At 66.8% G+C, this 55,652-nt stretch carries 50 protein-coding genes (2 of these 50 only partly in view); 26 read left to right on the top strand and 24 right to left on the bottom strand.

Features of this window, described 5'->3' with window-relative positions; translation table 11 throughout:
* Positions 1-1,012, bottom strand: the 5' portion of a protein-coding gene (gene bioB / locus IEX33_RS13210) for a biotin synthase BioB (RefSeq protein WP_188730849.1). 8 nt of this gene lie to the left of the window's left edge; only the first 1,012 of its 1,020 coding nucleotides appear in the window; the start codon lies at positions 1,010-1,012; its stop codon lies beyond the left edge, outside the window.
* A gap of 489 nt (positions 1,013-1,501) precedes the next feature.
* On the opposite strand from bioB, the gene IEX33_RS13205 reads away from it, so the two are divergent.
* The 3 genes from IEX33_RS13205 (at position 1,502) to IEX33_RS13195 (ending at position 4,279) form a co-directional block, all read left to right on the top strand.
* Complete coding sequence (locus IEX33_RS13205; protein WP_188730847.1) at positions 1,502-2,161, top strand: DUF6318 family protein; 660 nt, start codon at positions 1,502-1,504, stop codon at positions 2,159-2,161.
* 164 nt (positions 2,162-2,325) lie between these two features.
* A complete protein-coding gene (locus tag IEX33_RS19365) occupies positions 2,326-3,084 on the top strand; it encodes a hypothetical protein (RefSeq protein WP_229675369.1) in 759 nt (252 codons plus the stop codon).
* A 124-nt stretch (positions 3,085-3,208) separates the two neighbouring features.
* Entirely contained in the window at positions 3,209-4,279 is a 1,071-nt protein-coding gene (locus tag IEX33_RS13195) for an alkene reductase (RefSeq protein ID WP_188730845.1), read from the top strand.
* A gap of 219 nt (positions 4,280-4,498) precedes the next feature.
* Here the strand turns inward: IEX33_RS13195 and IEX33_RS13190 are convergent, their stop codons facing one another.
* Complete coding sequence (locus IEX33_RS13190) at positions 4,499-4,816, bottom strand: hypothetical protein (RefSeq protein ID WP_104186219.1); 318 nt, start codon at positions 4,814-4,816, stop codon at positions 4,499-4,501.
* A 134-nt stretch (positions 4,817-4,950) separates the two neighbouring features.
* On the opposite strand from IEX33_RS13190, the gene IEX33_RS13185 reads away from it, so the two are divergent.
* Positions 4,951-7,362 (top strand): Tex family protein, encoded by a 2,412-nt coding sequence (locus IEX33_RS13185; RefSeq protein WP_188730843.1) that lies wholly within the window; start codon positions 4,951-4,953, stop codon positions 7,360-7,362.
* 15 nt (positions 7,363-7,377) lie between these two features.
* On the opposite strand, the gene IEX33_RS13180 is transcribed toward IEX33_RS13185, so the two are convergent.
* A complete protein-coding gene (locus tag IEX33_RS13180; RefSeq protein WP_188730841.1) occupies positions 7,378-8,172 on the bottom strand; it encodes a ZIP family metal transporter in 795 nt (264 codons plus the stop codon).
* Positions 8,173-8,283: 111 nt separating this feature from the next.
* Here IEX33_RS13180 and IEX33_RS13175 point away from each other — a divergent pair, with 111 nt between their 5' ends.
* Entirely contained in the window at positions 8,284-8,604 is a 321-nt protein-coding gene (locus IEX33_RS13175) for a hypothetical protein (protein WP_188730839.1), read from the top strand.
* Between the two features lie 28 nt (positions 8,605-8,632).
* Here IEX33_RS13175 and IEX33_RS13170 read toward each other — a convergent pair whose 3' ends face one another.
* Positions 8,633-9,394 (bottom strand): YqjF family protein, encoded by a 762-nt coding sequence (locus tag IEX33_RS13170; RefSeq protein ID WP_188730923.1) that lies wholly within the window; start codon positions 9,392-9,394, stop codon positions 8,633-8,635.
* Between the two features lie 255 nt (positions 9,395-9,649).
* On the opposite strand from IEX33_RS13170, the gene IEX33_RS13165 reads away from it, so the two are divergent.
* From IEX33_RS13165 to IEX33_RS13125, 9 genes are all read left to right on the top strand, one after another.
* Positions 9,650-10,429 (top strand): glycosyltransferase family 2 protein, encoded by a 780-nt coding sequence (locus IEX33_RS13165; RefSeq protein ID WP_229675368.1) that lies wholly within the window; start codon positions 9,650-9,652, stop codon positions 10,427-10,429.
* Between the two features lie 2 nt (positions 10,430-10,431).
* Entirely contained in the window at positions 10,432-11,427 is a 996-nt protein-coding gene (locus IEX33_RS13160) for a glycosyltransferase family 2 protein (protein WP_188730835.1), read from the top strand.
* 98 nt (positions 11,428-11,525) lie between these two features.
* Positions 11,526-12,617 carry a hypothetical protein gene (locus IEX33_RS13155; RefSeq protein ID WP_188730834.1) on the top strand — a complete coding sequence of 364 codons (1,092 nt, stop codon included), beginning with the start codon at positions 11,526-11,528 and terminating at the stop codon, positions 12,615-12,617.
* A gap of 12 nt (positions 12,618-12,629) precedes the next feature.
* Positions 12,630-13,442, top strand: coding sequence for a glycosyltransferase family 2 protein (locus IEX33_RS13150; RefSeq protein ID WP_188730832.1), 813 nt, complete (start codon positions 12,630-12,632; stop codon positions 13,440-13,442).
* Positions 13,439-14,722, top strand: coding sequence for a lipopolysaccharide biosynthesis protein (locus tag IEX33_RS13145; RefSeq protein ID WP_188730830.1), 1,284 nt, complete (start codon positions 13,439-13,441; stop codon positions 14,720-14,722). The genes IEX33_RS13150 and IEX33_RS13145 overlap by 4 nt, the downstream gene beginning before the upstream one ends.
* On the top strand, positions 14,719-16,497 hold the full coding sequence (locus tag IEX33_RS13140) for a glycosyltransferase (protein WP_188730828.1): 1,779 nt from the start codon (positions 14,719-14,721) through the stop codon (positions 16,495-16,497). Before IEX33_RS13145 ends, IEX33_RS13140 begins: the two co-directional genes overlap by 4 nt.
* Complete coding sequence (locus tag IEX33_RS13135; RefSeq protein ID WP_188730826.1) at positions 16,494-16,829, top strand: hypothetical protein; 336 nt, start codon at positions 16,494-16,496, stop codon at positions 16,827-16,829. Before IEX33_RS13140 ends, IEX33_RS13135 begins: the two co-directional genes overlap by 4 nt.
* The gene (locus IEX33_RS13130; RefSeq protein WP_188730825.1) at positions 16,826-17,044 is read left to right on the top strand and encodes a hypothetical protein; all 219 of its coding nucleotides are present in this window, start codon (positions 16,826-16,828) and stop codon (positions 17,042-17,044) included. The genes IEX33_RS13135 and IEX33_RS13130 overlap by 4 nt, the downstream gene beginning before the upstream one ends.
* On the top strand, positions 17,041-18,093 hold the full coding sequence (locus IEX33_RS13125; RefSeq protein ID WP_188730823.1) for a metallophosphoesterase family protein: 1,053 nt from the start codon (positions 17,041-17,043) through the stop codon (positions 18,091-18,093). Before IEX33_RS13130 ends, IEX33_RS13125 begins: the two co-directional genes overlap by 4 nt.
* Positions 18,094-18,144: 51 nt before the next feature.
* On the opposite strand, the gene IEX33_RS13120 is transcribed toward IEX33_RS13125, so the two are convergent.
* On the bottom strand, positions 18,145-19,005 hold the full coding sequence (locus IEX33_RS13120) for an SDR family oxidoreductase (protein WP_188730821.1): 861 nt from the start codon (positions 19,003-19,005) through the stop codon (positions 18,145-18,147).
* Positions 19,006-19,008: 3 nt separating this feature from the next.
* A complete protein-coding gene (locus tag IEX33_RS13115; RefSeq protein WP_188730819.1) occupies positions 19,009-19,929 on the bottom strand; it encodes an MSMEG_6728 family protein in 921 nt (306 codons plus the stop codon).
* Positions 19,930-20,085: 156 nt separating this feature from the next.
* Here IEX33_RS13115 and IEX33_RS13110 point away from each other — a divergent pair, with 156 nt between their 5' ends.
* Positions 20,086-20,673, top strand: a complete 588-nt coding sequence (locus IEX33_RS13110; protein ID WP_174175906.1) for a hypothetical protein — start codon at positions 20,086-20,088, stop codon at positions 20,671-20,673.
* A 147-nt stretch (positions 20,674-20,820) separates the two neighbouring features.
* Here the strand turns inward: IEX33_RS13110 and IEX33_RS13105 are convergent, their stop codons facing one another.
* Positions 20,821-21,468: a LysM peptidoglycan-binding domain-containing protein gene (locus tag IEX33_RS13105; RefSeq protein WP_188730817.1), complete on the bottom strand. Its 648-nt coding sequence runs from the start codon at positions 21,466-21,468 to the stop codon at positions 20,821-20,823.
* Positions 21,469-21,639: 171 nt separating this feature from the next.
* Complete coding sequence (gene uvrA, locus IEX33_RS13100; RefSeq protein WP_188730815.1) at positions 21,640-24,216, bottom strand: excinuclease ABC subunit UvrA; 2,577 nt, start codon at positions 24,214-24,216, stop codon at positions 21,640-21,642.
* A gap of 48 nt (positions 24,217-24,264) precedes the next feature.
* On the opposite strand from uvrA, the gene IEX33_RS13095 reads away from it, so the two are divergent.
* From IEX33_RS13095 to IEX33_RS13085, 3 genes are all read left to right on the top strand, one after another.
* Positions 24,265-25,329, top strand: a complete 1,065-nt coding sequence (locus IEX33_RS13095; RefSeq protein ID WP_188730813.1) for an adenosine deaminase — start codon at positions 24,265-24,267, stop codon at positions 25,327-25,329.
* A 254-nt stretch (positions 25,330-25,583) separates the two neighbouring features.
* Positions 25,584-26,501, top strand: a complete 918-nt coding sequence (locus IEX33_RS13090) for a pullulanase X25 domain-containing protein (RefSeq protein ID WP_188730811.1) — start codon at positions 25,584-25,586, stop codon at positions 26,499-26,501.
* Positions 26,502-26,610: 109 nt separating this feature from the next.
* Complete coding sequence (locus IEX33_RS13085; protein WP_188730809.1) at positions 26,611-26,946, top strand: acylphosphatase; 336 nt, start codon at positions 26,611-26,613, stop codon at positions 26,944-26,946.
* A gap of 13 nt (positions 26,947-26,959) precedes the next feature.
* Here IEX33_RS13085 and IEX33_RS13080 read toward each other — a convergent pair whose 3' ends face one another.
* From IEX33_RS13080 to IEX33_RS13070, 3 genes are all read right to left on the bottom strand, one after another.
* A complete protein-coding gene (locus IEX33_RS13080; protein ID WP_188730806.1) occupies positions 26,960-30,595 on the bottom strand; it encodes a TM0106 family RecB-like putative nuclease in 3,636 nt (1,211 codons plus the stop codon).
* Positions 30,596-30,770: 175 nt separating this feature from the next.
* Positions 30,771-31,970: a TerC family protein gene (locus IEX33_RS13075; RefSeq protein WP_188730805.1), complete on the bottom strand. Its 1,200-nt coding sequence runs from the start codon at positions 31,968-31,970 to the stop codon at positions 30,771-30,773.
* Between the two features lie 41 nt (positions 31,971-32,011).
* The gene (locus IEX33_RS13070; RefSeq protein ID WP_188730803.1) at positions 32,012-33,685 is read right to left on the bottom strand and encodes a RecQ family ATP-dependent DNA helicase; all 1,674 of its coding nucleotides are present in this window, start codon (positions 33,683-33,685) and stop codon (positions 32,012-32,014) included.
* A 221-nt stretch (positions 33,686-33,906) separates the two neighbouring features.
* On the opposite strand from IEX33_RS13070, the gene IEX33_RS13065 reads away from it, so the two are divergent.
* Positions 33,907-36,234, top strand: a complete 2,328-nt coding sequence (locus IEX33_RS13065) for an FdhF/YdeP family oxidoreductase (RefSeq protein ID WP_188730801.1) — start codon at positions 33,907-33,909, stop codon at positions 36,232-36,234.
* A gap of 108 nt (positions 36,235-36,342) precedes the next feature.
* Here IEX33_RS13065 and IEX33_RS13060 read toward each other — a convergent pair whose 3' ends face one another.
* Positions 36,343-36,672 (bottom strand): DUF6457 domain-containing protein, encoded by a 330-nt coding sequence (locus tag IEX33_RS13060; protein WP_104186243.1) that lies wholly within the window; start codon positions 36,670-36,672, stop codon positions 36,343-36,345.
* 324 nt (positions 36,673-36,996) lie between these two features.
* Between IEX33_RS13060 and fdhA the strand changes: the two genes are divergently transcribed.
* The 3 genes from fdhA to IEX33_RS13045 all read left to right on the top strand — a co-directional run bounded on the left by fdhA (position 36,997) and on the right by IEX33_RS13045 (position 40,164).
* A complete protein-coding gene (fdhA, locus tag IEX33_RS13055) occupies positions 36,997-38,214 on the top strand; it encodes a formaldehyde dehydrogenase, glutathione-independent (RefSeq protein ID WP_188730799.1) in 1,218 nt (405 codons plus the stop codon).
* 129 nt (positions 38,215-38,343) lie between these two features.
* Positions 38,344-38,694: a GNAT family N-acetyltransferase gene (locus tag IEX33_RS13050; RefSeq protein WP_188730797.1), complete on the top strand. Its 351-nt coding sequence runs from the start codon at positions 38,344-38,346 to the stop codon at positions 38,692-38,694.
* A 108-nt stretch (positions 38,695-38,802) separates the two neighbouring features.
* Complete coding sequence (locus IEX33_RS13045; RefSeq protein ID WP_188730795.1) at positions 38,803-40,164, top strand: MFS transporter; 1,362 nt, start codon at positions 38,803-38,805, stop codon at positions 40,162-40,164.
* A 16-nt stretch (positions 40,165-40,180) separates the two neighbouring features.
* Here the strand turns inward: IEX33_RS13045 and IEX33_RS13040 are convergent, their stop codons facing one another.
* The 11 genes from IEX33_RS13040 to IEX33_RS12990 all read right to left on the bottom strand — a co-directional run bounded on the left by IEX33_RS13040 (position 40,181) and on the right by IEX33_RS12990 (position 51,188).
* Entirely contained in the window at positions 40,181-40,933 is a 753-nt protein-coding gene (locus IEX33_RS13040) for an ArsR/SmtB family transcription factor (RefSeq protein ID WP_188730793.1), read from the bottom strand.
* A gap of 62 nt (positions 40,934-40,995) precedes the next feature.
* Positions 40,996-42,249, bottom strand: a complete 1,254-nt coding sequence (locus IEX33_RS13035; RefSeq protein ID WP_188730791.1) for an MFS transporter — start codon at positions 42,247-42,249, stop codon at positions 40,996-40,998.
* A gap of 153 nt (positions 42,250-42,402) precedes the next feature.
* Positions 42,403-43,677, bottom strand: a complete 1,275-nt coding sequence (locus IEX33_RS13030; protein ID WP_188730789.1) for an AGE family epimerase/isomerase — start codon at positions 43,675-43,677, stop codon at positions 42,403-42,405.
* Between the two features lie 46 nt (positions 43,678-43,723).
* Positions 43,724-43,909: a hypothetical protein gene (locus IEX33_RS13025; protein WP_188730787.1), complete on the bottom strand. Its 186-nt coding sequence runs from the start codon at positions 43,907-43,909 to the stop codon at positions 43,724-43,726.
* Positions 43,910-43,952: 43 nt separating this feature from the next.
* Positions 43,953-44,696: a sulfite exporter TauE/SafE family protein gene (locus IEX33_RS13020; protein ID WP_188730785.1), complete on the bottom strand. Its 744-nt coding sequence runs from the start codon at positions 44,694-44,696 to the stop codon at positions 43,953-43,955.
* A complete protein-coding gene (locus IEX33_RS13015; RefSeq protein ID WP_188730783.1) occupies positions 44,697-46,136 on the bottom strand; it encodes an NAD-dependent succinate-semialdehyde dehydrogenase in 1,440 nt (479 codons plus the stop codon).
* Between the two features lie 79 nt (positions 46,137-46,215).
* Positions 46,216-47,031: a carbohydrate ABC transporter permease gene (locus tag IEX33_RS13010; RefSeq protein ID WP_188730781.1), complete on the bottom strand. Its 816-nt coding sequence runs from the start codon at positions 47,029-47,031 to the stop codon at positions 46,216-46,218.
* Between the two features lie 4 nt (positions 47,032-47,035).
* Positions 47,036-47,998, bottom strand: coding sequence for a carbohydrate ABC transporter permease (locus IEX33_RS13005; protein ID WP_188730779.1), 963 nt, complete (start codon positions 47,996-47,998; stop codon positions 47,036-47,038).
* Positions 47,995-49,281 carry an ABC transporter substrate-binding protein gene (locus tag IEX33_RS13000; RefSeq protein ID WP_188730777.1) on the bottom strand — a complete coding sequence of 429 codons (1,287 nt, stop codon included), beginning with the start codon at positions 49,279-49,281 and terminating at the stop codon, positions 47,995-47,997. Before IEX33_RS13000 ends, IEX33_RS13005 begins: the two co-directional genes overlap by 4 nt.
* Before the next feature lie 91 nt (positions 49,282-49,372).
* Positions 49,373-50,257 (bottom strand): aldolase, encoded by an 885-nt coding sequence (locus IEX33_RS12995; protein WP_188730775.1) that lies wholly within the window; start codon positions 50,255-50,257, stop codon positions 49,373-49,375.
* Positions 50,258-50,273: 16 nt separating this feature from the next.
* A complete protein-coding gene (locus IEX33_RS12990) occupies positions 50,274-51,188 on the bottom strand; it encodes a PfkB family carbohydrate kinase (RefSeq protein WP_188730773.1) in 915 nt (304 codons plus the stop codon).
* A gap of 142 nt (positions 51,189-51,330) precedes the next feature.
* Here IEX33_RS12990 and IEX33_RS12985 point away from each other — a divergent pair, with 142 nt between their 5' ends.
* The 4 genes from IEX33_RS12985 to IEX33_RS12970 all read left to right on the top strand — a co-directional run bounded on the left by IEX33_RS12985 (position 51,331) and on the right by IEX33_RS12970 (position 55,623).
* A complete protein-coding gene (locus IEX33_RS12985; RefSeq protein ID WP_188730771.1) occupies positions 51,331-52,473 on the top strand; it encodes a Gfo/Idh/MocA family protein in 1,143 nt (380 codons plus the stop codon).
* A gap of 69 nt (positions 52,474-52,542) precedes the next feature.
* A complete protein-coding gene (locus tag IEX33_RS12980) occupies positions 52,543-53,325 on the top strand; it encodes a DeoR/GlpR family DNA-binding transcription regulator (RefSeq protein WP_188730769.1) in 783 nt (260 codons plus the stop codon).
* Positions 53,322-54,251: a 2-hydroxyacid dehydrogenase gene (locus IEX33_RS12975; protein ID WP_188730767.1), complete on the top strand. Its 930-nt coding sequence runs from the start codon at positions 53,322-53,324 to the stop codon at positions 54,249-54,251. The genes IEX33_RS12980 and IEX33_RS12975 overlap by 4 nt, the downstream gene beginning before the upstream one ends.
* Before the next feature lie 82 nt (positions 54,252-54,333).
* The gene (locus tag IEX33_RS12970; protein WP_188730766.1) at positions 54,334-55,623 is read left to right on the top strand and encodes an HNH endonuclease; all 1,290 of its coding nucleotides are present in this window, start codon (positions 54,334-54,336) and stop codon (positions 55,621-55,623) included.
* Here the strand turns inward: IEX33_RS12970 and IEX33_RS12965 are convergent.
* Positions 55,620-55,652: the 3' end of a LysR family transcriptional regulator ArgP gene (locus tag IEX33_RS12965; protein WP_188730764.1), read on the bottom strand. Its footprint extends 855 nt past the window's final position; 33 of the gene's 888 nt are visible here — the last part of the coding sequence; the start codon falls outside the window, past its right edge — the gene reads right to left on this strand; the stop codon is at positions 55,620-55,622. The two genes, IEX33_RS12970 and IEX33_RS12965, sit on opposite strands and share 4 nt — an antisense overlap.

Raw genomic sequence — 55,652 nt, 5'->3', positions numbered from 1 at the left:
TCTTCTGGAGTTCCTTGATGGGCATGTTGAGGTCCACCAGCAGGTTAAGGTCGGCGGCGGCGGGACGGCCCAGGGTGGTGAGGTAGTTGCCCACGATGACGGCGTTGATCCCGCCCAGCAGGCCCTCGCGGGTACCGAGGTCGCCGAGGGTGAGCTCCCGTCCGCCGGCGTACCGGAGGACGGTGCGGGGCATGGCCAGCCGGAATGCGGCGATGGCGCGGAGGGCGTCCTTGCCGTCCATCAGTTGCTGGTTTTCCAGCGGCGTGCCGGGCCTCGGATTGAGGAAGTTCAACGGCACTTCGTGCGGTTCCAGGGCAGCCAGTTGCGCGGCCAGCTCTGCGCGCTGTTCGAGTGACTCGCCTATGCCGATCAGCGCCCCGCAGCACAGTTCCATGCCGGCATCCTTGACCATGGCGCAGGTCTCCAGCCGCTCCTCGTAGCTGTGGGTGGTGACCACCTGCGGGAAGTAGCTCCGTGCCGTCTCGAGGTTGTGGTTGTAGCGGTGCACTCCCCATGAAGCGAGCTGGTCGACCTGGTGCTGGGTGAGCATGCCCAGGGAGCAGGCGATGTTGATGTCCACTTCCTCATTGATGCGGTCGATGGCGAACTTGATCTGGTTCATGAGTTTGATGTCGGGTCCGCGAACGGCTGCCACGATGCAGAATTCAGTGGCCCCTGTTGCTGCTGTTTCTTTGGCTGCCTTGACCAGCTCCGGGATGTCCAGCCAGACGCCGCGGACGGGGCTGTCAAAGAGTCCGGACTGGCTGCAGAAGTGGCAGTCCTCCGGGCAGCCGCCGGTCTTGATGGAAATGATCCCTTCAACCTCCACGTCCTCACCGCAGTGCTTGAGGCGCACCTGGTGGGCAAGCTCCAGCGCGGCGGGGACTGCGGGATCGGGGAGCCGCAGAACCTCCACCAATTGAGCCTCCGTGAGGCCGATCCCATCCTCCAGGACCTGTTGCCGGGCGGTCTCCAGAATTGGATATTCCGTGGTGCGGGAAATGGTTGTCATCGCCGTCCTAGCTTTCGGTTGTGATCTCCTTCCGACAGTAATTCCGGTATCTTTGGCCGGTTTTGTGGAAGGGCAACAATGGGCGGTAACAGCTTTTGTTTACGGCAACAGTCAAGGCACAAGTCCTCCGAATAGCCGACAAGCTCCTCTGCCACGTGACCGGCATGGAGTTTGAACGTCCGGACATGGTGCGGTCGGCGAAGGACGCGCCCGACGGCGGCCCGCAGTATGTCGCGTCTTCCACGGACAAGGCGGGGAGTTGGTGTTGCCTCCGTAGAAGTAGCTTCTCCAGGGCAGGGCTTTGCCGTACCAAAAGCCGGCGCGTGAATGCACCGGCTTTTCCTATGACTTCCTTCAAGGTCTCCAGAGAGTGATAAAACCTTGGGCGGGTGTCTGTGGATAAGTCTTATCGCCGAAATGTGACCTGGGCTACCCTTAAGTCATTGTCCGGAGTTAGCCGTCTTGAAACTACTGGGGGATTAGCGGCCCATGACATCAATCAACGTCTCCACGCCTTGGGGAATCCGCTTAGCTGCTGCCGGTGCTGTTGTTGCTGCGGCACTCATCCTGGCCGGCTGCGCGGGTGGGGCGCCCGCAGATCCAGGTGCAGTGTCCTCCACGCCAACGGGTTCGGCCACGACCAGCCCGCCGTCAACCCCGACCCCGACACCCACCGCCGTGTACAAGCCGGCCGACGCCTCCGGCCCCGCCCAAAACGTCCCCGTCCCCGTGCTCCCCGAGGTGGCGAAGACGGAGACGAAAGAGGGGCTCGAAGCGTTCGCAAAGTACTGGTTTGAACAACTCAACTACGCCTATCAAACGGGCGACATGACTGGCTTTCAAGCCATGACGTCGCCAAATTGCGAGTACTGTTCAAAGATCAGTACATCCCTCACCACGAACTATTCAGGTGAGCGTTGGTTGGCAGGTGGAGAAATTACCCTTCCAGTCGCCACAACGTCATTTGAACGGGCCGCTGACGGTAACTATCAGGTCATACTTCAGGTGCAGCAAACTCCGATCAGCTACTACCAGGCGGGTGGCTCGGAATTTCGGGCTGCAAGCGGCGCTTCCAATACGGGTAACGTGCTTTTGGCTACTTTTGAAGATTCTGCCTGGCGCGTCAATGGGCTTCATCCACTACGCTGATGAGAGCATCAATGCGGACATGGACGAGTCTGGTCATGGTAGTGATGTTGCACTTGGAACTGACGCCGTCAGATCCGGCATCTGTTCATGACGGTACTGAAGCGAATTTCGGCGCAATTGGCGTAGACGTTGGTGGATTGGTCAAGGATCCACTGACAGGAGAGATGGTTCCAGAAGCTCCGGGTGCGGTGCCTACCGACCCCAACGAGTACAAGTACGAACTCCAGTGCCACCTCGGTGGGGGAGACTTCGATACTCCTTGCCTTGGCCGCCAGCTGGAGTGCAAGGATGGGCCCGACGGCGAAGAAGGCATTCCCGTCACCTGGCTCTCCCGGCCCCGGGGTGTACCCGGCGCTGTGTGGGCTCATCACTCCGGCCCAACGTGCCTCTTCGACGCCAGGCCCGAGGACTTGCTGCCCAGGATCGCAGCTGACATCCAGCGGGAGTTCCAGAGCCTGCCGGTGAATGCTGGAACGGTGGTGGCCCAACCCAGCCCGCACACGTTGCGGGGTGCTGAGACCAACTTCTATGCGGACGCAGCCGAGCAGCAGTTCGACGTCACCATGTTCGGGCAGCAGGTACACATCGTGGCCACCCCGGTCCAGTACACGTGGAACTACGGCGACGGAACCGTGTTCGGGCCCCAGCCATCCATGGGCGGGCCGCTGCCCCAGGACCGGTGGGGTGAAAAGACCCGGACCAGCCACGCCTACGGGGCTACCGGCGACTTCCAGGTGATGCTGACCACCACCTTCCAGGGAACCTATTCGGTCAATGCCGGGCCGCCCCTGCCGATTCCCGGCCAGGGCCAGTTCAGCGCTCCTCCGCAAACCATCAGCGTGTGGCGCTCGCTGACTCGCAACTACGCGGACGACTGCAACGCCAACTCCCAGGGCCAGGGCTGCCCCGGGACCGCCAGGTAGGAGGCGGCCAATAGCCCCGAAGCCCAACGTCCACGTGCTGTGATTCCCATCGCAACAGGAATAGTTGCGGCTGCATCCCGGTTGGCGAAGGCAGTAAACCTTCAGCCTTCGAAAGGAACCGCGCATGCTGTTTTCCCCCCTCAACCTTGGCGAACTTGAGCTTCCGAACCGCCTGGTCATGGCACCCTTGACGAGGCTCCGCGCAGGTGAGGCAGGGGTTCCCGGTCCGCTCGTCGCAGAGCATTACCGCCAGCGCGCGTCCCTCGGCCTCATTGTCAGTGAAGGAACGTTCCCAACCCCGGTTGGCCGCTCCTACGCCGGCCAGCCCGGCATCGTCACCGAGGAACAGGTGGCCGGCTGGAAGAAGGTCACCGACGCCGTCCACGCCGAAGGTGGTCGCATGTTCGCCCAGATCATGCACGGCGGACGGGTATCGCACCCTGACATCACCGGCGGACTCGAGTTGGTGGCCCCCAGTGCCGTCGCAATCGACGGCATCGTCCGCACCCCGCAGGGGAAGCAGCCCTACCCGGTACCGCATGCCCTGACCACGGACGAGCTCCCCATGGTGATCCAGGAATTCGTCAACGCGTCACTCAACGCCATCGAGGCCGGATTCGACGGTGTGGAACTGCACTCGGCCAACGGGTACCTGCTGCACGAATTCCTGGCCCCGAACTCCAACGTGCGGGACGACAGCTACGGCGGCTCACCTGAGAACCGTGCCCGGTTCGTCATCGAAACGGTCAACGCCGTGGTGGCAGCCGTGGGCGCCAACCGCGTGGGCATCCGCATCTCCCCGGAGCACAACGTGCAGGGCATCGCCGAGACCGACGCCGCTGCTGTCCGCGCCACCTACGAGGTGCTGGTGGACAGCATCGCCCCGCTCAACCTCGCCTACCTGAGCATCCTGCACCACGAGCCTACGGGTGACCTGGTCCAGGACCTCCGGGTCCGTTTCGGCGGGACCTTCCTGGTCAACACCGGCTTCGGCGTGATCACCACCCGCGACGAGGCAGCGTCCCTGGTGGACGACGGACATGCCGACGCCGTGGTGGTGGGCCGCCCCGCCATCGCCAACCCGGACCTCGCCCGCCGCTGGAAGGAAAGCCTTCCCCTGAACGAGCCGGATCCCTCCACGTTCTACGCTGACGGCGCGGAGGGCTACACGGACTACCCCGCCTACCAGAACTAGGACGGCAATTAAACGACGGCGGCGGCACCCGGCTTGGGTGCCGCCGTCGTTGGCTGCGCGGTGTGCTGTCCCGGCAGCGGGCGCCGCAGGCCATCCGACGGCCTTTGGCTCAAACTCTGGAGATTTGGCCCGCCGGGTCCTCCAGGATGCCGGCGGTGATCAGATCGTACTCCAGCGAATGGACTTTTACTAGGGCCATATTTGAGCTGTTTCAACCCGCTACAGCAGCGCCTCCCTGCCGGTTCCTTCCTTCATGACAAGCCTGCCGTCCTCGATCGAAACCAGCACGCTCTTTGGCCTGCCGCTCACCTTGGTGATTGCCTTCAGGCCGCGGTTCGTCACCTCCACGCCCACCTGAGCGCCCTTAGCCGGCAGCTCCACGGACACCTCGTTGGCGATGCCAAGGATCGGATTGGTGGAGACCCCAATATCCCGCCGCGCCTGCTTCCCGTTAACCGTCACGGTGATGTTGGCCTCGTCGAACCCCTCCTGAAAAATGATAAGCAGTTCCCTCATGGTGGCCTCTTCCTCGAGCATTGGGTGCCTGTGACGGCACCTCAACTACAGCACTTTGCCGGCGGCAGCGGAATACCCTTGCCCGGAACAGCCGGTGTGGCGCGGACCCGTGATCAGCAGTGGAGCCGCGCAACCCGGTAAGGCAAGATGTTCTGGTGACTCAACTGCCGCAGGCCCCTTCCGCCCCGTCCGCCTCCCCGACAACGGACGATGCCATCCATACCCAGATCGCCGCCGAGCTGGGCGTCAAAGCATGGCAGGTGAAGGCAGCCGTTGAACTGCTCGACGGCGGATCCACCGTGCCGTTCATCGCCCGCTACCGCAAGGAAGCCACCGGGACACTGGACGACACCCAGCTCCGTGAGCTCGACGAACGGCTCCGCTACCTCCGCGAACTTGCCGACCGCCGTCGTGCAGTCCTGGAGGCGATTGACGCGCAGGGCCAGCTGACGCCGGAGCTGAAGACGGCCATCCTCGCGGCGGACACCAAGTCCCGGCTGGAGGACATCTACCTGCCCTTCAAGTCCAAGCGGCGGACCAAAGCGCAGATCGCGCGGGAAGCCGGCCTTGAACTCCTGGCCGATTCCCTGCTTAAACGGCCGGACCTGGACCCGGAACGCGAAGCCGGCAAGTACCTCAACCAAGAACACGCCATCACCGACGCCGCAGCGGCGCTCGCCGGGGCACGCTCCATCCTGGTGGAGCGGGTGGCCCAGGACCCGGACCTGGCCGCCGACCTGCGCGAGCGGCTGTGGGCGCAGGGCCGCATGGTCTCACGCGTGAAGAAGGGGAAGGAAAGCGACGGCCAGAAGTTCGCTGACTACTTCGAGTTCGCCCAGGCCCCTGCGGGCATGCCGTCCCACCGGGTGCTCGCGCTGCTGCGCGGAGAAAAGGACGGCGTCCTGGAGCTGGACCTTGCCGAGGCAGACCCACAGGACGACGCCGCCCTTGCCGCCGCGCGCACGCGCTACGAGTCGGCGGTGGCCAGGTGCCTCGGGGTCGCCGACAGGGGACGTCCCGCCGACCCTTGGCTGATCCAGACCGCGCAGGTGGCGTGGCGTTCCCGCCTGCTGTCCCGGCTGACGGCCGACCTTCGCGGCAGGATGTTCGCCGCCGCGGAGGACGAAGCCGTCCGCGTTTTCGCGGCGAACCTGCGGGACGTCCTCCTGGCTGCCCCGGCGGGAAACCGGGCAACCCTTGGCCTGGACCCGGGGCTCCGGACCGGCGTCAAAGTGGCCGTGGTGGACGGCACCGGCAAGGTCGTTGCCACCGACACCGTGTACCCTCACGCCCCCTCGCGGAAGTGGGACGAAGCACTGGCCACGCTGGTCCGGCTGGCCCGGCAGCACGCCGTCGAACTCGTGGCCATCGGTAACGGCACGGCGTCCCGGGAAACCGACAAGCTGGCAGCCGAACTGATCAAGCGGCTGCCGGATGTGGACCGCAAGCCCCAGAAGCTGGTGGTTTCGGAAGCGGGCGCATCCGTGTATTCCGCCTCGGCACTGGCTGCGGCGGAGCTTCCGGGCATGGACGTGTCGCTGCGCGGCGCGGTTTCCATTGCCCGCCGCCTCCAGGACCCCCTCGCCGAGCTGGTAAAGATCGATCCGAAATCCATTGGCGTGGGCCAGTACCAGCACGATGTGACAGCCTCGAAACTGGACCGCAGCCTGGACGCGGTGGTGGAGGACTGCGTGAACGCCGTGGGCGTGGACGTCAACACAGCCTCACCCGCGCTGCTCAGCCGCGTGGCCGGCGTCGGACCCTTGCTGAGCGAGAACATCGTGGCCTACCGGAACGAACACGGCCCCTTCGCCAGGCGAAATGACCTGAAGAAGGTGCCACGGCTGGGTGCGAAGGCGTTCGAGCAGTGCGCGGGCTTCCTCCGGATCAATGGGGGAGCGGAGCCGCTGGACGCCTCCAGTGTCCACCCCGAGTCGTACTCGGTTGCCCGGAAGATCCGGGCCGCGGCGGGATCGGCACCGGCCTCCTCCTTGGACCCCCGTGACTTCGTGGACGAGACGTTCGGCCTGCCCACGGTCCAGGACATCCTGTCCGAGCTGGATAAACCGGGACGGGACCCGCGTCCCGCGTTTGCGGCCGCAACTTTCTCCGACGGGATTGAGAAAATTTCCGACCTCAAACCAGGGATGGTGCTGGAAGGAACCGTGACGAACGTTGCGGCGTTCGGCGCGTTCGTTGATGTGGGGGTCCACCAGGACGGACTGGTGCACGTGTCCGCCATGGCGAACCGCTTCGTCTCCGATCCGCGGGAAGTGGTGAAGTCCGGCCAGGTGGTCCGCGTCAGAGTTCTGGAGGCGGACCCGGACCGGAAGCGGATCTCCCTGACGCTGCGGCTCGATGACGAACCCGCCGCCGGACGCACGGGCACGGGGCGCGCCGGCGGCACCCCGCAGAACCCGGGACGCGGCAGGGAGCAGGGCGGTAGCCCGGGGCGGAAGGCGCCTTCGCCCGGCCGTTCCGCTGCGGCGCCCGCGCCTGCGAAGAGGGAAGCTCCCGTCAACACGGCCATGGCTGAGGCGCTGCGGAAGGCCGGCCTGGGCAAGTAGCTGTTGCGTGGAGGTTCAGGCGAGCGACAGGACGAACGCGAGGACAAACCCTGCCGCCGTGCTGAGGGCTACCGCGGGGCCGCCGTGTTCGTAGGCCTCCGGCATCAGGGTGTCCGCGAGGGACGCGATCACGGCTCCGGCGGCAAAGGCCAGCGGTATGGATATTGCTTCCGGATCGGTCCCGGACAGGGGCCCGGCGCCGAGCACGACGGCGATGACCAGCAGGGCGGCACAGGCCACCCAGAGCCCGATGATGCTGCCCGCCGACCGGCCCTGGCTCCGCATCGAGGCTGAACCCACCAGCGCTTCAGGGAAGTTGGAGACAAAGATTGCGGCCAGCAACGCCAGCCCGCCTGTTCCCTCACCTAGGGAGATTCCAAGGGCCATGTTTTCCGGGACGCCGTCCAGTGTGACGGCGGCCAGCAAGGCCAGTCCGGCCGCCCCGCTTGTGGACGCTGAGGTAGGGCGTTTGTCGCTTGCTGCTGCGTCAGTATCGAGCTTGGCGCTGCCCTGGACCTCGTCCGCCGCCGTGGCCTGCTTTGCGTCTCCGGGTTGTGCCCACCGGTCCAGCAAAGCGCTCAGGACCGTGAAGACCACCGCACCCAGCATCAGGCCAAGGGCGGCGCGGATAATGCCGCCGCGTTCGTAGGCGTCCTCGAACAGTTCGAAAGCGAGGGCGGTGATGAGGGCGCCGGCGGCGAAGGCCAGGAGCATGGCCAGCAGCCGCTTGGGCAGTTCGAACCGGACGCCGATCAAGGCACCCAGAACCAGGGCGCTGGATGCTATGACGCCAAACCACAGCGACATCATCCGGCAAGTATAGGAGCGTCCGGTTGACGTGGGAAGATGCCGCATTGGCTCAGTGGACACCTCCGCGGAGGCGGGCTTTCGGCGCCAGGGAGATTCTGCAAAGGTGGTTTCATGACGTATTTCCTGGAGTACACGATTCCCGCGGCAGGCGACGACGCCGGGTTTGATTTTCCCCACCACGAGATCAACCCCGGCACCACCATTCCGTTATCGGAGACGGGAGCGGAGACCGTGCACACCACGGAGCTGCCAGCCAGGACTGGCATCATCGGTGCCACCGTTCCGGAGGCGAAACTTGAAGCTGAACAGCTGATCAGCCACAGCCGCGCCTCTGAAGGCTCCCTCTACTTTGACCCGTCCAATTCGCTCCAGTCCGGGGTCGGAACGCTCGTGGCCACCTTCAGCGAGGGCCGGGGCTGGCAGGACGCCTGACTTCCCGGCGCTGGCTTTGCTCCCGGCCTTAACCCCGAGCGCCGGTGACCACCCTCGGCCAGCCGAACTGGGTCCGCACCCCCGGCGAGTACAGGACCGATTCTGGCGGGCCATCCACGTCAATGCCTGCCGAGCTGATGAGTCCATCGTGAAGATCGTGGAGATCAGCCTTGTGTAATGCCCAAGGTTCATGGGTGTTGGGGATGTGGATGGTCCGCCCGTGGAATCTGCTGTGCAGTCCGAACCGGGCTGTGACGTGGATGGACAGGGGGTCGTCAGCCACCGAATGTGGGTCGGGAGTGACGCTGAAGCGGCTGGACGCGCCTTTCCGGAAGCGGCTGACGGAATAGCCGCTGGGGCCGCCACCCACGTCTTCAGGCGGTGTTCCCCATGACCGGATGCGGGACCACACATACGGTATTCCCGCTTGCCGGGCAGCCAGGACAACGGGAAGCCGGTTCGCGTCAAGGCTCAGGAACACCACGCCCCTGGTTCCGTTTGGCTCCCGCGAGTAGAGGCGCACGTTGACCTCGTTGAAGCTGCCCAGGTACGGAATTCCGGGCCCGCGGCCTATTCCGGCGCCCTTCATGCGGAAGCCGATGAGGCCCACCCAGGAAGAGCCGTCGAATACGTCCGGCGCCACCCCTGGCGGCATGAACCGGGCAGCGGATGATTCGGGGATCCGCCAATGCAGGAAAACCGCGTTAAGCCAGCGCTGGTCCATGATGGCCGGCAGGGGCAGGACAGGCGGATCGGGCCAGAGGGCAGCGGCGCTCGGGCGTTGTTCCATGGCCAGGATCCCTACGTAGGACGCGATATTAAAGCGAGTACACATTACTGGTGTCTACCTTGCGGGGCCGACCCTATGCTCAACCTACCCGGGGCCGAGGAAGGAACCAAGGCCCGGTGATTGCTCCTGCAGTGGGGCGTCCAGCGGCCGGAGTTCTCTAAGTCCAGTGAAGTGGTGAGGCGTTTGTCCATTTCCACCCAGCCCCCAAAATCTTTTTCTAAGCCTTCGGCCGCGCCGGAGGGAGCGTCTATCAGCGTGGTCATTCCCACCCTGAACGAGGCCCAAAACATCCCCTGGGTCCTTCGGCGCATGCCGTTGTATGTGGATGAGGTGGTGATCGTTGACGGCCGTTCCACGGACAACACCGTCGGGGTGGCCCAAGCACTGCGCAAGGACATCGTCGTGGTGAACGAGCTGCGAAAAGGCAAAGGCGTCGCGCTGCGGTCAGGATTTGCCGCAGCCACGGGCGATATCATCGTCATGCTCGACGCCGACGGAAGCATGGATCCAAGGGAAATCGGCTGGTTCATTTCTCCACTCCAGCATGACTACGACTTCGTCAAAGGCTCCCGGTACGTCACGGGAGGGGGGTCGGAGGACCTGACGTGGCTGCGGCGCACAGGAAACCGTGCGCTGACCGGGCTGGCCAACGCGGTCCTGCACAGCAACTACTCTGATCTTTGCTACGGCTACATCGCATTCCGGCGGGAGTGCCTGGACGTCCTGCAGCTGGAATCCGACGGATTCGAGATCGAGACTGAGCTGATCGTCAGGGCCGCCAAGGCCGGCCTCCGGATAGCCGAGGTCCCCAGCCTGGAGTTGAACCGCATCTCCGGGGCATCAAACCTCCAGACTTTCCGGGACGGCTGGCGGGTGCTGGGGACAATGGCACACGAGTGCCTCCTCTGGGAGGCCCCCACTGCCGGTGCACGTCCCGAGGCGCTGCGTCGCGTGAAGTACGCCTATGCCAATGTGAGCTTCCCGCGAACGCCCACCGATCCGATGAGTGTCCTTCCTGCCATAAGCGTGGCGTGAACATGACGCATGTTGTGTTCCCTACGGTCACCGTGATCATCTGCGCTTACACGGCTGAACGCTGGGTGTGGCTGCTGGACGTCATCGATTCCCTCCGCTTGCAGACCTGGGCACCCAACGAAGTCTTCGTCGTTGTTGACCACAACGAGGAACTCTTCGAGCAATTAACCAAGACCGTCGATGACGTCACCGTCGTCCGGAACACCGGCCCCCGCGGACTTTCCGGGGCACGCAACACGGGCGTGGGCCTGGCGGATTCAGACGTCGTCGCCTTTCTCGACGATGACGCAGAGGCCGCACCGGACTGGCTGGAACGCCTGATCACCCTGTACGACGATCCCGAGGTGCTGGCAGTGGGCGGGCGGGTGGAACCTGTCTGGGAAAAGGGCCGTCCCGGGTACTTCGGTGAAGAGCTGGACTGGATCGTTGGCTGCAGCCACCGGGGCCTGCCACGGGTTGCAACCGAGGTCAGGAACGTCATTGGCGCCAATATGTCGTTCCGGCTCGATGTCATACGAACGGTGGGCGGTTTCAACCTCTCCTTGGGCCGGCGTGGTTCCATCCCGCTGGGCTGCGAGGAAACCGAGATCTGCATTCGGTCGAAGATGGGGGCGCCCGGATCCCGCATCGTTTACGAGCCGGCCGCGCTGGTGCGCCACCATGTACCCGCCAGCAGGGGAACGGTCCGCTACATGCTTTCAAGGTCCTGGTCGGAAGGTATCTCCAAGGCCCAGGTCAGCCACATCGTAGGGCACAAGCGGGCCCTGGGCCCCGAGCGCAGGTACGTCCGAAGAATCCTGCCCCGTGCCATCTTTGCAGGGATGAGGGACTGGAGCCGTGGCGATCCTGCCGGCCTTGGCCGCGCGGTTGCCGTGGTGGCGGTCGTGGCCTTTACGTCTGCGGGTTACTTCCGGGGACGCCACCTTGCCCACTTTCCCGGGCGCCCCCTGGACCAGCCGGTCCTGGCCGGGGTCAGTCCGTGGCGGGAGGTGCAGTGAACGTCGCCACCTGCCACCGCGACGCCACCGCGGACACCGTGGACACGGCCGGCGCCGTCCACATCATCTGACCGACACCACCCAGACAGGGGACGACAATGCGCACCTCGCAGACCAACGCACTGCACTTCGATATCCACGGACGCGTCACGATCCGCGTCGACGCCAAGGCGCCGGCAGCCCACCAGCTCCGGAGCATGCTGGCCTGTTTCGCCACCGACGCCGAGCGGCCGGCCGACATTGTCGTCGATGACCAGCCGGAGCCGATGCCTGATGCGGGCCTGCTCGAGCACGAGCTTGCCTATACGGAGGACAGCGTCCGCTTCAATGCCGACAGGGTCCAGGTGGTGAGGGACGGAGAACAGTGGCGCATCCACGGCGCGGGCGAGCTGCTGACCTCCGTGGTACCTGTCCTGGACGCCGCCATGATCGGCCGGGGAGCCGCCATGATCCACGCGGCAACAATGGCTTACCGGGGCCAGGCCATCGCGCTTCCCGCCGCCGGTGGCACCGGCAAAACGAGCACCGCCGCCAAGCTGATGCGCCGCGACGGGTGGTCGTTCATGGGTGACGACTGGGCCTTCCTCGCCGAGGACGCCACACTGCTCGGCTACGCAAAGCCTATGTTCATCAAACCCCATCACCGGGCCATCTACCCGCACCTGTTCGAAGGTGTCCGGAAGCCCCTCGTGCCGTCGCGGCTCTCGCAGAGCGTCGGCAGGCTCACCACGATCGTGCACCCGTACGTCATCCGTTATCCGCGTCTTGCGGACTTCTCCCGGAGATGGTCGCCGGAGCACCGCATGGTGACGGCGGAGACCGCGTTCCCCGGACGGAAAGTCACCACTGCGGCCCCACTTGCGGCCGCAGTGTACGTCGAGCGCTTCGAAGGCACACGGACCCGGATTCTCGAGCGGACAGCGGATTGGATGGTCGACCGCATGATCGGCAACTTCCATATCGAGATGGCGGGCTTTTCGCAACAGGTTGTGACCGGCCTGGCGGCCACGTCCGTTGTCCCGTGGCGGGAGCACTTCGCGGCCAAGGGGGTCGTGCTGAGCAAGGCACTCGACGGACGGCCCTGCCACCTGCTGCAGGTGCCTTCCGCGTACACGGCAGACGAGGCATCGGACGACATTGTCCGGCATCTCGAACAGCTGCTGCCGTCGGTCCTCGACGAGCAGGCCTAGGGGGCGGACACCGTGGATCACAGTCCTGCCGAGGTCACCGCGGTTGTCCCTGCCCGCAACGCGGAACTTATGCTGCCCCGTTGCCTGGAGGCCCTGCGAGAGTCGGGGGTCGCCGAGATCATCGTGGTGGACGGATGCTCCACGGACGGAACCGTCGCCATCGCCCGTGCCGCCGGCGCCCGGGTGGTCAGCGACGAGGGCCGCGGCCTGCCGTGGGCGAGAACACTCGGTGTGCGGAACAGCAGCACCCGTTGGGTCCTGCTGGTCGACTCCGACGTGGTGTTCGGGCCCACGGGGGTCGCCGACCTGCTGACAGAGCTGGTGGAGGGCGGCTATGACGCCCTCCAGGCCGGGTTGGAGAGTGTCGGCGGACCGGGATACTGGGGACAGGCGCTCGCACACCACCATCGCACCGGGCGCAGCCGCAACTGGTTCGGGCTCGTCGCCACGCTCGTTGACCGGGAACTGATGCTGGGTATGGGTTTCGACGACTCGTTTAAGTCGGGGGAGGACATTGAGCTGCGCTGGCGGATGCGGGACTCGGGCCTGCGGACTGCTGTGTCGCAGCGAGTGATGGTCGAACACCGCTTCGCTGCAGACGATTTCGACTTCGCGCTCGACCAGTTCCTCATGGACGGAACCGGACTGGGCAAGATGATCCGCAAACACGGCTGGCGCGGTGCGAGGCTGGCGCTGCTGCCCGCCGCCGCGGCAGTCCGGGGCAGCGCCTTGAGCCTTGCGGCGGGCCAGCCCCGGTGGCTGCGCTACTACGTTGCCTTCTGCTGGTACAACTACGCAGGCCTGGCGCGGGGTCTCGCGTCGTGAGGGCTGGGCGGGGAACAGCCGAGACGGACGCCTCAACCGTCCGGCACTCCGCCCTGCGCAGCTCGCTCGGCCTCGTCGTCGCAAAAGCCGCCCAGACGGGCGCAGGTTTCGCTTTCTGGGTCGTGGCCGCGCGCGCTACGTCCGACCGCGAGGTCGGGCTCACCATGGCCGCGGTCTCGGCGGTGATGCTCTGCACGCAGCTCGCGGTGCTCGGTGCAGGGTCGGCCGTGATCGTCTCGGTGGGACGCGGGGAGCCGCCCGCGCGGGTGCTGGACGCCGCGTTCGCCATCGTGGGGGTGGCGGGCACCGGACTGGCCCTCGGCTACCTTGTGCTGCAGGCGGCCGTGACGCCGGATACAGCCTCCCTGTCGGTTCTCTTCTGGCTCACTTTCCTTGTTGCTGCCGTCACCGGCACCCTGGTCATCGTGCTGGACCAGGCGCTCGTAGCCCTGGGACGAGGTGCCAGCGCAGCCCCAAGGTACGCGTTGGGCGGCGGCGTGGCACTCGGGGCCGCGGGGCTCGTGGCCTGGCGGGCGCACGGTGCCTCCGCCGATGTGCTGATGGCCTGCTGGACGCTCGGGACCACCGTGGCGTGCGTCGTGGGTGCGATCCAGCTGCGAAGACTGGTCGGCTACCGGCCGAGGCCCACCTTGCGTGCGGCGCGCGGCCGTTCACTGCTGGCCCTGGGCCTGCCGAACCAGATCCTGACGCTGACCGAGCGCGCTCCCGGGCTGCTGCTACCGCTCCTGCTCGCGCACCTGGTGTCGCCGGAGGCAGCCGCCTACTGGTATCCCGCCTGGATGATGGCCTGGGCCGCCTACACCGCTCCCATGCTGATGGGCATCGTCCAGTTTTCCGAAGGTGTCCGCGAGCCGGACCGCCTGGTAGCCACCACCTGGGCGAGCCTCCGATGGTCGCTCGCCGTAGGAGGCCTGGCCGCCGTCGTCCTCGTCGTCTTTGCCCGCCCGCTGCTCGGGCTGATGGGCGAGCGCTACGCCGACTCGTCCGCGGACGCCCTGCGGCTGTTGGCGGCAGGACTGGTGGCATATGCCGTGCTGCAGGCCTACAACGCCGTGTGCCGGGCCCGCGGACGTTACGCTGAGGCGATCATCGTTGGCGTGACGCTCGGAGCCGCCCTCTGCGTCGGAGCCCTCCTGGCCGCCGAGCGTGGGGCCAGCGCCATGGCGCTTGCCTGGCTGGTGGTGCTCTCCATCGGTGCAGCGGGGGCCGGCATCCGGCTGGTGGCCGTCCTCCGGCGAGTCAAGCAGGACTCGCGATGACCAGCACGATCGATGCCCCCAGCCGTACCGAGCGACGCTGGAAGCTCCGCGACGTGGGGTGCGTTGTGGCTGGCGCCGCGTCCCTGGCTCTCGCCGCGGGGGCCGCCTCCACGGTGGAGGTACCCATTAATAGCGACCTAGGGCTCCTCGCCGTGCTGCCCTACCCGTTCTGGGCTGGGGTCCTGCTCCTTAACGTCGCCTTCGCCGTCGCTCTGCGCGGCGACGACGAGGGCCCGGCACGCCGCCCGGTCATGCTGTGGCTCATCGGGGTGCTCGTGCTCATGCTCTTCGGGACCGCGGCCTTCGTGACGGATATCCCGCGGGGGGAGGTCGCCTTCCGCCACCTCGGCATCGCCGACGCCCTCTCCGAGACCCAGGGGATCAACCCGGACATCGACGCGTACTTCAACTGGCCGGGCTTCTTCGCCCTCCTGGCGACCATCCTGGGGGCGACCGGCCTCGACCCGGTCGCCGTTGCGCTCTGGGCACCGGTTTTCAACATGGGTCTGTGGCTCGCCGCCATGGGCGTGCTGACACGTTATCTGACGCGCGATCCGCGGCGTCGGTGGCTTGCGCTATGGCTCTTCTGCCTCGGCAACTGGCAGGACCAGGATTACCTTTCGCCCCAGGCCTTCGGATTCTTCCTCTACCTTGTCGTCGTGGCACTGCTCGTCGGGCCCCTGGCCGCACGGGCCCCGGCCTTCGGCGGCTTCAAACGCACCGCCCTTGAATCGTGGTGGCGGCGGCGGTCGCCCGCCGAGCCGCGGCATGCCCACCGGGTAAGCGCCATCGCGGTCGTTATCCTGCTCGTCACGGTCATCTGCGCGAGCCACCAGTTGACGCCGTTCATGCTGCTCATCGCCATGATCGCCCTCACCCTGAGCGGACGTGTCTGGCCCAGCCGGCTGCCCCTGATCACCGCTGTGGTGCTGTCACTCTGGCTCGTCTACCCCGCCAGTGCCTACCTCGTGGGCCACCCGCCCCTGGAGGACGCAGGCCTGCTGGCCGCGGCCGAGGCAAACGTCGTCGACCGCGTGAGCGGGACCCCCGGGCACGTGTTTGTGGTCCAGGTCCGGATGGCCCTCACGGTGGTGCTGTGGCTGCTCGCGGCGGTGGGAGCGCTGCGCGACTGGCGCAGGGGGCGCCTCGACATCAGGGTGGTCCTCCTGGCTGTCAGCCCGCTGCTGCTTTTCCCCGCACAGCTGTACGGCGGGGAGATGCTCATCCGCGTTTCGCTGTTCGCGCTGCCCTTCGTGGCGGTCCTGGCCTGCTCTGTCCTGCTTCCCACGCGTCGCAACAGGCGCCCCTCTGCCGGAGCCGCGGCCGGGCTAGCCCTTGCCTGCACCCTGCTGGCCATGCTGACCGTGACAGGGCGCTTCGGGAACGCCCAGTATGACGTCTTCACCGACGGCGAGATGGCCGCCGTCGTCGCCGCACAGCGTCTGGCGCCCCCAGGCTCCGCGATCATCTCGGCAGCCCACCCGACGCCTTGGCGCAGCGACTCCTACCTTGAGAACAAGTACCGGACGATCGACGAACTGTGCCAAACGGACTTGTCAGCGGAGGTGTGCGGCCCCCTCGTCTACAACTACGCCCGGCACAACCCTGCCGGTGCCGTGCTGCTGCTCACGCGCTCGTCCGAGGCGAGCCTCGTGCTGCAGGGTGCCACCAGCGAGAGCGGCTTCGCCGAACTGGAGGACTGGCTGGGGGCACAGGACGGCGTGGAGTTCGTCTTCGGCAACGCCGACGCACGCGCGTACCGGGTGGCGCCATGAGCGGCAGCGTCAGCCGGCTTACCCTGGCGCTCGGTCTTGCGGCGGTGGCACTGTCGCTGGTGACGCTCGTCGGGCTGCCGACACCGCTGCAGGCGGTGGCGGCGACGGCCGTCCTCGTCCTGCTCCCGGGGCAGGCCCTGGCCCGGCTCACGCCGGTGACCGACGCCGCGCTCGGCGCACTGCTCGTCCTGGCGCTCGGCCTCGCCACCCTCGCGGCGGTGTCCACGGCGATGTTCTACCTCGCTGTCTGGTCGTGGCAGGCGTGCGTCGTCACGATGGGCGCCATCACCGTCCTCGCCTGCCTGGCCCGCGCGCGAAGGGAGACGGCATGATGATCGACGTGTTGATCGACCTGGCGGGCCTGCTCGCGGCCGCAGCACTGCTTTTTACCCTCGTCGCGCTCGAGGTCCGGCGCACGCAACCGGACACCGGGCAGCCCGCGCGTCCAAGGATCCTCGGCCGGACCGTGGGCACCAGGGTGGTTGCCGCCATGTGGGTGATGTACCTGGTCCTCTTCCTTCCACGCGTGCTGGGACTGCTCGTATGAGCGGCGCTGCGCGGTGGCTGCTCCTCAGCGACCTCCATCTGGGCGTGACGGACCGCGATCCCCGGTATCCAGGCAGGATGCTGACCGGGTTCCTGCGGCGCGAGGTGCTCGCAGCCTCCGGTCCGCGGCAGCACGTCGCGTTCGTGGGCGACACGTTCGAGCTGGTCGGCTGCAGCGGGGACGGGAGCGTGGCCCGGCTTGAGTCCATCCGCGCCCGCCATCCCGGAACGTTCCAGGCGCTGGAGGAGTGTGCGGCGCGGGGCGTGCAACTGCACTTCGTGTGCGGCAACCACGACGTGGAGCTGGCCCGCCCCTCGGTGGCTGCCCGCCTGGCGGCGCTGCTGTCACCGGCCGAGCCCGCACGGGTCCAGGTGCACCCGTGGTTCCTGCACGTCCCCCGCGTGCTGGTGGCCGAGCACGGGCACCAGCACCACGCGCTGCACCGCATACCCGACATTCTCCGCGCTGCGGTCAACGGCACCGACGGACTGGACCTGCCCCCGCTCGCCGCCTGGAACGCCGATCAGTCAAGGTCGCGCCTGGGCCGTGCCGGGGCGGTTGCCCAGGCCTGCCTGGCGTCCGAGCGGGCGGAACGCCGCGTGCGGGAGCCCGCATACGCCGAGCTGTTGCAGGCCGAGTCGTTCCGGCTGGGGCTTGACGGGGTGGCTGTCCGGGACTTGGCGCGCCTGTCCCGGTTCCGGACCGTGTCCGCGCTCCCGGTGGCCGCTACCCGCATGGCGCTCGCGGCCGCCGGGCGCAGCGCCGCCGGCGGAAAGGCCCCTGCCGCGGCGGTCCGGGTGGCCCGTACCCTTGAGGCGCACGGTGCCGGGGTGGCCTGGTACCTGTCGGGCCATACCCACCGTGCCCTGGAGTTGTCCCTCGGGGCCTGCGCCACCCGGTACGTCAACACCGGCACCTGGTGTTCTGACGTGCGCGGCCGCGGGCCCGACCAGTCGGACCGCCGGGTATTCCCGTATGCCGTGGTGGACGTCGCCCCCGACGGCGGCACCAGCGGCGGGCTGCGGTACTGGCGTTCGGACGCCGGCTGAGCCGCACCGGCCGGCTGCAGCACTGCGCCGGCGCCGGCAGCCAGGCGGGAGCTAGGGGTGGCGAACCCCGGCGCCGGCGAGGACGGCCCGGTACCCCTCGCGGAATGAAGGATAGGTGAATGCGAATCCGGTGCTGCGCAGGAGTCCGTTGCTGCAGCGCTTGTTGCCGCCCCGCGCCGGCCCGGCATCGCCCACCGGGGGCTCCGCGAGGCCCATCTCCGTGGCGAGGAAGCGCAGTACCGTGCCAAGGTCGGCGGGATCGTTGTCCACGCCAACATAGGTTGCTTCGGGATTGGCGGCCATCGTGGTGAGGTGGACCATGGCAGCAGCAGCGTCGTCCCGGTGGATGCGGTTGGTGTACCGGATATCCTCCGGAACAACGGCGGAACCGGTGCGGACCTGGTCGATCAACCTGGTGCGCCCAGGGCCATAGATGCCGCCCAGGCGGAGGGACGTGGCTGTGGTGGCCGTGCCGCTGAACCGGTCCCGGATGAGCTGCTCGGCTTCCAGCAGGACGCGTCCGGAAAACCCGCCGGGCGCAGTCGGGGTGTCCTCATCCACCCAGCCGCCCCCGGCATCACCGTAGACGGCGGTGGAGGAAACAAAGAGCACCCGGCCCGGCTGTACGCCGTCGCGTTCCAGGGCGTCGAGGACGTGGGCGGATCCATTCACATAGGCCGCGCGGTAGGCCTCCTCGGAGGGCGAATCGGCAGCAACGGCTATGACGACGGCGGTGGTGTCGGCGGGAACCGGCGGCAGTCCGGGTGCGCCCAGGTCAGCCGCGACACCTTCGATGGCGGCCGGCAGTTTCGCGGGGGAGCGGCGCCAGCCCACCACGCGGTGGCCCAGGGCGTGGAACCGCAGCCCGGCTTCGGTCCCCAGGTCACCACAGCCGGCGAGGAGGATGGTCATGGGTTACGGTGCCTCCACCGGGAAGAACACGCGCGGGTCCTGCAGGAGCGCCGGGTAGGTGAACGCGGAACGGTCGATGACTTCGGTGACCGTGAAGTTCCTGCCGAACCTGCCGTCCTCCAGCGTGATGGGCCGGCCGACCACCTGCCCCACCGCGAACTTTGCGCCATGCTCGAACGGGACGGCAACGGGCGTCTTTCCGGGAAGGGTCGAGAAGGCCTCCTCCTGCGCCAGCCGCTTCCGGGTGGGCTTCTTCACCAGTTGCTTGGGCGGTGCTTTGCGGGACTGACGGGACGGGCGCCGGGACCCGTCGTCGACGAACACGGGGGAGTAGTCCCCGTCCGCACCCGGCGCATCAGCGGCGGCAGCGGTGCTCCCGTTCACCGGCGGAAGGGCCACGGTATCGAGCGTCTGGGGATCGACGTCGTCGTGCGGGGACCTCAGGATCCACAGGATGTCACCCTCAGGCTCCTGCGGCAGGAACTCATGGCGCGGCTCCGGCCAGACGTAGTCCATCTCCGGTATCGCATCCGCGAAGACCGGGGTGTAGAACTTGGGTTCCTTGCGCACCAGCTTGGAGCGGTGGCTCAGGTGGAAATCCGGGTCGCCAAGCCACGGCGGCATGGGGATCTTCGCCGCGTAATCCGGGTGGGCTGCCTGCGGCGCGAACTCCGCGATGTTGGCCCGGGTGTTGTCCGGGTGCCCGCGCTTGGTCCACTCGTCAACCATTGCCAGCCCGTACATGGTGAGGGCCGGCACGTACCCCATCCACATCCGGATGGCCGGGTGGGTCTGCCAGCCGTAGCCGGGAATCACCAGGGCTCGCAGTGTCTGCAGCGCCTCAACGCGCTGCTTGCCCAGCCTGGCGGTGTCCAGGGCAGCGGCGCTCTGCCGGAAATCAGGGTACGGGAGGAAGGTTTGCATCCCTTCAGTCTGACGGCACCTGGCGGATGTGCCAATTGCAGTGCCACGGACCACATGCGTACGGGCCGGATGTCCACATGGTGGACCTATGCATACGCAAGTGTCCTTCACCCACTAGGATCACCGCAACCACCCCAGCGTTTTGGAAGCTCCCTCATGACATCAACACCTGAAAAGACCACCGCCACCACCCCCGCCCTGCCCCGCTACGGGCAGATGCTGGGCCCGGAAGCAAAGGGCATTCTTGTCCTTGACGAGTTCACCATTGATCCCGCCGCGGCCCGCAAGGAACAGCACCGCTTCCGCGACGGCATGGCCGCAGTCGCCCTGACAATGCGCCGCATCGCCGCGCTCCGCATTGTGATCGCCATCGTGGCCATCGGAAACCTGCCGCTCTTCCTGCTCTCGAGCGGCTGGTGGATCTACGGCGTTTCGCTCACCCTCGTGGTTGCCGTCCACGCCGCCGTCACCTGGCTGAACCGGCACGAGCCGCGGCTGAAGCAGCGCTCTGCCCTGGAACTGCACAAGCACCGTGAAAGCAGCGCGAACTACCGCAAGGTCCGCGACGCCGTGAAATACATGATCGATACCCCAGCAAGAATGAACGAGCACCTCTACCTTGAGCTGCTCGCCGCCAAGCGCGTCGCCCTCAACCTGGCCCACGGCACAGTTGCCCTGCTGGACACCAGCGACGATTCGGCCTGGAAGGTGCGGATCGTCAGGGAACTGCCCGCCGCCGCATAAGGACCCCCTTGCTGCGGCCTGCAGGCGTTAAAGAACGACGCCGGCACATCCCCTTGTGGGGGCGTGCCGGCGTCGTACGCGGTCAACGGAATTTGTCTATCGCCGACCTGATTTTGGTGCCCCGAAGGGCAGCTGCTTCGACAGCCACTAGGCCGGAAGCTGGATGACCTGTCCCGCGAATACAAGGTTGGGATCCGCAATGGTGTCCAGGTTGGCGTCGGCAAGGTGCTGCCAGCCGCCCTGGATCCCCAGCTTCTCAGCCACGATGCTCAACGTGTCCCCGGCCTGCAGCGTGTAGGTCTCTCCGCTGAGGGCCACGGCCGTTACGTGCTTCGCAACCGGAGCCGCCTGCACGGCGGGTGCGCTCTGCTGCACCGGTGCGGCCTGGACCGGAGCCGCCTGCACGGGTGCGCTCTGGACCGGAACGGACTGCGGCGCAACGCCGGTGCCGCTGCCGCTCAGGCCCAGCTGGGCGGAGCAGGAGGGCCAGGCGCCCCAGCCCTGCGAGGCCTGGACCCGCTCAGCTACGGCAATCTGCTGCTCGCGGCTGGCGTCAGCGGCGGAACCCGTGCCGCCGAAGGCAGCCCAGGTGGTGGGGCTGAACTGCAGGCCGCCGGAGTAGCCGTTGCCGGTGTTGATGGACCAGTTGCCGCTGCTCTCGCACTGTGCCAGGGCATCCCACGTGGAGGTGCTGGTGGCATTGGCAGCGGTGGCTGAGAGAGCCAGGCCTGCAGCGGAGATGGCGGCTACAGTTGCTCCGCGGCGTGCGGCAGTACGGAATTTGGTGTTTTTCATGATGGGTGATGCTCCTGAAGGCCACCTGCGCTGCTTCCGTCCCCGGAGATCATCGCGCCACTGCCCGCCCCTGACGAATAGAGGTCGTTTCGGTGGCTGCATGCTGGGCAGTTGTGGTGAAGGCAGCACCGGGCATTCATGGGTCCGCCAGCGGCGGGCATGCCTTTCACGCTAAGACATTGCGCCGCCGTTATCAAATCGAGATGTTTCTGGGCGTTGGCTGGTGATTCCCTGACCGAGCGCGGTTGCCAGGTACGGGGCGGTGCGGCTTTCGGTGGAACGGGCGACGGCGGCAGGCGTCCCGGTTGCCATGATCCGGCCGCCCTTGTCCCCTCCTGACGGGCCGAGGTCAATGACCCAGTCGGCGCCGGCAACCACGGCCATGTCGTGTTCAACCACCACCACTGAGTTGCCGGCGTCCACCAGGCCGTGGAGCTGTGCCATCAGGAGCTGCACGTCGGCGGGGTGCAGGCCGGTGGTGGGTTCATCCAGGAGGTAGAGGCTGTGGCCGCGCTGTGCCCGTTGCAGCTCCGTGGCCAGCTTGATTCGCTGCGCTTCCCCGCCTGAGAGCTCTGTGGCCGGCTGCCCCAGCCGCAGGTAGCCCAGGCCAACATCCCGCAGGCTCTTGAGGCTCCTGGCCGCAGCGGGCACGGCGGCCAGGAACCCGGATGCGGCATCCACCGTCATGGCCAGGACCTCGGCGATGTTCCGGCCGCGGTACTGCACCTCAAGGGTCTCAGGGTTGTAGCGGGACCCGGCGCACTCCGGGCACGGGCCGTAGCTGCCGGGAAGGAAAAGCAGTTCGACGGCGACGAACCCCTCGCCCTGGCAGGTTTCGCAGCGCCCGCCTGCCACGTTGAAGGAAAACCTGCCGGCGCCGAAGCCGCGGGTCCTGGCCTGCTCCGTGGCGGCGAATTCCTTGCGCACGGCGTCGAACAGCCCGGTGTAGGTGGCCAGGTTGGACCGCGGGGTCCGGCCGATGGGCTTCTGGTCCACAGTCACCAGGCGGTCAATGCGGTGGCTGCCGAGGACGCTGCCCAGCTCCAGGGGCTCCGCGGAGCCGTCCTGCTCCGCGGGGGTCCTGAGTCCTGAGCCCACAGCCTCGCCCAGGACCTTGCTCACCAGCGTGGACTTGCCGGAGCCGGATACCCCGGTGACCGCCGTCAGCACGCCCAGGGGGAACTCGGCATCCAGCCCGCGCAGGTTGTGCCGGGTGATGTCCTTCAGCTCCAGCCATTCCTCCGGTTTCCTGGCCCCGCCGGCACCGGAACTGCCGAGCGGGACGGATCCGCCGTCGTCGAACAGGAACGGCCTGGTAACGGACTCCTCAACCGAGGCGAGGCCGTCAACCGGCCCGCTGTAGAGCACTTCGCCGCCGCCTTCGCCGGCGCGGGGGCCCACGTCAACCAGCCAGTCCGCCCTGCGCACCACATCCATGTTGTGCTCCACCACGAACACCGAGTTGCCGGAGGACTTTAGCTGCTCCAGCACCTCCAGGAGCGGCTCGGCGTCGGCCGGATGAAGCCCGGCAGATGGCTCATCCAGCACGTAGATCACACCGAACAGGCCGGACCGCAGCTGCGTGGCAATCCTGAGCCGCTGCATCTCGCCCGGCGAAAGGGTGGGGGTGGCCCGGCCGAGCGCCAGATAACCGAGCCCGAGGTCCAGCAGGACCGTGATGCGCTGGAGCAGGTCGCGGGTTATGGCCACCGCCACCTCGTTGGACTCTCCGGAAAGCTGCGTGCGGGAGGCCGTACCGGCGTCGTCCAATACAGCGGTGGGACGGACAACCTCGGCGAGTTCCACCATGGGGAGCCCGTTGAGTTCCGCAATGGTCCTGCCCGCAAACGTGACGGCCAGGGCCTCGGGCACCAGGCCCGTCCCGGAACAGCGGGGGCACGGCCCGGACTCCATGAAGGCCAGTACGCGCTCACGCATGGAGGCGCTCTGCGAATCTGCCAGCGTATGGAGGACATAGCTCCTGGCGCTCCAGAAACGCCCCTTGTAGGGTTTGGCCACGCGGTCCCTCTGCGGTGTCACTTCCACCACGGGCTGTTCCTCGGTGAAGAGGATCCAGTCACGGTGTTTTTTGGGCAGCTTGCGCCACGGCACGTCGACGTCGTAGCCCAGGTGGGTGAGGATGTCCCGCAGGTTCTTCCCCTGCCAGGCACCCGGCCAGGCCGCGATGGCGCCGTCTCGGATGGTCAGGGACGGATCGGGGACCAGCGAGGACTCTGTCACGGTGTGCGCGACGCCCAGGCCGTGGCATTCCCGGCAGGCGCCGGCGGCGGTGTTGGGGGAGAAGGCGTCAGAGTCCAGCTGGGTGCTGCCGGCGGGGTACGTGCCCGCCCGGGAGAACAGCATGCGGAGGGAGTTGGAGAGCGTTGTGACGGTTCCCACCGTGGACCGGCTGCTGGGAGCGCCGCGGCGCTGTTGAAGGGCGACGGCGGGAGGCAGCCCGCTGATCAGCTCCACCTTGGGGTTGTGCCCCTGCTGGATCAGGCGGCGGGCGTAGGGGGCGACGGATTCGAAGTAGCGCCGCTGGGCCTCGGCATAGATGGTGCCGAACGCCAGGGAGGACTTGCCGGACCCGGAGACGCCGGTGAACGCCACGATCGCATCGCGCGGGACATCCACATCCACGTTGCGGAGATTGTTTTCGCGGGCTCCCCGGACCCGGACAAAGCCGTCGGTGGCCGGGGCAGGAACCGGGTACTGCAGGTCATCAGCGTGCTTAGCGTTCTGCATTGGTTCGACTCTAGTGGTGATTCCGGCGCGGGGCATTATCCTGACCCGATGGATAACTTTGCCGGCGGCACTGCCGTGCCCGAAACAGAACTGGACGCAGCAGAGCTGGAAGTCCCCGCCAGGATCCTCCCGGTGGCCGAGCTGCACCTGCACATTGAGGGAACCCTCCAGCCGGAGCTGATCTTCGCGCTCGCGGAGCGGAACGGCATCGCGCTCCCGTATGCAGGTCTGGACGAGCTGCGGGAACGGTACGAGTTCACGGACCTGCAGTCCTTCCTCGACCTGTACTACGCCAACATGGCAGTGCTGCAGACGGAGCAGGACTTCGCCGATATGACCCGCGCCTACCTTGAGCGGGCCGCTGCCGCAGGGGTGCGGCATGCCGAAATCATGATGGACCCACAGGCGCACTTCTCGCGCGGCATCCCGCTGGAAACGTGCGTCAACGGCGTTGCGTCCGTCCTGGCCACGTCCCAGGAGGAGTTCGGGATCTCCACGCTGCTGATTTCCGCCTTCCTGCGGGACCTCTCCGAGGAATCCGCGCTGGAGGTCCTGGACGGCCTGCTGGCCATGAACGCTCCGATTGCTGCCATTGGCTTGGACTCCGCCGAGGTGGGAAACCCGCCGTCCAAGTTCGAGCGGCTCTATGCAAAAGCCCGCGAGGCAGGGCTGCGGCTGACCGCACACGCGGGGGAGGAGGGGCCGGCGTCGTACATTATCGAGGCCCTGGACATCCTGGGCGTGGAGCGGATCGACCACGGCATCCGCTGCATGGACGATCCGGATTTGGTGGAGCGCCTGGTGGATGCGCGCATCCCGCTGACGGTATGCCCGCTCTCCAACGTTCGGCTCCGGGCCGTGGACACCCTGGCAGACCATCCACTTCCTGCCATGCTGGCGGCCGGCCTGAACGTGTCCGTGAACTCCGATGATCCGGCCTACTTTGGCGGCTACGTGGACGACAACTTTGCCCAGCTTGGGTTGGTCTTTGAGCTCTCCGACTTCGACAAGGCGAGGCTCGCCGCGAACTCCATCCACTCGTCCTTTGCTTCCGAGGAGCGGAAGGCGGAGCTGCTGGACGAACTGAATGGCGGGGATGTGGTGCACCCCTAACGTGTCCGAGGCAACAGCAGCGCCGTCGTACCGCTAAACTGGGTGCCGCAGGCGTGTCCGGGAAGTGCAGTGCGGCACCCATGTCAGCGCTCAAGGGTTGTGCAGCCAGCCCGTTTCCCGAGACCTCAGCCTCACTTGTTGGGACGTCCGCTTAATAGTCGGTCACGACACGCAGTGTTAACCATTTCAAGTCGCGCGATTTAACGGGCAGTTGGCAAGATGCCTAAGACCGATCGCTTTTATAAAGGGGAATCATGGCCAAGTCCACCGCAGAAAACACCTTCCTTCGACTCAAGACCGTGCTGGATGTCCTGACCGAAGGTGTGTGGTCCGGCGATGCACTGAACGCGGGCCAGGTCCTCGCCGAGGCAACGGCCCGGGTCCCGTTCAACGAGCATGAAGCCGAGCTGCTCAGCGGCGGCATTCCCCGCGGCCACAAGACGCTCACCTCGGCCACCGCCAAGCTGGTCAAGGCCGGCTGGCTGGTCAAGGGCCGCTCCGGCTGGACCATCACCGACGAAGGCATGCGCGCCACCGTCGCCTTCCCGGACGCTGTCTCCTTCGCCAGCGCGCTCGACGCCGGCACGCCCATCCCCGCCGACGTCCAGGTTCCCACCGCTCCCGAGGGCTTCGTCCGGAAGACCACCGCGGTTCCTGAAACGGCAGCTGCCGGCACGGACATTAAGAAGACCACCAAAAAGACGCCTGCCAAGAAGGCTGCTGCCGCCGTTGGCAAGGCAGCCAAGGTGCTCGAAGACGCCGTCGAACCCGTGGTGAAGGCTGTCCGCAAGGGCAAGGCGCCGGCCACAACGGAGGAAGCTGCCGCTCCCGCAGCGCCGGAGGCCTTCGAGGACGCGGACGTCGAGACGCACCCGCAGCCCGAAGCCGTGGCTGTTGCCGGCGACTTCAATACCTTCCTGGGCGCTCCGGAGAACTGGGCGCCGCAGTATGACGAAGCGCAGATGGAGTTCGATTTCCTGGACCAGATCTGGAAGAAGAGCGCCGAACTGCCCGCCGGTTTCTACACCTTCAAGATCGCCATCAACCGCTCCTGGGATGAGAACTACGGCGCTTTCGGTGCGTTCGACGGCCCCAACCACGAACTGCACCATGCCGGCGGCACCGTCACCATCCGCTACAACCACAGCACCCGCGACATCACCATCAACTAACGGGTTGCCCGCCCGCCCAACCAGGTAGCAGTTAATGTCGTTTTGGAGGCTCAAAATGACACTTACTGCTACCTGGTTGGGCCGGCGGCGCTGACTTAGGGGAGGCACCATGGCGAGGCACGCAGGGCCGTCATCCGGAGCACCTGATGGGCGGGACAATGACGCTGCGGCGGGCGCGGTCCGGCTGGAGGCGCGCGTTTTCGGCATGGTGCAGGGAGTGGGCTTCCGCTTCTGGACCATGGGCAAAGCGGAAGAACTGGGCCTGGTCGGCGAAGTGACGAATCTCGGCGACGGTTCGGTCGCCGTGGTTGCCGAGGGCCCCGAGCCACAGGTCCGGGCGCTTCTCGACTGGCTGAATTCCCGGAACACCCCCGGGCGGGTGGAGCGGGTTGAGGACTCGCTCTCCGTAGCCCAAGGCAACTTCCGCGGGTTCAGGGCCCACTGACCCGCATCTCCCGTCAGGCGCGCGGGCTAAGGCCCAGGAACGCGCCCAGCTCCTCCAGGGCTGCGGGCCGGTGCGGCATGTAGCTTGTGAGCTCGGGGGAGCGGATGATGACTGCCCGCCACTGCCCCCGCGAGACGGCAACATTGATCCGGTTCCTGTTCAGCAGGAACTCGGCTCCCCGCGGCGCTTCAGCCACGGCCGAGCACGCCATGGACACGAGCACCACGGGTGCTTCCTGCCCCTGGAACTTGTCCACCGTCCCCACCCGGACCTGCGGCAGGCCGGCTTCCTCCAGTGCCTTGCGGACCAGATGGACCTGGGCATTGTAGGCGGCCACCACCAGCAGGTCCTGCTGCCCGAGGGGCCGGAACTCATTCTCGGCACCAGGCTTCCACTTCAGGCCCAGGTGCCGCCGTGCCTGCCGGACCACCGCAGCGGCCTCCTCCGGGGATGCGGTGGTATTGCCGGAGTGTTCCACGAACACGGTTTCGACGCCGGGCGGCAGCTCCTCGAGGCTGCGCAGCGAAGCCGCCGGTGCGGACTGCAGCTTTCCTTCATAGCTGAGCCGGGACACCGCACGGCACAGGTCCGGATGCATCCGCCAGCTGTCTGCCAGGAAGTACCCAAGGCTCGCAGGCAGGGTGGCGTGCCCCGCGGCCAGCCAGCCCAGCGCCGATTCATCCACCGGCTCAGGGTGGGCACCCTGGGTGACCTGGGGCAGCTGCTGCGGATCACCGAGCAGGAGGAGCCGCTTGGCCGCCCGCGCAACGGCAAGGGTGTTGGCCAGCGAAAACTGTCCGGCCTCGTCGATCACCAGGAGGTCCAGCGAGCCAGCCGGGACCTCCTTGCCCGTCATGGTCCACGCGGTGCCGCCCACCAGGCAGCCGCCGGGGGATGCGAGCAGCTGGGCGACGTCGCCGTCCCCCGTGCGGGTCCACGGGACGTCGTGCGGCGCAGCCAGCTTCTTGGCCACGGCCGAGGGGGAGACGCCGCCCGTGTCGATGGCACGGCAGAGCAGGTTTTCCACCACGTTGTGCGACTGGCCCACCACGCCAATCTTCCAGCCACCGGCCACCAGGCTGCCGATGACGTGGGCGCCCACGTAGGTCTTTCCGGTGCCGGGTGGACCCTGGACGGCCAGGTAGGAGTGCTCAAGGTCCCGGAGCGACGCCGTGATGGCTGCGGCGTAATCCGGGGAGCCCACGGTGTCATGGCGTACCTCCACCGGGCCGGGCAGCGTGCGCAACCGCGGGGCCTTTTTCCGCAGGATGTCCAAGCCGGGGTGGGGTGGCAGCGACGGCACGGAGGAACCAACCGTGCGGGCAAGCTCGGCGATGGCAGCCTCAATGCTGGTGGTGGCCAGCGGCTGGTCCTCAGTGAGCGCGATGGGAAGGTTCGGGTAGGCGGCCACCTTTCCGGTCTCCCGCTCGGCCACGGTGATGATGGTGTGCTCCGGGTTGTCAGGCGCCGGGGCGACGTCGCTGATCCTCGTCCCAAACGAGAAAGCCCGTGCGCCTGGAGCAGCATCCGGGGCCGCCATGCCTTCCGGTGGCGGCGCGTCGTAGAGCCGGCACCACGTGGAGTCCGCGCGGAAGTCCGAGCCCTCCGTCATAGTGCCGCGCAGCCGGAGGGTCCGGGTCCGCATCCGTTCCCGGGGTTTGGCCAGCGCCCAGTCCGAGGCAACCTCCGCCGACGACACCAGGAACACGTTTCGCTGGTCCGCCCAGTTCTCGGCTGGTGCCTCGACCCGATCGAAGTGCTGCCACCAGAACTGCTTGCGTTCGCGGCGGTGGTAGCCGGTGGCGGCGGCCACCATGGCGATGGCGCGTTCGTCGTCAGTCCAGGCCCGGTCCTCCGGCAGGCCTGCCAGGTATTCGCGCAGCGTGGTTTCCTCAGGAGTTTCCTGGGCCGCTTCCGGGCGTGTTTCCTGTTTCGTTTCCCGGTCCGCGTCCCCTGCCGCTGCTGGCAGGCGGGTCTCGGCCTCTCCGGCTGCCGTTCCGCCGGCCTGCCTGGCGACGTCCAGTAACCAGTCCCGAAGCCGGAGCGTGGACAGGCAGTCGTATTGGTTGTAGTCCGAGATGGACGCCAGGACCTTGCCTGCCTCGGCGTGATCCCCCGCGTCCCTGGCCGCGCAGTAGGCGGCGTAGGCCACCACAGACGCGCCGGCGTCTTTGACGTCACCCGAGCGAAGGTTGCTGCCCATGTACAGCGGTTCCAGTTTCTTGATGGAGTAGGACGCCTCAGAGATGCGCAGCGACTGCCGGACCGTGGCGTAAAGATCTACCAGCAGCCCTTCCCGCAGCCAGGAGTCCACGGTGTCCTCCCCGGCCTGGTGTGCCAGGGAGAGGTTGCGCAGGGCCGTTTTTTCATAGGCGGCGTAGTGGTAGACGTGCATGTCCGGGTAGCGGGCGCGGCGTTCTTCCACGTAGGCGAGGAAGTCCAGGAAAGCGCGGCGCTCCTCGGACCGGGAATGGGCCCAGAACGGGCGGAACACGGGATCGCCGGGATGGTCCGCGTCCGGCGCCTCAACAACGCCGAACAGGTACTCGATGCCCCAGGCGCCGGTAGCCGGATCCTGCCAGAGGGGATCGCCCTCGAAATCGAAGAAGATGTCCCCCGGGCTGGGCGGTGGGAGCAAGCCTATGGTGTTGTCAGGCAGGACGGTGAACGAGACGGTGTGGGGCCTGCCGTCCTTGGTGAAGGTCCGGGACCCCGCCACCGCGTCCAGCCCCAGTTGCATCCGCGCCTGGGCCCGCAGCCGGACCACGGAATTCCTGGCGTCGGCGGCAGGCATCGCCGCCAGTTCATCGATGGTGGTGATGCCTGCCGCGTGGAGCTTCTTCCGCTGCACCACGGACATTCCGGCCACCATCAGCAGGTCCCGGTGCGCCTGGACCTGCTCGGCGCAGTAGTCGCACCGGCCGCAGTGGACGATCCCCGGTTGCTGCCACTTCACGGTAGCCTCACCTGCCCTGTGCTCCGCGGTCAGCTCGCGGAAGCGCCGGCGCCGTTCACGGAAAACCGGCAACAGGTCGGGAAGGGAGTGGCTGCTGCGGAGCCAGTCTTCGCCCACGCGGGTCGCCAGTACCAGGGTGACCACCGGCGAGGGGTCCAGCCCCATCCCTAGCAGTTGGTCGCCGTAGGCCGCGAGCTGCAGGAGGGCACCCACCTTTGCATGCCGCGCCAGTTTGGTGTCCCAGACCTCGTACCGGCCCGGGCTGCCTGTGCCCGCGGCCTCGTTGACCAGGAAGTCCGCGTAACCCAGGAACTCCCCGTCAAAGAAGGTGGCCTGGAACACCACGTCAGCCCCGGACCGCAGGGCGAGCTCGGTCTCCGCATGCTTGGCCTGCAGGTCCCCGCGCAGGTTCTGGCCGCGTTCGAGCGAATAGACGCCGGCGCCGTGGCTGGCATCCCACTCTCCGTACCGTGCAACCAGGCTGGCCAGGACGGTCTGCTCGTGCCGGTCGCCCAGCTCGCCGGCGCGGACCTGCATCTCGTCCGCGGGGAACTCCGCCTTGGGGGTACGGCCCAGTTTCTCGTCCAGGATCCGGAGCGTGCGGTACTCACACTCGCTGGCGGCAACCAGGTCGCTGGCCGAAAACACCAGGTCCGGCGGCGCGCCGGCCGCTGCGGCTTCGAGCAAGAACACGGGGCCTCCCCATCGACAGCCGGGCTGTCATCGCCGGGCCGGAAGCGGTTCCCCTGGCCCTGGTCCAAACGTAGCAAGGGGCACTGACAAACAGACAAGCTTCAAAGTAGGTAGCAGCAAGTGTCGTTCTGAGCCCTCAAAACGACACTTGCTGCTACCTGGTTGGGTGGGACGATCAGTTTTCGGCGGCCGCCCGCACCTGGGCTTTGTCGTGTTCGTCGTGGGCTTTCCGCAGCAGGTCAAGGAACTCGGTCTCGTTGCGGATGAGCCGCTTGTACTTCTCCGGAAGCTTGCGGATCTCGTTCTCCTCGCGGCACATCGCGGCGAAGATCTTGTCCCGCTCGTTCATGTCCGTCTCGTAGTTGAGGTCCAGGTACTCGACGGCGTGCCGCCGGGCGCCGGAAACGGCATTCTTGGCCTTGCCCTTGGGGCTGAAGATGGACGCCAGGACCGTGATCACCAGGACGCCGAGGATGACGCTCAGCGAAACGCCCGTGCTGACTTCCACCACGCTGACGTGCTCGCCGTCGTTGATGAACGGCAGGGTGTTCTCGTGCAGGGCGTGCAGGATGAGCTTCACGCCGATGAAACCCAGGATGACGGCGAGGCCGTAGGACAGGAAGATCAGCCGGTCCAGCAGTCCGTCGATCAGGAAGTAGAGCTGGCGCAGGCCCATCAGGGAAAACGCCGTGGCCGTGAAGACAATAAAGACGTTCTGGGTCAGGCCAAAGATCGCCGGGATGGAGTCCAGCGCAAACAGGATGTCCGTGCCGCCGATTGCCACCATCACCAGGAGCATCGGGGTCAGGACGCGCTTGCCGTTCTCAACGGTGAACAGCTTGTCGCCGTCGTAGTGTTCGGACGCCGGCAGGAACTTCTTGGCGAGCCGGACCACCAGGCCCTCGGAGTCGTCGTCGTGGCTGCCCGGCTTGAGCAGGTTTCCGGCGGTGATCAGCAGGATCAGGCCGAAGATGTAGAACACCCACGCGAAGCTGTTGATCAGCGCAGCGCCCAGGAGGATGAAGCCCGTGCGGGCGATCAGGGAGAAGACGATGCCGAACAGCAGCACCTTCTGCTGGTCCGCGCGGGGTACCCGGAAGCTGGCCATGATGATCAGGAACACGAAGAGGTTGTCCACGGACAGTGCCTTCTCCGTGATGTACCCGGCGAAGTATTCGGTACCCATGGTGGGTCCGCCGAACAGCAAAACGCCCAGTCCGAAGAGCACCGCGATGCCCACATAGATCGAGGACCAGATGGCAGCTTCCTTGAGCGAGGGCGTGTGGGCCTTGCGCACATGGAAGAAGAAATCGAAAGCCAGCAGGCCCACGATTCCGGCAATGGTCAGGGTCCAAACATAAGCAGGTACTTCCATGCTGCGGGCCTTTCGTCGGAGTCTCCTTAAAGCCTACCCACCTATGCCGGCTTCAGGAGTTCGTGTTCCACAACGGCGGCGCGCGAGAGGGTCTTGTAGCCCTCGTGTTCGAACAGGACGGTGATGACGTCCTCCTCGTGCCGCATCACCAGGCCCGGTCCCCACTCTTTGTGGACCACGGCGGACTGAAGCGGGAACGGTTCCGCCGCCCGGCCACCCGAGGCGGCGCCGCCGTCGTCCGCCCTGTCACTTGCGGGGTGCCGGGCGGCGTCGGCGCAGGCATCGCAGTTGCCGCACGCCTCCGCCAGCTCCTCGCCGAAATAGCCCAGCAGGAACTGGTGGCGGCAGCCGTCCGCCTCGGCATAGGCGCGCATCATGGTGAGCCGGGACTGGTCAACGCGCTGGCGGGCTTCTGCGAGTTCGACGGCGCCGCGCACCAAGGCGGGCAGCTTGGCTTTGGAGGCCAGCCGGACACCGCGCTTGCCAAGCGAGACAGCGCCGGTTTCCTCCAGCTGGTTCAGCAGCCCGGTGATGCGCCGGGACGGAAGCCCCGTGAGATCAGGCAACGCCGACTTGGGCGTGGGCCCGCCCGCTGCCTTGAGTACTTTCAGCAGCGCCAGCAGCGAGTCGGGATCGGGGGAGTGGGTGGCGAAGAACTTCCGCAGGCCCAGGTCCTCCGAGCGGTAGTGGAGCACGGCGGACGCAGGTTCCCCGTCACGTCCGGCCCTGCCGATTTCCTGGTAGTAGGAGTCCAGCGATTCCGGAATGTCCGCATGGACCACGAAGCGCACGTTGGGTTTATCGATCCCCATGCCGAAAGCGGTGGTGGCCACCACCACGTCGAGGCCGTCCGACAGGAACTGTTCGTGGATGTGCTCCCGGTCTGCCGCGGAACGGCCGGCGTGGTACGCCTCCGTGCGCAGCCCATCCTTGCACAATTTTGCAGCGTACTTCTCGGTGTCCTTGCGGGTGGCGGCGTAGAGGAGCCCATGCCCGTCGCGGGCCAAGGCGGCCACCTGCTTCAGCACGGCCTTGCGTTTGTCCTTGTCCTCGTGGTGGCGCACGACGTCCAGCCTGATGTTGGGCCGGTCGAATCCGCGGACCAGGACCAGCGGGTCCTCCATGCGCAGCCGCGCCACGATTTCGTCCCGGACCGGGGGTGATGCGGTGGCGGTGAGGGCGGCCACGGGAGGATTGCCGAGCTGTTCGCGGACGTGGCCCAGGCCGAGGTAGTCGGGGCGGAAATCGTGGCCCCAGGACGAGACGCAGTGGGCCTCATCCACCACGAACAGGGAAATGCCCAGGGCTGCGATGCGGTTCACAGTCTTGTGCTTGGCCAGCTGCTCCGGGGCCAGGAACAGGAATGTGGCTGTGCCGCTTTCCACCGCCTGCCAGGCCGCCTCCACCTCGGAATCACTGTGGGAGGAGTTGACAGCCACTGCCGCACCCGGACCCAGGTCCCCGTCCAGCCCCTCCAGCTGGTCCTCTTGCAGGGCAATGAGCGGGGAAACCACGACGGCGGGACGTCCCGTGGTGTTGTGCAGGTGCTGCGCCGCGACCTGGTAGATCGCGGATTTGCCATAGCCGGTGGGCATGACGGCCAGGACGTCGCGGCCGGCGGCGAGGGCTGCCATGCCGGCCAGCTGGCCGTCCCGCAGGTGGGGCAGGGAGAAAGAGGAGGCCGCGAGGGCGGCAAGGGCAAGATCGTCGGACATGGGGGGCTCCGCGCAGAGTGGTTCCTCCGGCCGCTTGCTTCAGCCAAGGTAACCAGCCTAACGCCAGCCGCGTGCCGCCGTCGTCCGTTGCCCATGGTGCCCGCCGGGCAGGGGAGCCGCCTCCTTGACTTCCCCGCCACCCTGAACAAGTGTGGGGAAGGAACCGGCCCGCCGAAACATCGGAAGACGGCCGCGCCTGCAGAACGCAAGGAGAACCAGCCGTGACGCGCAAGAATCCCGAAGTTGAAGAGGCCGACGAATCCGACATTGAAGTCAGCGGCCACCCGAAGACATGGGCAGCGGGAGTGCCGGGCGTCTACCATTCCATGCAGCCGGCTCTGAAGCACATGGGCCTGGAACGGTCCAGGAAGACACTTTTGGCGCTGAACCAGAAGGATGGGTTCGACTGCATGAGCTGCGCGTGGCCGGACCCGGGCCACCGCAAGACGTTCGAATTCTGCGAAAACGGCGCCAAGGCCGTGACGTGGGAGGCCACCCCGGTGGTGATTGGCTCCGACTTCTGGCAGGAGCACCCCGTCAGCGAACTGCTGAAGCGCTCCGAATACTGGCTGGGCATGCAGGGACGCCTGACCGAGCCGGTGTACAAACCAGCAGGGGAGGACCACTACCGGCCCGTCAGCTGGGACGAGGCGTTCGGGATCATTGCGGACAAGCTGACGTCCCTGCCCAGCCCGGACCAGGCCGCCTTCTACACCAGCGGCCGCACCTCGAACGAGGCCGCCTTCCTCTACCAGCTGTTCATCCGCGGGTACGGCACCAACAACCTGCCGGACTGCTCCAACATGTGCCACGAGTCCTCCGGCTGGGGCATGGGCCAGACCATCGGCGTGGGCAAGGCCACGGTTTCCTATGACGACTTCGCCAAGGCGGACCTGATCATCATCATGGGCCAGAACCCGGGAACCAATCATCCGCGGATGCTCACCGCACTGGAGGAGGCGAAGGAAGCGGGTGCAAGCATCGTGGCGGTCAACCCGCTGCCTGAGGCCGGGCTGATGCGCTACAAAAACCCGCAGAAGGTCAAGGGCATCATCGGCCGCGGCACCGATCTGGCGGACCAGTTCCTCCATATCCGGATCGGCGGGGACATGGCGCTGCTGCAGGCGGTGTCCCGGCGGGTCCTCGACGCCGAGGCCGCCAACCCAGGAACCGTGCTGGACCATCAGTTCCTCGAAGAACACTGCCAGGGCCTCGAGGAGCTGCGGGCGCACCTTGCCGAATTGGACGAGGCAGCGGTCCTGGAAGCCACCGGCCTGCGGGCCGAGGAAATCGACGAACTGGCCGACCGCTACCTCCGTGCGGAGAAGGTCATCATCACGTGGGCTATGGGCATCACCCAGCACAAAAAGGGTGTGGCCACCATCAAGGAGATCATCAACCTGCTGCTGCTGCGCGGCAACATCGGCAAGCCCGGCGCGGGCGCCTCACCCATCCGCGGGCACAGCAACGTCCAGGGGGACCGCACTATGGGCATCTGGGAGCAGATGCCGCCGGCGTTCCTGGACGCCCTGGGCAAGGAGTTCAGCTTCGAACCGCCGCGGGAGCACGGGGCGGACGCGGTGGAAACCATCAGGCAGATGCGCGACGGCGGGATCAAGGTTTTCATCGCGATGGGCGGGAACTTCGTGGGCGCCATGTCCGACACCCGTGCTGCCGAGGCGGCGATGAGCGGCACGGACCTCTCCGTCCAGATCTCAACGAAACTGAACCGGTCCCACGCCGTGACCGGCTCCGAGGCGTTGATCCTGCCCACGCTGGGCCGCACCGAAATCGACATGCAGGAGTCCGGCCCGCAGTTCGTCTCGGTGGAGGACACGGTCTGTGCCGTGCACGCCTCCCACGGCACCGTTGCACCGGTGGCCCCGAACCTGCTCTCCGAGGTGGCGATTGTCTGCCAGCTGGCGCAGCGTGTGCTGGGAGACAGGATTTCCGCAGACTGGGCCGGATTCCAGAAGGACTACGACCTGATCCGCGAGCATATCTCCCACGTGGTGGTGGGCTGCGAGGACTACAACCGGAAGATCCGGCAGGAAGGCGGCTTCGTCCTGCCCAACGGGCCCCGCGATTCCCGCACGTTCAACACCCCCACCGGCAAGGCCATGCTCACCGTCAACGAACTGGAACATGTGGAGCGTCCGGCCGGCACCCTGATCCTGCAGAGCATGCGCTCGCACGACCAGTTCAACACCACCATCTACGGCCACAACGACCGGTACCGGGGGATCAAGAAGGGCCGCGAGGTGGTGTTCGTGAATCCGGAGGACCTGGCCGAGCTGGGGCTTGAAGACGGGCAGCACGTGGATGTGCGCGGCGTGTATCCGGACAACGTGGAGCGGGTCCTGCGGAACTACCGCCTGGTGTCCTACCCGTCAGCGCGGGGATGCGCGGCCGCCTACTATCCGGAAGCGAATGTCCTGGTGCCGCTGGAGAGTGTGGCGGAAGGCAGCCAGACGCCGGTCTCCAAAGCCGTGATCGTAAAGCTGGAGCCCATTACCGCGCTCGAGGAGGAGCCGACCGCCGCGGGCTAGGGTGCCTGGCCCGCACGAGCGGCCCGCGCCCGCATAAGCGGCCCGCGCCCGCATAAGCGGCCCGCGCCCGCATAAGCGGCCCGCGCCCGCATAAGCGGCCCGGGGCCGCTATTGGGCTGTGTCCGCCCAGCCCTTGCTGGAGGGGCCGCCGTCGTGCCCGTCTTCGCACAGCTGGAACGCCACGTCTGCTGCTTTCGCTATAGAGGCCGTTGATGCTTCCTTGGTGCCTGCACTGCCCGTGCCGGCTTCCAGCCCGGCGGCGTAGCCCACCATGAACGTGGTGATCGGGGCTGCGGCATGGGTAACGGAGTCGGCAGACTTGCGGGCCAGGTCCAGGAGCAAATCGTGGTCCACCTTCAGGTCCAGGATCTGCAGCGCCTGGGCCAGCCGGTTGCTCCATTGGTCCAGGATCTGCATTTCGTCCTCGTTGGCTGGCATGTCCGCTCCTTGGTTAACGTCAGTGTCGGGACAGTGGATCGTCCTCCGTGCCGAGACTACAAGGCTTCGCAGCGGAAGTCATCGGTTCCGGCGGATGCCCGCGTAACCCCCAATCCACAAACAGGTAGTCAGCCGGGCTTACCACCCCTAGATATGGCGGCGGTCCGTGCTTAGACTGGGCGCACCCCACTCCGGGAAGCTCTCCGGCAACTGATCCCCAGCCATCAGCAGATGCTGGACGGTGCCTGTCCGGCGGGGCGTGCATCACCACTCATGAATCACGGCCGCCCTACCGGGCGATCCGTGGGATAACAGGAGAAAAAGATGACAGGGAACAAAGCCGTTGCCTACAAGGGGCCAGGGAAAGTCGAACTGATCGACATCGACTACCCCACGTTCGAACTGAAGGACGGGCCGGGCGTCAACCCGGCAAACGTCGGGCGCGCCGTCAACCATGGCGTGATCCTGAAGACAGTGGCCACCAACATCTGTGGCTCGGACCAGCACATGGTGCGCGGCCGCACCACCGCACCGCCGGACCTGGTGCTGGGGCATGAGATCACCGGCGAAGTGGTGGAAGTTGGCCGCGACGTTGAATTCATCAAGGTAGGGGACCTTTGTTCAGTCCCGTTCAACATTGCCTGCGGCCGTTGCCGGAACTGCAAGGAGCGCAAGACGGGCATCTGCCTGAACGTGAACCCGGACCGCCCGGGCAGCGCCTACGGTTACGTGGACATGGGCGGTTGGGTGGGCGGCCAGGCCAACTACGTGCTGGTGCCGTATGCCGACTGGAACCTGCTGAAGTTCCCGGACAAGGACCGGGCCATGGAGAAAATCCTGGACCTGGCCATGCTTTCGGACATCTTCCCCACGGGATTCCACGGTGCCGTGAGTGCCGGCGTGGGGGTGGGTTCCACGGTGTACATCGCGGGGGCCGGTCCCGTGGGCCTGGCAGCGGCCACCAGCGCACACCTGCTGGGCGCCGCCGTCGTGATTGTTGGCGACCTGAACGAGGACAGGCTGGCGCGGGCGCGCAGCTTCGGCTGCGAAACGGTGGACCTCACCAAGGGGGGACCGGCGGAGCAGATTGAACAGATCCTGGGCGTACCGGAAGTGGACTGCGGCGTGGACGCGGTGGGCTTCGAAGCACGCGGCCACGGACACGGCAAGGACGCCGAAGAGGCTCCGGCCACGGTGCTGAACTCGTTGATGGACATCACCGCTGCCGGCGGTGCGCTGGGCATCCCGGGGCTGTACGTGACGGGCGATCCGGGCGGCGTTGACGAGGCAGCCAAGAAGGGTGCCCTGAGCCTGAGCCTGGGTACCGGTTGGGCGAAGTCGCTGAGCTTCACCACGGGCCAGTGCCCCGTGATGAAGTACAACCGGCAACTGATGATGGCCATCCTGAACGACAAGGTGCACATCGCCAAGAACGTGAACGCCAAGGCCATCACGCTGGAGGAGGCGCCCCAGGGCTACGCGGAGTTCGACGCCGGCGCGGCCACCAAGTACGTCCTCAACCCGAACGGCTACCTGAGCTAGGCCGGAACGGGCCAGGCGCCGCCGCAGACGGGGCGGCGGACGGTGATGTCCGGTAAGGGACGGGTGCGGAAATAGATGCCCTTCGGCTGAGGTTAGGCTGAAGGACACACCGCATCGAAGGAGATCCCCTTGAGTGACATCACCGTCCGCCACAACCCCGACCGCGACCGCTTCGAGATCCTCGACGCCGGCAACGTGATTGGCAAGGCGGCGTACAAGGAGTACGACGGCGGCGCCTCGCCGGAGCGGATTTTCTACCACACGGTGATCAACGAGGAATACGGCGGGCAGGGCCTTGCGGGCCAGCTCGCCACCGTTGCCCTGGACGAGACGGTCAAGGCGGGCGTGGGCTTTGTTCCCGTCTGCCCCTTCATCAAGAAGTTCCTCGCCAAGCACCCCGAATACGCCAGCGATGCGGTGGCCGTGAAGCCCGCGCACCTGGAGTTCCTCGATGGGGCCCTGGCCAGCCGCGCCCGCTGACGTGCAGGGCGTCCGCCCGACTGTCTGATCGTCGAGTTGGCAGGCGCCCTGGGACGGTAGGTTCCCTCAAAGTCGCGCGGGCCCAGCGGTATACAGCAGACTGTTTCCGTGAGCAACAAACCCCGGACTGCGCTGGCCGTCGCCGGCCTCAGCCTGGGCACGGCACTGAACCCCCTCAACTCCTCGATGATTGCCGTCGCCCTGGTGGTGCTCCGCGCGGACTTTGGGCTCGACGTCGCCGCGGTCACCTGGGTGGTCACCTCGTTCTACCTGGCCTCGGCGGCGGGCCAGCCGGTGATGGGCAGGCTTGCGGACAGGTTTGGGCCGAGGCGGATGTTCATGCTGGGCATGGCGCTGGTGGCGGTGACCTGCGCGCTGGCGCCGTTAGCCCCGAACTTTGTGCTGCTCTGCGTGGCCCGGGCCGTGATGGCGCTGGGCACGGCCACCGCCTATCCCAGCGCCGTGGTGATGGTGGGCGCCATTGCGCACCGGGCCAACGTGGAACCGGCAGGCCCGCTGGGCATCCTGCAGATGGCCAACACATCGGCGGCAGCGGTGGGGCCTGTGGTCGGAGGGCTGCTGGTGGGCTTTGTGGGCTGGGAGGCGTTGTTCCTGGTCAACGTCCCGCTGGCACTGGCCGCGCTGCTGATCGTGCGGCAGGCGGCGCCGGCGGACAAAGCCCGGGAACGCGGCAGCGTGGCCGAGCTGCTGCGGGACTCGGACATTCCCGGCATCCTGGGCTTCGTCACCGCGCTGCTGCTGGTGATGATGGCCGCCCTGAATGTCGTGCCGGGCTACCGCTGGTGGATGCTGGGAGCGGGAACGGCAGTGGCGGCACTGTTTGCCTGGCGGGAGCTCCGCTTCGCCCGCCCGTTCCTGGACCTGAGGCTCCTGGGCCGCAACAGGCCCCTCATGCTCATCTACGTCGCCTTCGCGGTGTTCAGCAGCGTCTATTACTTCGTCTTTTTCGGCCTGCCCCAGCTCCTGCAGGAGGCCGGCGGCTATGAGCCCGGCGTGGTGGGCCTGCTGATGCTGCCCCTGGCGGGCATGTCCGTCCTGGCCACCCCCTGGGCGGTGAAAGCGATGGGAAGGTTCGGCGTGCGGCGGGTGCTGATTGCCGGCGTCATGCTCCTGACTGCGGCCGCCGCCCTGATGTGGTTGCTCACCGGCACCCTGGCGATCCCGCTGGTGGTGGTGCTGACAGCCCTGATGGGTATCCCATACGGGACCGTGGGCATCGCCACGAACCAGGGCATGTTCGTGTCCATCCGGCCGCAGGAGCGCGGTGTCGCGGCGGGCATCTACCAGACGTGCCGGTACGTCGGCGCGATCACGGCCACGGTGATGATCGGCGTGTTCGCGGGCGGCGGCGTGGACCAGGAAAGCTGGGCCCGGATGGTCCTGGCAATGCTGGTCCTGTGCGTGGTGACGTTCGCCGTGAGCCTGCTGTGGCGGCAGCGGACGGAGTAGCCGGCATAAAGCGCACCTAGGTGTACATCAGCGAGCCCGGGGTGGTCAGTTTCTCTCCGGTCTCCAGCCAGGTCTTCAGGCCGGAGAGGATCATGGGCCAGCCGCCGTAGAGCTGTTCGTTGGCGCCTTCGCGGAGGTCGCTGTGGGTGACGGTCAACCGGCAGGAATCGCCTACCGGCTCGATCTCCCATGTGACCTTCGAGGTTCCCTCGGCCTTGACGTCCTCGCCCCAGAGGGCCCGCATGGTCTGGACCAGCCGCCGGGGCGGCTGCACCTCCAGGTTCTCGCCCTCGCCCAGCGGAGCACCCGCCTTAACGTTGTTCATGGTGAAGCTGCTGCCCGGCGTCCAGTCCGTTTCTATGGTGTTCCCGAACTGGTACTTGCTGCGGATGTCACTGTCCGTGATGGCTTCCCAGAGCCGTTCCGGCGTGGTCTTGATGTAGATTTCGAAGATCTTTTCCATGGGACTTTCCAATCTGGATTTGAGGTCGCTGAGGCCAGCGGCCCATGGTTCTGAATATTTGCTCACCCAGCGGTCGTGGATGAGCCTGATGGGCACGGGATTCAGGAAGTGCAGCTTTTCCCGCCCCCGACGGCGGGTCACCACCAGGCCTGCATCTTCCAGGAGCTTGAGGTGCTTGGCGATCCCGAAGCGGGTCATGTCGAAGCGGGCCTCAAGCGCACTCAGGGACTGCCCGTCCTCGCGGAACAGTTCATCGAGGAGGTCCCTGCGGGTGGGGTCGGAGAGTGCCTTGAACACTGCGTCCATAAAGAAATGATAGGTGACCATATGGTCACCTATCAAGGGTTTTTCTCTGGTTGGTGAGGAGCCTAGGAGCGACCGCCCACCTTTTCCGGTGCCGGTGTGGCGACGGGCCGCGGCTCCAGCCACACCCGCTCCCGCGGGCCCTGCGGGTAGGCGTGCTTCTTGTTGGCCAGGGTGATGATCCAGGCTGCCACTACCGGCAGCGCCGCTGCCACGGGAACCAGCATCGGACCGCCCACCACGAGCGCCGCGGAGCCATACAGCGCACCCACGGTGATGCCGAGCTGGATGGTCAGCACGGTGAGGCCGTTCGCGGCTTCCTGGTACTCGCCGCCCGCCCGCAGGATGGCGGACTGGTTGTAGATGCCGATCGCCCCGAGCCCTGCACCCCAGACGGTCATGAGGACCAACGCCACGGCGAAGTTGCCCACCGCGAGGGGCAGGAAGAACATGGACAGGGCGATCGCCGCCGTCGTGACCAGCAGGGAACGCCGCGGCCGGGAGTCCACGGTGAGGCCCGCGATCCAGATGCCCAGCAGCCCGGAGCCGCCCAGCACAGTAAGCGAGAGGCTGATGGCGTAGTCGGGGAAGCCGGCGTCGCGGATGAACGGGGCGATGTACGTGAACAGCGCGAAGTGCGCCAGGACCAGCAGCGGCCAGGCAATGGCCACCGGCTTCACCCCGGGCTGGGCTATGGCCTTGCGGAGTGAAGGGCGGACGGCGTCGGAAATCCGCTGGACGCGCGGCAAAAGGAAGAACGCCAGGACGGTGAGGACCAGGCCGAACCCGGCAAGCACCATGAACGCGGCCCGCCAGCCCAGGAAGCCGCCCAGCGCGGTGCCCACGGGTGCACCGATGGCCAGGCCCAGGCTGTTCCCGCTGAAGACGATGGCCAGGGCCTTGCCCACCTTGTCCGCCGGGACCACCCTGGTGACGAACGGGGCCATGGTGGTCCAGAGCAGGCCATGGGCCAGGCCGCCCACCAAACGGGCAATCATGGCGGACGTGAAGTCGGGCGCCAGTCCCACCATGGCGTTGCTGGCGGCGAACGTCAGGACCAGCCCCACCAGCAGCGCGTGCCGCGGTATCTTCCCCAGCAGCCGGGCAGCCGGAACCACGGTGACCACAATGACGGCGGCATAGGCGGCAGCCAGGTAGCCGGCCACCGGTTCGGACACGTTCAGGCCGGCACTGATCTGCGGCAGCAGCCCGGACGGGAGGAGCTCGGTGGTGATGGCGGTGAACGCGATGGTGGCCAGGACCACCATCGCGGCATACGGAAAACGGGCAGGCGCCGGCGCGGAAATCGCGGAAGACATGGGGGCGGGATCCATTCAAGGGGGAGGGGTGGAACGCGGCTCGCTGGCCGGACGAATTCCTCCCTTAAATTTACAGGATCCTGCCCCCTGCTCCGTGCCGTTCCCGGCGCGTCCCCGCTGCCGTTTTCGGCGCGTCGGGCCGCACCTGTGGATTCAGCGGGCGGCCGGTTCCCTGACCTGCGTGGCGGCGGTTAGCCGTGCGTCCAGCAGGCCGGCCGCGACGGCCGGAGCGAGCCCCGGCGCCAACGGAAGGCGCGGCACTACCAGGCAGTGCCAGAGGTGGTAGATGTCCGCCTTGCCGGACCATACGGTGGAGGTGACATTGCCGTGCTCGTCGAGCTCCTGCTTCCAGGATCCGTGCTCGTAGTCGATGAACCAATCGCGGGCGTGGTCCCAGATCCGCTCGTACCAGTCCGAATACTTCTTCTCGCCGGTGGCAATGTACAGAGCCGCCGCCCCGCCGATTGCCTCCGCGGGAACCCAGCGGATGCGGGTAGTGACCACCGGCTTGCCCTCCCAGTCGACCGTGTACACAAATCCGGGATTGCCGTCCGGTTGCCAGGCGTCGCGGATGGCGGCGTCGAACAGGCCGCGAGCGTCTTCGAGCAGCCAGTCGGGGACGTCCAGGCCGCGGGCCTCGAGTCCGGCACGGAGGTGCAGGAGCAGCCGCGCCCACTCAACCCAGTGGCCGGGGGTCCCGCCATAAGCCCGGAACTGGCTGGCCCGGTCGTCGGTGTTGTACTCCGGCATGGGGGTCCAGTCCGGGTCGAAGTGCTCGAAGACCCGGTAGTTGTTGTTGCGCGCAAATTTGTGGATCAGCACCTCGGCGATGTGGAGGGCCCGTTCCAGCCAGCGGTCCTCCCCGGTGACATCGGCCACGATGAGGTACGCCTCAACCGAGTGCATGCTCGCGTTTCCGCCACGGTAGGCCTCGGTTTCCGTGAACTCCCGGTTCCACGAGTCGAAGCACATGTTGGCTTCATGATCCCAGAACCTTGTGTCGGCTATCCGCAGGGCCTCGTCGAGCAGTTCCCGGGCTCCTGGACGTTCTGCCGCAACGGCGCTGGCGGCGGCGAGGAGCACGAAGGAGTGCTGGTAGCCGGATTTGGTGTCGTTCACCGGCCCGTTCCCGTCCACCTCGGCGAACCAGCCGCCGAACTCGTCATCGTGGAACACGCCGTTGAGCGCCGCGATGCCGTGGTCCACGAGCGTCCCCGCACCCGGCCGTCCCATCAGCGCGGCGACAGCGAAACTGTGGACCATCCGGGCGGTGATCCAGAGATGGGTCGGCTTGTCGGTGAATACCTTGCCGTTGTTGTCGAGCCAGCCGAATCCCGTGGGCACCTTTGACGCTGCGGCAAAATTGATCAGCCGGTCGGTTTCTGCCTCGAGCCATCGTGCGTGGGCGGCACTGTTAAGCCACGTCATGTCATTTCCTCTTTCTGATGCGGGTGCACGTCCGAAACTAGTCCAGTTAGCGCGTGCCGAAGTCGGTATCTGTGTATGCGCCGGCGCGCCGGGCAGCGCCGCCACGGCTGCAGTCGTGTCCAACGTCAAGCTGAATGGTCACCGGAGCGCCGGCATCAACCGTCAGCGAGATGGTTTCGCCGTTGCTGGTGGACACGCGCAAGGGGCTTTTGTGCGGGGAGGTGGCAGTCATGGCCGCCCTTTCGTTAGTGGTGTTCGTTGGATACATGCATTTGTTACCCGACGGCGTCGAGCACGCCGCGGACAATGGTGGCTGCCGCGCCCAGGTAGGCCAGGACAATCAGCAGGATCTGGGCGGCGCGGGCGGGGACAAAGCGGGCAGCGACGTCGCCGAGTACCAGCCCGACGAGGCAGGCCCCGGCAACCGCCGCCCACATGGCAACGGGAAGTGAGGGGAACGTCGCGGGCGCCGTCAGGGCTTTCGAGGCCAGGGACAGCGCGCCGATGGTGAAGAAGTACGGCTGCATGGTGGCAGCGAAGGACTTGTGCTGCCACCGGGTGGCGATGGAGTACATGCTCACCGCTGGCCCGCCGACGCCAGCCGCAGTGTTCATGAACCCGCTGAGGCCGCCCGCGGTGAGAAGGTAGCGGCGCCGGGCCGGCAGCGTGGCGGACTTCAGGGCCAGCAGGACGGTCAGCCCGACGGCCAGGATCACTCCAATAGAAATCTCCAGGACCGCCGGCGGGATGAGCCGGATCAGGAAGGCCGCCGGCACGATCCCCAGCACCGCCGACGCCGTGAGGGCCGCGTACCGTTTCCAGTCGATGTCCCGGGCCACCCGGAAGATGATGGCACCGGCAGTCACGGCGCCGCACACGTTCACCAGCACCACCCCTTCCACCGGGCCCAGGAGCAGGACCAGGAAGGGCGCGGCCACCAGGGCGAAGCCCATGCCGGTGATGCGCTGCATCCCGGCACCCATGACGACGGCGCCCAGCACCAGCCCGGTGGTCAGCATCTAGGGCCGCCAGGCCACGTATTGGACCTCCTCGAACTCCTCCAGGCCCAGGCTTGCGCCTTCCCGGCCCAGGCCTGACTGCTTGGCACCGCCCATGGGTGCGAAGGCCACGGACGGCAGGGGGTCGTTGACGCCCACAATGCCGGCTTCGAGCTGCTCCGGAATGTCCCAGCCTCGCTTTGGGCTGCTGCTCCAGACGTAGGCGGCCAGGCCCATCTCGGTGGCGTTGGCCTTCCGGATGGCGTCCTCCTCCGAGGAGAAGGTCACGACGCCGGCTGCCGGACCAAAGACTTCTTCGGTCACCAGGGGTGCGTCGTCCGGAACGTCCGTCAGGAGTGTGGGCGCCAGGAAGGAGCCCTGGGCCGGCACCTCGGTCCGCTGGGTGACGCGGCGGGCGCCGCGTTCCAGGGCGTCGTCCACCAGGGCCTGCACGGCTGAGACCCGCTCGGCGTCGATCACCGGGCCGAGGTCCGGGACCGGCGTGCCGTCGTCGGGAACGCCGTGGCCGATGCTCATCTCGTCGAAGCGCGCGGCCAGCCTGGCGGCGAACTCCCCGGCGATGCTGTCCTGGACCAGGAAGCGGTTGGCTGCCACACAGGACTGGCCCGTGTTGCGGAGCCGGCCCAGCACTGCCCCCTCGACGGCGGCGTCCAGGTCGGCGTCCTCAAAGACGATGAAGGGCGCATTTCCGCCCAGTTCAAGCAGCGGCCGGACCACCCGGTCCGAGGCGGATGCCATGATTTGTTTGCCCACGCCGGTGGACCCGGTGAAGCTGACGGCCCGGACGGCCGGGTGCTTGAGCAGGGCCGCGGTGATCTCCCGGGAGGGGCCGTGGACCAGGTTGACCACGCCCGCCGGGAATCCGGCGTCGTGCAGCACCTCGAAGAGGCCGGTGGCGGCCAGTGGCGCCTTTTCCGAGACCCTGCCCACCACGGTGCAGCCTGCGGCGAGCATCGCGGCGAGTTTGCGGGCCTGGATGGAGACCGGGAAGTTCCATGGGGTGAGGCTGAGGGCCACGCCGATGGGCTTCCGCAGGCTCAGGTGGCGGCGGCCCTGCAGCTCGGGCGGGCTGACGGTGCCGGTGGTGCGCCGTGCTTCCTCGGCGAACCAGCGGAAGTATTCCACCGAGAAGTCCACTTCGCCCTGGGCTTCGGGGAGCCGCTTGCCTGCCTCGAGGGCCAGGGTGTGGGCGAGTTCATCGCGGCGTTCGGCAAGGAGGTCGGCTGCGTTGCGGAGCAGGTCGGCGCGGTTCCGCACGGTGGTGCGGGACCAAGACCCAAAGGCCTCGGCAGCCGCGTCGGCTGCCTGGGTGGCGTCCGCGGCGGTGCCCCAGGCGACCTCACCGACGGTGCTGCCGTTTCCGGGGTCCGTCACGTGCTTGGAGGTGCCGGTGGCGTGCCAGGTGCCGTTGACGAGGTGTTGGGCTGATTTGAGGTTCACGGATGATGCCTTTCGTGGGGCAGGGAGAAGTCCGGGACGGCGGGGCGGGCGCGGAAGTCCGCCGCCGCCGTCGTAATGCTCATCCCTTGCTGGCGCCGGCGGTGATGCCGGCAACGAAGTACCGCTGCAGGAAGACGTAGGCCACCACCACGGGCAGGGAGGCCAGGATGACGCCGGCAAAAAGCAGCGGGTAGTCGGTCTGGAACTCGCCCTGGAAGCTCAGCAGCGCCAGCGGCAGGGTGCGGTTGCCGGGCGACTGGATAAACAGCAGCGGGTACAGCAGTTCGTTCCAGTGGATGACGAACAGGAAGATGGCAGCCGCGGCGATGGACGGGGCGGAGAGCGGCAGGGCGATGGAGATGTAGGTCCGCCAGGGGCCGGTGCCGTCAATCGAGGATGCTTCGTAGAGTTCCTTGGGCAGGGTCCGCATGAACCCGCCCAGGATGAAGACGGCGATGGGCAGGGTGGACACCAGGTTTGCCAGCACCAGTCCGGCCAGGCTGTCCAGTAGACCCAGGCGGCCAAAGAGGACATACAGCGGAACCATGTTGGCCTGTGCCGGGATGGCCATGCCGAGCACCAGGAAGCCGAAGATGGCCCAGGACATGAACCCCTTGAGGCGGGAGACGGCGTAGCCGGCCAGGCTGGCCAGGAACAGGGTGAGCGGGACGGAAATGGCGGTGACAATCACGCTGTTCATGAAGGACGAACCCAGGTCCTGGCCGCCGATCACCTCTGCGTAGTTGCCCGGTGACAGGGACTGCGGCAGGCTGAACGGCCCGGCAAACAGTTCCTGCGTGGACTTGAAGCTGCCGAACCCCACCACGGTCAGCGGAACGATGATGATGACCGCGTAGATCGCGAGAATTCCGCGGCGGGTTATTGACGAGAGCATGATGTCATTCCCCCTTCGGGGTGAGGCGGAGCAGCCGGCGCTGGAGCCAGGTGACCAGGGCGATCATGGCCATGAAGATGATCGACTGGGCTGCGGCGTAGCCGAACTCCGAGTTGGCGAAAGTGCTGTAGATGCGGGTGGAGAGGATGTCCAGGGACTGCTTGGGCGGGTTGCCCGCGATGCCCAGGATCAGGTCGAAGGCCTTGAACGACTGCACCGTGGTGTAGGCCACCACAATGGACGTTGCCGGGGCCACGAACGGCCAGGTGATGGACTTGAACTGCTGCCACTTGTTGGCACCGTCCATCTCTGCTGCCTCGTAGAGTTCCCGCGGAATGGCCTGCAGGCCCGCGATGTACACCACCATCATCTGGCCGGCGTGGAACCACACCTGGGTCACGGCCACCCAGTACAGGGCCTGGGCGTCGTTGCCGAGGTAGGAGCTCTGGAGGGCTTCCAGCCCCACGCCGCCCAGCACCGCGTTGGCCAGGCCGAAGTTGGGATCGTAGATGAACTTCCAGATGAAGGCCACGGACACCGAGGACAGGATGGTGGGGAAGAAGAACAGGGCGCGGAGCAGGACGCTTCCCCGCGAGTTCTTGGTCAGCAGCAGCGCAAGGATCAGCGAAAAGAAAGTTTGCGCGATGACCACCAGCAGCACGAACTTGAGGTTGTTCGTGAGGGCGTTCGTGAACAGTGAGTCGTTGGTGAACGCCCGGATGAAGTTGTCCAGCCCCACGTAGTTGAACGCCGCCGAGAAACCGTTCCAGTCCGTGAGGGCGTACTGGAAGGCCTGCAGCGTGGGCATCACCAGGAAGAAGGCAATGACGGCTACGGCGGGAAGCGGGAAGAGGTACAGCACCGGATTCACCCGGGTGGGCGAGCGGCGGCGCCCTTTGTTGGCATTCACGTCGGGAGGGCTGCCTGGTGCCTTCCGCTTCGCAGGCAGCCCGGTATGGGTGCTCATATCCGTTCGTCAACAATCTTCTGGGCGGCCTCTGCTGCCTGCTCGGGGCTGGTGCCCGAGATGACGGCGGTGGCGCTGGCTTCCACGGCGTTGCGGACATCCAGGTTCTGGAACTGGAACCGGGCGGCCAGTGCTGTGTTCTTATCCAGCCAGGGGCTCAGGCGCTTCAGGTCCGGGTTGGTGTAGTCCACGTCCTTCACGGACACGTGCTGCGCCGTCTCGTTGGCGTAGTAGGCGGCGTTCTCCGGCTCGGAGAGGAAATCGATCCAGGCAGCCGCTGCGGCCTGGTTCTTGCTGGCCGAGTTGACGCCCAGGATGAAGGTGGCGTTGTACACGCCCTCATACTTGGCGTTGCCGTCGGAGGTGTTGGGGAACACCAGCTCGATGGGGAACTGGGCGCCCAGGCCGCGGACGGCAGCAATGTGGTATGAGCCGGTGGCAAGCATGGCTGCCTGGCCCTGCGAGAACAGGTTCTGGGCAGGCTCCACAGCGGTGCCGGTGGCGTTGGGCTGGAGGTACGGAACCAGGTCCTTGTACTGATTGAGCATTTTGATGAACCAGTCGTCCGTGACCTTGAGCTTGCCCTGTTCGATCTGGGCGCACATGTCGTCCACGGGGGCGTTGTTGGCGATCATGCAGTTGAACAGCTGGCCGCCGTTTCCAACATCGCCGCCGGGCCAGGAGATCGGGATGACGCCGGAGGACGCCAGCTTCTCGCACATGGCCAGGAACGAGTCCCAGTCCTTGGGTGCGAGGTCGGCGCCGGCCTTGTCGAACAGGTCCACGTTGGCCATCGGCATGGGGAACACCACCTGGTACGGCAGTCCGAGCTGGCTCTCGCCCGACTTGCCGGCGGAGAGCAGCCCCTCCTGGTAGTTCGAGACGGCCTTGCTGTCCTTAAGCTCGGTGTAGATGCCGGCCTCGGTGAAGTTCTTGAACTGGGATCCGCGGAAGGTGGCAAAGGCATCGCCGATGGAGCCGCCGCGAAGCTTCTGCAGGGCCTGTGCGTTGTAGTCGTTGGACGTGGAAATGTCCTGGGCTACTTCAACGCCGTCGTGCAGTGCGGCAAAGCGCTTGATGAGCTCGTCGAAGACCACCTTGTCCTCACCGCGCCAGTGGGCGAAGGACACCTTGCCGGTGATGTCACCGGTGGCGGGGGCAGCCGGACCGGTGGCGCCGCCCGGTGCCGTGGATCCGCCGGGGCCGGCGCAGGCTGCGGCAGTGGCGCCGAAGCCCAGGGCTCCCAGGAGTGCGATGGCCTGCCTGCGTGAAATCTGACTCACAATAATCTCCTCGTTGAGTGTTTTGCTGTGCCTGTTGTTGACTGCGGAACGGGGTTGCCACGGTTCTGACGCTGTGGCCCTCCGGGAGTGTTTATGCGTTGGTCCTTTGCGCGGTGACGACGTCGTCCACCACGGCACAGAGGCGCTGCAGCCGCCGGACGGCGTCTGTGGACAAGGATTCGACGACGTCGGGCGCTCCGATGCAGGAGGCCCAGACGGCGCGTCCGGAGAGGAAGCCGCTGGCACCTTCCAGGCAGGCCCACCGGACTGCATCCGGGAAGACGTCTTCGGGGACGCCGGAGGAGAGCACCACCCAGGGGCCGTCGATGGCGTTGGTGAGCTCGGCGCATGCGGCCCGGACCTCGGCTTCGGGGGCCTGGCCGTGGAAGGGGACCTCGGCCTTGTACAGGTCCGCCCCCAGGCTGCCCAGTTCCCTGGCGGCGGCGAGGATGCCGGCGTTCCAGTCGAAGTCCCCGCCGGCCAGAGGCTTGCGGGAGACGGGCTCGATGATGCTGATGAGCCCCGCGGACCGGCAGCTGTCCACGAATTCGCGGACCATTTCCACCCTGCCTTCGGCGGGCTCGTCCGGGCGGTACAGCACCAGGAGTTTGAGCGCCTTGACGCCCAGGGCCTTGTACTTGTGCGGGTCCACCAGGCGGTCGATGGTCACCTCGCCCACCAGCTCGCCGTGCGCGGATTCGAAGTGGTCCGCCGAGGCGATCAGCCCGCAGCTGGGGTCCACCACGTTGTCCGCGATGGCCTGGTCCAGGGCAAACTGCCGGTCGATGAGGACGCCGGACGCGTAGGGGGTGAGGATTTTAGCGGCCTGAAGCTTGAAGTCCTGGAGGTCCTGGTCCGTGACGGGCTGGTCCGTGTGTTCGGCGAACATGTTGCGCATGGCTTCGCGCTGGTCGACGGCGAGCATCGCGAAGGCGCCTGACGGGCGCTGGAGGGGTGAGAGGTCTGTGGGGCTCATGGGCTGCTTCTTTCAGCTAGGCGGTGTGGTTGGACGTAAGGACTGGGGTGATGGTCTGGTGCGGGATGGTGGAGCGTCCGTCCAGCCCTTCGCAGGAGGCGGAGGCAGTGCGGCCGGCGAAGGCTGCCGCGTCAGCCAGGGAAAGTCCGGCGGCGACGGCGGCGAGCAGGGCACCGTGGTAGACGTCGCCGGCGCCCAGGGTGGAGACGATGGCGGCGGGCGTTGCGGGCACGTGGAGCGGGTCCGCGGTGCCGTCCTTGACCCAGGCACCGTCAGAGCCGGCGGTGGCGACGACGGCGGAGGCGCCGTCGTCGACCGCTTTGCCCAGGAGCGCCTCGGGGGAGTGGTGCCCGCCGTACTCTGCCTGGAGCCGTTCGATGGTTGGGACGTAGAGGGCCACGCCCCGCAGGCTGAAGGACGCGATGGGGTTGCCGGCATCCACACTGACGTTCAGGCTGCCGGCGCTGAAGGCCGGAAGGGATGCGACGGCGTTCCAGCCCAGATGGTCCACGTGGACCCAGGCTGCCGATTCCACCAGCGCGTGGAACCGGCTCCCGGCCGGAAAACTGACCGGCGGCACGGGCCGGGTGACAATCGCCCGGCTTTCGGATGCCTTGCTGACCACGATCACGCTGGCACCCGTTTTGACGTTGGGATCGCGGATCACCGCGGAGGTGTCCACGCCTTCGGCCTGCAGGCCGGCAATGATGCGGTCGCCTTCCTCGTCGGTGCCGAGGACACCTGCGAAAGCTGTGTTTGCACCGGCGCGGGCCGCTGCCACGGCTGCGGTGGCGGCCGGGCCGCCACCCGCCGTCGCGAAGTCCGAAGCGACGGTGCGGCTGTCCGCTGCGGGGTAATCCTCCACCAATGCGATGGAGTCAAGCGTGGCGCAGCCTACGAAGAGCAGGGTTCCAGTTGACGGTTGGGGCACGTTCCACCTCGTTGTAGTTCCGGCTGGTACTGAAGAAATATACACACGCTATGTTGGAATAACAACACTTTCGGTATAGTTCTGTTTGGGATGCAACGCCACGGTCCCCCCAAAAACTCAACGTAGAGAAACGGAGCAGCACATGTCATTGCCTTCTGCGGAAACGGTCCGGACCATCCGATACGGCCTCATCGGCGCCGGCCACATGGCCCGCGAACACGTCCGGAACCTCGCCCTGATTCCCGGCAGCCGGATCACCGCAGTCTCCGATCCCCAGCCCGCATCCCTGGAGGAGACCGCCGCTGAGATCGGCTACGAGGTGCAGACCTTCCCCTCGCACCAGGAACTGCTCGCCTCCGGGCTGGTGGACGCGCTGGTGATCGCCAGCCCCAACGACACGCACCTGGCCATCCTCAAGGACATCTTCGCCAGCGGAACCAACCTGCCCGTGCTCGTGGAGAAGCCGGTGTGCACCACCGCCGCGCAGGCAGATGAACTCGAGGCGCTCGCCGCGGACTACCCTGCACCTGTGTGGGTTGCCATGGAATACCGCTACATGCCGCCGGTCCAGGAAGTCATCCAGGCCGCGCACAACGGCAAGCTCGGCAACATCTACATGCTGTCCATCGTGGAGCACCGGTTCCCGTTCCTGCACAAGGTGGATGCCTGGAACCGCTTCGCGGAGCGGACCGGCGGGACCCTGGTGGAAAAATGCTGCCACTTCTTCGACCTGATGCGGCTGATCCTGCAGGATGAGCCCGTGCGTGTGTACGCCAGCGGCGGCCACGACGTGAACCACATGGATGAGGTGTACGACGGCCGTGTGTCGGACATGATCGACAACGCCTATGTGATTGTCGACTTCAAGGGCGGCCGCCGGGCGATGCTGGAACTGTCCATGTTCGCCGAGGGCTCCAAGTTCCAGGAGCGGATCTCCATTGTGGGCGATGCCGCCAAGATCGAGACGCTCATTCCGGTGGCGGCCAACCACTGGATCGAAGGCGATGAAGCGGAAGCCACCGTTGAGTTCAGCCCGCGCTCGCCGCTCGGACCGGAAAAGCACGAGGTCCCGGTGGATGAGGCAGTGCTTGCCGCGGGCGCCCACCACGGCTCCACCTACTACGAGCACCTGGGGTACCGGCAGGCGATCCTGGGTGAAGGGCCGGTTGAGGTGACGGTGGCCGACGGCCTGCAGTCGGTCCGGATGGGACTGGCGGCAGAGCGTTCCATTACGGAGGGACGCCCCGTAGAGCTTACGAATGCCGGTGCCGGGGTACGGCACTAGGTAAGTTGGTGTTGGAAAAGCAACACTTCGCGGGCCGGGGGCCGGCGGGTGGGGCAGGAAGAAGGGGATATGAGCACCGCACGTGAAGAGGCGCCGCTGACGCCCCGCCAGCGCACCATCCTGGAGGAACTTGGCCGGCGCGGGTTTATTTCCACGACGGACCTGGCCGAGACCTTTGCGGTATCGGACATGACCGTGCGCAGGGACACCAGGGTACTGTCCAAGCTGGGCCTGGTCAGGGTGGTTCACGGCGGGGTCAGCGCCATCCATGGACAGGGCCAGAACGCGGACTTCGCCGCCCGCGTGCGGGAGGACGCCGACGCGAAGCTCCGGGTGGCGCGGGCCTGCATCTCCATGATCGGGGAACGGGACGCCGTCATCCTGGACGCCGGGACTACGACGTACCAGATCGCGCAGGAGCTGCCCACGTCCTTCACAGGCACCATCATCACCCACTCCGCACCCGCCATCCAGCGCTGCCTCCAGCTGACCGCTGCCCGCACCATCTGCCTGGGCGGGGAACTGCTCCTGGACAGCCAGGCGTTCAACGGTCCCATGACTGTCAGTGCTGCCGCCGGCCTCCGCGCCAAGACGGCTTTCATCGGCGTGAGCGGTATCCACGACGAAGCGTTTTACATAGAGCGGGACGTGGAGCGCGCCACTAAGATCGCCCTCATGAACTCTGCGGAACAGGTGGTAGTAGTGGCAACACACCAGAAAATGCTGCGGTATGCGCTGGCCCGGCTGGCAGCCTTTGACGCGGCGGACGTTTTGGTGACGGACGCGCCGCCGCCGCGGGAAATCGAGACGGCGCTGCGTGCCGCGGACGTGAAGCTGGTGGTGGCCGCGTGAGTGCACCGCTGCAGGTTTCCCTTCCGGACCAGAAACTGCTGGACGCGCTCGCGCCCACTGCCGGCGTCGAATTTTATGTGTGGGACTTTTCCGGGCCTGCCCCGGCCGGGCGGTTGGACATCGTGGTGCCGCCGTACATGCGCGGGCCCGAGGTGCTGGCCGCGCTGGAGTCCGTGGACATCGGCCTGGTCCAGAGCCAGTCGATAGGGTACGACGGCGTGGCGGACGTGCTGCCCGCCGGCTGCGTTTTCGCCAACGCGGCAGGGGTCCATGAGACGTCGACGGCGGAGCTCGCCCTGGGCATGATGATTGCCAGCCAGCGCGGCATGGACGACTTCGTGCGCAACCAGGCCACCGGGACATGGGACAACAGCCAGCGGCCCAGCCTCGCGGACCGGCGCGTGTTGCTGGTGGGTTACGGGGGAGTGGGCAAGGCCATCGAGGCCCGGCTGCTGCCGTTCGAAACGCACGTGACCCGGATGGCGAGCCGCGAGCGGGAGGATTCCAGCGGGAAGATCTTCGGCATCGACTCGCTGTATGAGCAGCTGCCGCTGCATGACATCGCGGTGGTCAGCGTGCCCCTCATTGAGCAGACACGGCAGCTGGTGGACGCGAAGTTCCTGGCCGCCATGCCGGACGGGGCGCTGCTGGTCAATGTGGCCCGCGGGGCGGTGGCGGACACGGATGCGCTGCTGGCGGAGACATCCACGGGCCGTTTGCGTGCTGCTGTTGACGTGACGGATCCGGAACCGCTGCCGGTGGACCACCCCCTGTGGTCCACACCCGGCGTGCTGATCACTCCGCACGTGGGCGGGGCCAGTTCGGCGATGTTCCCGCGGATGGTCCGGCTGGTCCAGCAGCAGATCGGCCTGATGCTTGAGGGCAAGGAGCCGGTGAACGTGGTGTTGGGCGGCGCTGCCGAGTAGGGGCTCGGGTCGAGTCTGGGCGTTATCCACATAGCGATTTCCGCAGCCTCTGATTGTCAGGGGTCGCTGGAAGACTGTGGTTATGGAGGGCACCGTTCAGGATTTGATTAGCAAGGTTCGGTGTTTGCCCGTGTCCTCTGACAGTGCCGCGCTGGTTGACCAGTTGCGGGGCCTGGAGGAGCTGAAGGCGGCCATTGCGGCTGCGCAGGCGAGGGTTGCTGTGGCGTTCGATCTTGCCCAGCGCGCTGAGCAGGCCGAGGCCGGGATTCCTGCGGCGGAGCTGGGCCAGGGGGTGGCGGCGCAGGTTGCGTTGGCCCGGGGTGAGTCGCCGTCCCGGGGCGGGCGGCTGCTCGGGCTGGCCAAGGCGCTGGTGGCGGAGATGCCGCGTACCCTGGCTGCGCTGGATGCTGGCCGGCTGAATGAGTGGCGGGCCACGCTGGTGGTGCGGGAGACGGCGTGCCTGGGCGCGGCGGACCGGTGCGCGGTTGATGAGGAGTTGGCCGCTGACACGGGTACTTTTGCCGGGGCCGGGGACCGGGCCGTTGTGGCTGCGGCGAGGGCTGCGGCGTACCGGCGGGACCCCCGTTCGGTGACACAGCGGGCGGCCCATGCTGCCGGGGAGCGGTGTGTGAGCCTGCGTCCGGCCCCGGACACCATGGCGCGCCTGACGGCGCTGCTGCCGGTCGCGGAGGGCGTGGCGGCGTATGCGGCACTAAGCGCGCATGCTGATACTTTGCGTGCCGGCGGTGATGAGCGTTCCCGGGGGCAGATCATGGCCGACACCTTGGTGGAGCGGACCGCCGGCACCCCCGGCGGTGTCAGTGGTGTGGAGATCCAGCTGGTCATGACCGACAGGACTTTGTTCCAGGGGGATCCTGAACCGGCACGCCTTCCCGGTTACGGGATTGTCCCGGCCGGCTGGGCCCGCAGCCTGGTCAGCGCTGGCGTTGGGGCTGGCGGGCAGGATTTCAGGGTGTGGCTGCGGCGACTGTACACGGCCCCGGGGGCGGGGGACCTGGTGGGGATGGATTCGCGGGCGCGGTTGTTCCCGGCCGCGTTGCGCCGTTTAATCCAGGCCCGTGATGACACCTGCCGCACGCCCTATTGTGATGCGCCCATCAGGCATCACGACCACGTGGTGGCCTGGCATGCCAGCGGAGCCACCAGCCTGGGCAACGCCGCCGGGCTGTGCGAGGCCTGCAACCACACCAAGGAAAACCACGGCTGGAAAACCATCCCGCGGCCGGGCCCAAGGCACACCATCGAATACCGGACCCCCACCGGCCACACCTACCACTCAACAGCACCCCCACCACCAGGAAGCCCAATAGCAGGTCAGCTGGTGCGTGCCGCGAAGCTGATGCGTGCTTAGCTATCCTGCCGCGTGCCACGCAGCTCTTG

The organism is Pseudarthrobacter scleromae (assembly GCF_014644515.1).
GTDB lineage: Bacteria > Actinomycetota > Actinomycetes > Actinomycetales > Micrococcaceae > Arthrobacter > Arthrobacter scleromae.
The sequence above is the reverse complement of the archived record's forward strand: the minus strand, read 5'-3'. Positions and strand labels throughout refer to the sequence as shown.

What these genes read in the sequence shown, in the direction of transcription:
- IEX33_RS13205 (WP_188730847.1), top strand. Translation starts at nt 1,502, where the DNA reads ATGACATCAATCAACGTCTCCACGCCTTGGGGAATCCGCTTAGCTGCT.
- IEX33_RS19365 (WP_229675369.1), top strand. Translation starts at nt 2,326, where the DNA reads ATGGTTCCAGAAGCTCCGGGTGCGGTGCCTACCGACCCCAACGAGTAC.
- IEX33_RS13195 (WP_188730845.1), top strand. Translation starts at nt 3,209, where the DNA reads ATGCTGTTTTCCCCCCTCAACCTTGGCGAACTTGAGCTTCCGAACCGC.
- IEX33_RS13190 (WP_104186219.1), bottom strand. Translation starts at nt 4,816, where the DNA reads ATGCTCGAGGAAGAGGCCACCATGAGGGAACTGCTTATCATTTTTCAG.
- IEX33_RS13180 (WP_188730841.1), bottom strand. Translation starts at nt 8,172, where the DNA reads ATGATGTCGCTGTGGTTTGGCGTCATAGCATCCAGCGCCCTGGTTCTG.
- IEX33_RS13175 (WP_188730839.1), top strand. Translation starts at nt 8,284, where the DNA reads ATGACGTATTTCCTGGAGTACACGATTCCCGCGGCAGGCGACGACGCC.
- IEX33_RS13170 (WP_188730923.1), bottom strand. Translation starts at nt 9,394, where the DNA reads ATGGAACAACGCCCGAGCGCCGCTGCCCTCTGGCCCGATCCGCCTGTC.
- IEX33_RS13160 (WP_188730835.1), top strand. Translation starts at nt 10,432, where the DNA reads ATGACGCATGTTGTGTTCCCTACGGTCACCGTGATCATCTGCGCTTAC.
- IEX33_RS13155 (WP_188730834.1), top strand. Translation starts at nt 11,526, where the DNA reads ATGCGCACCTCGCAGACCAACGCACTGCACTTCGATATCCACGGACGC.
- IEX33_RS13140 (WP_188730828.1), top strand. Translation starts at nt 14,719, where the DNA reads ATGACCAGCACGATCGATGCCCCCAGCCGTACCGAGCGACGCTGGAAG.
- IEX33_RS13135 (WP_188730826.1), top strand. Translation starts at nt 16,494, where the DNA reads ATGAGCGGCAGCGTCAGCCGGCTTACCCTGGCGCTCGGTCTTGCGGCG.
- IEX33_RS13130 (WP_188730825.1), top strand. Translation starts at nt 16,826, where the DNA reads ATGATGATCGACGTGTTGATCGACCTGGCGGGCCTGCTCGCGGCCGCA.
- IEX33_RS13125 (WP_188730823.1), top strand. Translation starts at nt 17,041, where the DNA reads ATGAGCGGCGCTGCGCGGTGGCTGCTCCTCAGCGACCTCCATCTGGGC.
- IEX33_RS13120 (WP_188730821.1), bottom strand. Translation starts at nt 19,005, where the DNA reads ATGACCATCCTCCTCGCCGGCTGTGGTGACCTGGGGACCGAAGCCGGG.
- IEX33_RS13115 (WP_188730819.1), bottom strand. Translation starts at nt 19,929, where the DNA reads ATGCAAACCTTCCTCCCGTACCCTGATTTCCGGCAGAGCGCCGCTGCC.
- IEX33_RS13110 (WP_174175906.1), top strand. Translation starts at nt 20,086, where the DNA reads ATGACATCAACACCTGAAAAGACCACCGCCACCACCCCCGCCCTGCCC.
- IEX33_RS13105 (WP_188730817.1), bottom strand. Translation starts at nt 21,468, where the DNA reads ATGAAAAACACCAAATTCCGTACTGCCGCACGCCGCGGAGCAACTGTA.
- uvrA (WP_188730815.1), bottom strand. Translation starts at nt 24,216, where the DNA reads ATGCAGAACGCTAAGCACGCTGATGACCTGCAGTACCCGGTTCCTGCC.
- IEX33_RS13095 (WP_188730813.1), top strand. Translation starts at nt 24,265, where the DNA reads ATGGATAACTTTGCCGGCGGCACTGCCGTGCCCGAAACAGAACTGGAC.
- IEX33_RS13090 (WP_188730811.1), top strand. Translation starts at nt 25,584, where the DNA reads ATGGCCAAGTCCACCGCAGAAAACACCTTCCTTCGACTCAAGACCGTG.
- IEX33_RS13085 (WP_188730809.1), top strand. Translation starts at nt 26,611, where the DNA reads ATGGCGAGGCACGCAGGGCCGTCATCCGGAGCACCTGATGGGCGGGAC.
- IEX33_RS13075 (WP_188730805.1), bottom strand. Translation starts at nt 31,970, where the DNA reads ATGGAAGTACCTGCTTATGTTTGGACCCTGACCATTGCCGGAATCGTG.
- IEX33_RS13070 (WP_188730803.1), bottom strand. Translation starts at nt 33,685, where the DNA reads ATGTCCGACGATCTTGCCCTTGCCGCCCTCGCGGCCTCCTCTTTCTCC.
- IEX33_RS13060 (WP_104186243.1), bottom strand. Translation starts at nt 36,672, where the DNA reads ATGCCAGCCAACGAGGACGAAATGCAGATCCTGGACCAATGGAGCAAC.
- fdhA (WP_188730799.1), top strand. Translation starts at nt 36,997, where the DNA reads ATGACAGGGAACAAAGCCGTTGCCTACAAGGGGCCAGGGAAAGTCGAA.
- IEX33_RS13040 (WP_188730793.1), bottom strand. Translation starts at nt 40,933, where the DNA reads ATGGACGCAGTGTTCAAGGCACTCTCCGACCCCACCCGCAGGGACCTC.
- IEX33_RS13035 (WP_188730791.1), bottom strand. Translation starts at nt 42,249, where the DNA reads ATGTCTTCCGCGATTTCCGCGCCGGCGCCTGCCCGTTTTCCGTATGCC.
- IEX33_RS13030 (WP_188730789.1), bottom strand. Translation starts at nt 43,677, where the DNA reads ATGACGTGGCTTAACAGTGCCGCCCACGCACGATGGCTCGAGGCAGAA.
- IEX33_RS13025 (WP_188730787.1), bottom strand. Translation starts at nt 43,909, where the DNA reads ATGACTGCCACCTCCCCGCACAAAAGCCCCTTGCGCGTGTCCACCAGC.
- IEX33_RS13020 (WP_188730785.1), bottom strand. Translation starts at nt 44,696, where the DNA reads ATGCTGACCACCGGGCTGGTGCTGGGCGCCGTCGTCATGGGTGCCGGG.
- IEX33_RS13010 (WP_188730781.1), bottom strand. Translation starts at nt 47,031, where the DNA reads ATGCTCTCGTCAATAACCCGCCGCGGAATTCTCGCGATCTACGCGGTC.
- IEX33_RS13005 (WP_188730779.1), bottom strand. Translation starts at nt 47,998, where the DNA reads ATGAGCACCCATACCGGGCTGCCTGCGAAGCGGAAGGCACCAGGCAGC.
- IEX33_RS12995 (WP_188730775.1), bottom strand. Translation starts at nt 50,257, where the DNA reads ATGAGCCCCACAGACCTCTCACCCCTCCAGCGCCCGTCAGGCGCCTTC.
- IEX33_RS12985 (WP_188730771.1), top strand. Translation starts at nt 51,331, where the DNA reads ATGTCATTGCCTTCTGCGGAAACGGTCCGGACCATCCGATACGGCCTC.
- IEX33_RS12980 (WP_188730769.1), top strand. Translation starts at nt 52,543, where the DNA reads ATGAGCACCGCACGTGAAGAGGCGCCGCTGACGCCCCGCCAGCGCACC.
- IEX33_RS12970 (WP_188730766.1), top strand. Translation starts at nt 54,334, where the DNA reads ATGGAGGGCACCGTTCAGGATTTGATTAGCAAGGTTCGGTGTTTGCCC.